Source organism: Pseudarthrobacter arbutini, assembly GCF_054510915.1.
Map to the genome: position 1 here is coordinate 111532 of NZ_JBTNDQ010000013.1, position 47299 is coordinate 158830.

At 65.7% G+C, this 47299-nt stretch carries 50 protein-coding genes and 3 pseudogenes (1 of these 53 cut by a window edge); 31 read left to right on the forward strand and 22 right to left on the reverse strand.

Going from position 1 to position 47299, the window contains the following annotated elements; genetic code table 11:
- A protein-coding gene (locus tag ACX80V_RS15665; RefSeq protein ID WP_485843925.1) for a polyphosphate polymerase domain-containing protein crosses the window boundary here: on the forward strand, positions 1-296 show its 3' portion. Its footprint begins 493 nt before the window's first position; 296 of the gene's 789 nt are visible here — the last part of the coding sequence; the start codon falls outside the window, past its left edge; its stop codon occupies positions 294-296.
- A 34-nt stretch (positions 297-330) separates the two neighbouring features.
- Positions 331-1938, forward strand: a complete 1608-nt coding sequence (locus tag ACX80V_RS15670) for a carbohydrate-binding domain-containing protein (RefSeq protein WP_485843926.1) — start codon at positions 331-333, stop codon at positions 1936-1938.
- A 576-nt stretch (positions 1939-2514) separates the two neighbouring features.
- Here ACX80V_RS15670 and ACX80V_RS15675 read toward each other — a convergent pair.
- Positions 2515-2961, reverse strand: a pseudogene (locus tag ACX80V_RS15675) (dihydrofolate reductase family protein); the annotation flags it as partial.
- A 79-nt stretch (positions 2962-3040) separates the two neighbouring features.
- Between ACX80V_RS15675 and ACX80V_RS15680 the strand changes: the two are divergent.
- From ACX80V_RS15680 to ACX80V_RS15695, 4 genes and pseudogenes are all read left to right on the forward strand, one after another.
- Positions 3041-3229 (forward strand): annotated as a pseudogene (locus ACX80V_RS15680) (ISL3 family transposase); the annotation flags it as partial.
- 68 nt (positions 3230-3297) lie between these two features.
- Positions 3298-4194, forward strand: a complete 897-nt coding sequence (locus tag ACX80V_RS15685) for an arginase family protein (RefSeq protein WP_485843927.1) — start codon at positions 3298-3300, stop codon at positions 4192-4194.
- A gap of 233 nt (positions 4195-4427) precedes the next feature.
- On the forward strand, positions 4428-4625 hold the full coding sequence (locus ACX80V_RS15690; protein ID WP_104060660.1) for a hypothetical protein: 198 nt from the start codon (positions 4428-4430) through the stop codon (positions 4623-4625).
- 106 nt (positions 4626-4731) lie between these two features.
- The gene (locus ACX80V_RS15695; protein WP_058931259.1) at positions 4732-5577 is read left to right on the forward strand and encodes an alpha/beta fold hydrolase; all 846 of its coding nucleotides are present in this window, start codon (positions 4732-4734) and stop codon (positions 5575-5577) included.
- A 63-nt stretch (positions 5578-5640) separates the two neighbouring features.
- Here the strand turns inward: ACX80V_RS15695 and ACX80V_RS15700 are convergent, their stop codons facing one another.
- The 4 genes from ACX80V_RS15700 to ACX80V_RS15715 form a co-directional block, all read right to left on the reverse strand.
- On the reverse strand, positions 5641-6828 hold the full coding sequence (locus ACX80V_RS15700; protein WP_485843928.1) for a fatty acid desaturase family protein: 1188 nt from the start codon (positions 6826-6828) through the stop codon (positions 5641-5643).
- A gap of 13 nt (positions 6829-6841) precedes the next feature.
- Positions 6842-7939, reverse strand: coding sequence for a ferredoxin reductase (locus ACX80V_RS15705; RefSeq protein WP_058931257.1), 1098 nt, complete (start codon positions 7937-7939; stop codon positions 6842-6844).
- A gap of 210 nt (positions 7940-8149) precedes the next feature.
- Entirely contained in the window at positions 8150-8353 is a 204-nt protein-coding gene (locus ACX80V_RS15710; protein ID WP_058931256.1) for a hypothetical protein, read from the reverse strand.
- A gap of 102 nt (positions 8354-8455) precedes the next feature.
- On the reverse strand, positions 8456-9490 hold the full coding sequence (locus ACX80V_RS15715) for an LLM class flavin-dependent oxidoreductase (RefSeq protein WP_485843929.1): 1035 nt from the start codon (positions 9488-9490) through the stop codon (positions 8456-8458).
- A 75-nt stretch (positions 9491-9565) separates the two neighbouring features.
- Between ACX80V_RS15715 and ACX80V_RS15720 the strand changes: the two genes are divergently transcribed.
- From ACX80V_RS15720 to ACX80V_RS15735, 4 genes are all read left to right on the forward strand, one after another.
- On the forward strand, positions 9566-9904 hold the full coding sequence (locus tag ACX80V_RS15720; RefSeq protein WP_485843967.1) for a YnfA family protein: 339 nt from the start codon (positions 9566-9568) through the stop codon (positions 9902-9904).
- 103 nt (positions 9905-10007) lie between these two features.
- Positions 10008-10901: a hypothetical protein gene (locus tag ACX80V_RS15725; RefSeq protein ID WP_485843930.1), complete on the forward strand. Its 894-nt coding sequence runs from the start codon at positions 10008-10010 to the stop codon at positions 10899-10901.
- A gap of 22 nt (positions 10902-10923) precedes the next feature.
- Positions 10924-11328, forward strand: a complete 405-nt coding sequence (locus tag ACX80V_RS15730; protein ID WP_058931254.1) for a YidH family protein — start codon at positions 10924-10926, stop codon at positions 11326-11328.
- Positions 11329-11332: 4 nt separating this feature from the next.
- Positions 11333-11674, forward strand: a complete 342-nt coding sequence (locus ACX80V_RS15735; protein ID WP_252609711.1) for a DUF202 domain-containing protein — start codon at positions 11333-11335, stop codon at positions 11672-11674.
- Between the two features lie 15 nt (positions 11675-11689).
- Here ACX80V_RS15735 and ACX80V_RS15740 read toward each other — a convergent pair whose 3' ends face one another.
- Positions 11690-12088, reverse strand: a complete 399-nt coding sequence (locus ACX80V_RS15740; protein WP_485843931.1) for a hypothetical protein — start codon at positions 12086-12088, stop codon at positions 11690-11692.
- Positions 12089-12140: 52 nt separating this feature from the next.
- Positions 12141-12827, reverse strand: coding sequence for a DUF2848 domain-containing protein (locus tag ACX80V_RS15745; RefSeq protein WP_485843932.1), 687 nt, complete (start codon positions 12825-12827; stop codon positions 12141-12143).
- Between the two features lie 150 nt (positions 12828-12977).
- Between ACX80V_RS15745 and ACX80V_RS15750 the strand changes: the two genes are divergently transcribed.
- The gene (locus ACX80V_RS15750) at positions 12978-14369 is read left to right on the forward strand and encodes an MFS transporter (protein WP_485843933.1); all 1392 of its coding nucleotides are present in this window, start codon (positions 12978-12980) and stop codon (positions 14367-14369) included.
- An 86-nt stretch (positions 14370-14455) separates the two neighbouring features.
- Here the strand turns inward: ACX80V_RS15750 and ACX80V_RS15755 are convergent, their stop codons facing one another.
- Positions 14456-15112, reverse strand: a complete 657-nt coding sequence (locus ACX80V_RS15755; protein ID WP_485843934.1) for a GntR family transcriptional regulator — start codon at positions 15110-15112, stop codon at positions 14456-14458.
- A 32-nt stretch (positions 15113-15144) separates the two neighbouring features.
- Between ACX80V_RS15755 and ACX80V_RS15760 the strand changes: the two genes are divergently transcribed.
- Complete coding sequence (locus ACX80V_RS15760) at positions 15145-15939, forward strand: carbon-nitrogen hydrolase family protein (protein WP_485843935.1); 795 nt, start codon at positions 15145-15147, stop codon at positions 15937-15939.
- 83 nt (positions 15940-16022) lie between these two features.
- Here the strand turns inward: ACX80V_RS15760 and ACX80V_RS15765 are convergent.
- Positions 16023-16556, reverse strand: a pseudogene (locus ACX80V_RS15765) (alpha/beta fold hydrolase); the annotation flags it as partial.
- A 342-nt stretch (positions 16557-16898) separates the two neighbouring features.
- Here ACX80V_RS15765 and ACX80V_RS15770 point away from each other — a divergent pair.
- On the forward strand, positions 16899-18200 hold the full coding sequence (locus tag ACX80V_RS15770) for an ammonium transporter (RefSeq protein WP_485843936.1): 1302 nt from the start codon (positions 16899-16901) through the stop codon (positions 18198-18200).
- A 21-nt stretch (positions 18201-18221) separates the two neighbouring features.
- On the opposite strand, the gene ACX80V_RS15775 is transcribed toward ACX80V_RS15770, so the two are convergent.
- On the reverse strand, positions 18222-18863 hold the full coding sequence (locus ACX80V_RS15775) for a PadR family transcriptional regulator (RefSeq protein WP_058931246.1): 642 nt from the start codon (positions 18861-18863) through the stop codon (positions 18222-18224).
- A gap of 230 nt (positions 18864-19093) precedes the next feature.
- Here ACX80V_RS15775 and ACX80V_RS15780 point away from each other — a divergent pair, with 230 nt between their 5' ends.
- Positions 19094-21451, forward strand: coding sequence for a transglycosylase domain-containing protein (locus ACX80V_RS15780; RefSeq protein ID WP_485843937.1), 2358 nt, complete (start codon positions 19094-19096; stop codon positions 21449-21451).
- 85 nt (positions 21452-21536) lie between these two features.
- Here ACX80V_RS15780 and ACX80V_RS15785 read toward each other — a convergent pair whose 3' ends face one another.
- Both ACX80V_RS15785 and ACX80V_RS15790 read right to left on the reverse strand, forming a co-directional pair.
- Entirely contained in the window at positions 21537-22130 is a 594-nt protein-coding gene (locus ACX80V_RS15785; RefSeq protein ID WP_485843938.1) for a DnaJ family domain-containing protein, read from the reverse strand.
- 103 nt (positions 22131-22233) lie between these two features.
- Complete coding sequence (locus ACX80V_RS15790) at positions 22234-23271, reverse strand: Lrp/AsnC family transcriptional regulator (RefSeq protein ID WP_485843968.1); 1038 nt, start codon at positions 23269-23271, stop codon at positions 22234-22236.
- 145 nt (positions 23272-23416) lie between these two features.
- Between ACX80V_RS15790 and ACX80V_RS15795 the strand changes: the two genes are divergently transcribed.
- Together ACX80V_RS15795 and ACX80V_RS15800 are read left to right on the forward strand one after the other, a co-directional pair.
- Positions 23417-24637: a M20 metallopeptidase family protein gene (locus ACX80V_RS15795; RefSeq protein ID WP_485843939.1), complete on the forward strand. Its 1221-nt coding sequence runs from the start codon at positions 23417-23419 to the stop codon at positions 24635-24637.
- 26 nt (positions 24638-24663) lie between these two features.
- A complete protein-coding gene (locus ACX80V_RS15800) occupies positions 24664-25956 on the forward strand; it encodes an MFS transporter (protein WP_485843940.1) in 1293 nt (430 codons plus the stop codon).
- A gap of 121 nt (positions 25957-26077) precedes the next feature.
- On the opposite strand, the gene ACX80V_RS15805 is transcribed toward ACX80V_RS15800, so the two are convergent.
- The gene (locus ACX80V_RS15805; RefSeq protein ID WP_485843941.1) at positions 26078-26575 is read right to left on the reverse strand and encodes an SRPBCC family protein; all 498 of its coding nucleotides are present in this window, start codon (positions 26573-26575) and stop codon (positions 26078-26080) included.
- 13 nt (positions 26576-26588) lie between these two features.
- Positions 26589-26921, reverse strand: a complete 333-nt coding sequence (locus tag ACX80V_RS15810) for an ArsR/SmtB family transcription factor (RefSeq protein ID WP_485843942.1) — start codon at positions 26919-26921, stop codon at positions 26589-26591.
- A gap of 183 nt (positions 26922-27104) precedes the next feature.
- On the opposite strand from ACX80V_RS15810, the gene ACX80V_RS15815 reads away from it, so the two are divergent.
- A complete protein-coding gene (locus ACX80V_RS15815) occupies positions 27105-27647 on the forward strand; it encodes a TspO/MBR family protein (RefSeq protein ID WP_485843943.1) in 543 nt (180 codons plus the stop codon).
- Between the two features lie 184 nt (positions 27648-27831).
- Entirely contained in the window at positions 27832-28029 is a 198-nt protein-coding gene (locus ACX80V_RS15820) for a hypothetical protein (protein WP_058931239.1), read from the forward strand.
- An 84-nt stretch (positions 28030-28113) separates the two neighbouring features.
- Here ACX80V_RS15820 and ACX80V_RS15825 read toward each other — a convergent pair whose 3' ends face one another.
- From ACX80V_RS15825 to ACX80V_RS15845, 5 genes are all read right to left on the reverse strand, one after another.
- Positions 28114-28797, reverse strand: coding sequence for a DNA alkylation repair protein (locus tag ACX80V_RS15825; protein ID WP_485843944.1), 684 nt, complete (start codon positions 28795-28797; stop codon positions 28114-28116).
- Positions 28798-28860: 63 nt separating this feature from the next.
- Positions 28861-29430, reverse strand: coding sequence for a GNAT family N-acetyltransferase (locus ACX80V_RS15830; protein ID WP_485843945.1), 570 nt, complete (start codon positions 29428-29430; stop codon positions 28861-28863).
- A gap of 64 nt (positions 29431-29494) precedes the next feature.
- The gene (locus ACX80V_RS15835) at positions 29495-29674 is read right to left on the reverse strand and encodes a hypothetical protein (protein ID WP_185261628.1); all 180 of its coding nucleotides are present in this window, start codon (positions 29672-29674) and stop codon (positions 29495-29497) included.
- A gap of 528 nt (positions 29675-30202) precedes the next feature.
- On the reverse strand, positions 30203-31111 hold the full coding sequence (locus ACX80V_RS15840) for a hypothetical protein (protein WP_485843946.1): 909 nt from the start codon (positions 31109-31111) through the stop codon (positions 30203-30205).
- Positions 31112-31262: 151 nt separating this feature from the next.
- Entirely contained in the window at positions 31263-32036 is a 774-nt protein-coding gene (locus tag ACX80V_RS15845) for an oxygenase MpaB family protein (RefSeq protein WP_485843947.1), read from the reverse strand.
- A 186-nt stretch (positions 32037-32222) separates the two neighbouring features.
- On the opposite strand from ACX80V_RS15845, the gene ACX80V_RS15850 reads away from it, so the two are divergent.
- Complete coding sequence (locus ACX80V_RS15850; protein ID WP_485843948.1) at positions 32223-33194, forward strand: matrixin family metalloprotease; 972 nt, start codon at positions 32223-32225, stop codon at positions 33192-33194.
- A gap of 41 nt (positions 33195-33235) precedes the next feature.
- Here the strand turns inward: ACX80V_RS15850 and ACX80V_RS15855 are convergent, their stop codons facing one another.
- Together ACX80V_RS15855 and ACX80V_RS15860 are read right to left on the reverse strand one after the other, a co-directional pair.
- The gene (locus tag ACX80V_RS15855) at positions 33236-33940 is read right to left on the reverse strand and encodes a phosphonatase-like hydrolase (RefSeq protein WP_485843949.1); all 705 of its coding nucleotides are present in this window, start codon (positions 33938-33940) and stop codon (positions 33236-33238) included.
- A gap of 11 nt (positions 33941-33951) precedes the next feature.
- Entirely contained in the window at positions 33952-34710 is a 759-nt protein-coding gene (locus tag ACX80V_RS15860; RefSeq protein WP_485843950.1) for a GntR family transcriptional regulator, read from the reverse strand.
- 165 nt (positions 34711-34875) lie between these two features.
- Here ACX80V_RS15860 and ACX80V_RS15865 point away from each other — a divergent pair, with 165 nt between their 5' ends.
- The 4 genes from ACX80V_RS15865 to phnE all read left to right on the forward strand — a co-directional run bounded on the left by ACX80V_RS15865 (position 34876) and on the right by phnE (position 38606).
- The gene (locus ACX80V_RS15865; RefSeq protein WP_485843951.1) at positions 34876-36075 is read left to right on the forward strand and encodes a TIGR03364 family FAD-dependent oxidoreductase; all 1200 of its coding nucleotides are present in this window, start codon (positions 34876-34878) and stop codon (positions 36073-36075) included.
- A 61-nt stretch (positions 36076-36136) separates the two neighbouring features.
- Positions 36137-37054: a phosphate/phosphite/phosphonate ABC transporter substrate-binding protein gene (locus ACX80V_RS15870; RefSeq protein ID WP_485843952.1), complete on the forward strand. Its 918-nt coding sequence runs from the start codon at positions 36137-36139 to the stop codon at positions 37052-37054.
- Positions 37051-37806: a phosphonate ABC transporter ATP-binding protein gene (locus ACX80V_RS15875; RefSeq protein ID WP_485843953.1), complete on the forward strand. Its 756-nt coding sequence runs from the start codon at positions 37051-37053 to the stop codon at positions 37804-37806. The genes ACX80V_RS15870 and ACX80V_RS15875 overlap by 4 nt, the downstream gene beginning before the upstream one ends.
- Positions 37803-38606, forward strand: a complete 804-nt coding sequence (phnE, locus tag ACX80V_RS15880) for a phosphonate ABC transporter, permease protein PhnE (protein ID WP_485843954.1) — start codon at positions 37803-37805, stop codon at positions 38604-38606. The genes ACX80V_RS15875 and phnE overlap by 4 nt, the downstream gene beginning before the upstream one ends.
- Positions 38607-38794: 188 nt before the next feature.
- Here the strand turns inward: phnE and ACX80V_RS15885 are convergent, their stop codons facing one another.
- Positions 38795-40066, reverse strand: a complete 1272-nt coding sequence (locus ACX80V_RS15885) for an HNH endonuclease signature motif containing protein (RefSeq protein WP_485843955.1) — start codon at positions 40064-40066, stop codon at positions 38795-38797.
- A 490-nt stretch (positions 40067-40556) separates the two neighbouring features.
- On the opposite strand from ACX80V_RS15885, the gene uraD reads away from it, so the two are divergent.
- The 8 genes from uraD to ACX80V_RS15925 all read left to right on the forward strand — a co-directional run.
- Entirely contained in the window at positions 40557-41054 is a 498-nt protein-coding gene (gene uraD / locus ACX80V_RS15890) for a 2-oxo-4-hydroxy-4-carboxy-5-ureidoimidazoline decarboxylase (protein WP_485843956.1), read from the forward strand.
- Positions 41051-41392: a hydroxyisourate hydrolase gene (gene uraH, locus ACX80V_RS15895; protein WP_485843957.1), complete on the forward strand. Its 342-nt coding sequence runs from the start codon at positions 41051-41053 to the stop codon at positions 41390-41392. The genes uraD and uraH overlap by 4 nt, the downstream gene beginning before the upstream one ends.
- Positions 41393-41740: 348 nt before the next feature.
- Positions 41741-43081 carry an MFS transporter gene (locus ACX80V_RS15900; protein WP_485843958.1) on the forward strand — a complete coding sequence of 447 codons (1341 nt, stop codon included), beginning with the start codon at positions 41741-41743 and terminating at the stop codon, positions 43079-43081.
- A 68-nt stretch (positions 43082-43149) separates the two neighbouring features.
- Complete coding sequence (locus ACX80V_RS15905; protein ID WP_485843959.1) at positions 43150-43833, forward strand: GntR family transcriptional regulator; 684 nt, start codon at positions 43150-43152, stop codon at positions 43831-43833.
- A complete protein-coding gene (locus ACX80V_RS15910; protein WP_485843960.1) occupies positions 43830-44651 on the forward strand; it encodes an aspartate/glutamate racemase family protein in 822 nt (273 codons plus the stop codon). The genes ACX80V_RS15905 and ACX80V_RS15910 overlap by 4 nt, the downstream gene beginning before the upstream one ends.
- A gap of 25 nt (positions 44652-44676) precedes the next feature.
- Entirely contained in the window at positions 44677-46113 is a 1437-nt protein-coding gene (locus ACX80V_RS15915; protein ID WP_485843961.1) for an amidohydrolase family protein, read from the forward strand.
- An 8-nt stretch (positions 46114-46121) separates the two neighbouring features.
- Complete coding sequence (locus ACX80V_RS15920; protein ID WP_485843962.1) at positions 46122-46853, forward strand: maleate cis-trans isomerase family protein; 732 nt, start codon at positions 46122-46124, stop codon at positions 46851-46853.
- Between the two features lie 208 nt (positions 46854-47061).
- Positions 47062-47299 (forward strand): pyruvate dehydrogenase E1 component-related protein (locus ACX80V_RS15925; RefSeq protein ID WP_485843963.1); only part of this gene is annotated, 238 nt, incomplete at its 3' end.

Sequence of the window (47299 nt, forward strand, 5' to 3'; positions counted from 1 at the left end):
GCTACCACCGCACCACGCTCTACCTCCCGGAATCCGGCAGCCGGGCCACCATCGATACCAACGTCACCTGGCAACGACCGGGTGAGCCCGCCTGGGTCCTGGACGGTGCCGTGATCCTCGAAACTAAGTCAGGCTCCGCGTCCGGCCCGCTGGACCGGCACCTCTCGGCCCACGGGATCCGGCCCTCCAGGATCTCCAAATTCGCCACCGGCATGGCGGCGCTCTGCCCGGACCTGCCGGCCAACCGCTGGAACCGCACGCTCCGCCGCACCATGAGCCTCCGCCCCGCCGCCTGACCCGCCTCCCCCACTGATCTCGAAGGAACACACCATGAACCGCTTCCGCACCCCCCTGTCCGTCACCGCCCTCGCCCTCGCCGTTGGGCTGGCCGGCTGCTCCGCCGCCGGCACCGCCACGGGAACGTCCATCACCGGGACCACCTCCACCGGCAGCACGTCCAACTCGTCCACGACGTCCGGCACGGCACAGGCCGCGGTTTCCCTGGACACCCTCGCCGCCGACACGCACTACGACGCCGACGACCTCACCTGGGATGCGGCCGCCGAAGTAGCCGTGACCCTGGCGGACGGCGCCAGCAAAGTAGCCTCCGGGGCGTCGTCGGGCGCTGTCACGGTCGACGGCGACACCGTCACCATCAGCGCGGCCGGCACCTACCGCCTGAGCGGGTCGCTGTCCGACGGGCAGGTGGTGGTGGCCGCCAGCGAGGAAGACGTGGTGCGCATCATCCTGGACGGCGCCGAGATCTCCAGCTCCACGGGCTCGCCGTTTGTGGTGCAGAGCGCCAACGAAGCCATCGTGTATCTGGAGGATGGCACGTCCAACTCGCTGAGCGACGCCTCCACCTACACGGACACCGCCGAGGACGCCCCGAACGCGGCGCTCTACTCCATGGCAGATCTCACCATCGCCGGCACCGGCTCGCTGAGCGTTGACGGCAACTCCAACGATGGCATCTCCTCCAAGGACGGCCTGGTGCTGGCCTCCGGAACCGTCTCCGTGAACGCCACCGACGACGGCATCGTGGGCAAGGACTACGCGGTCCTGCTCGACGGCGCCTACCAGGTGACCGCCGGCGACGACGGCTTGAAGTCGGACAACGAGGAGGACGAAGGCCGCGGCTGGGTACTCGTCAACGGCGGCACCCTGAACGTCAGCGCGGTGGACGATGGCATCAAGGCCTTCAACACGCTCACCATCGCCGCCGGCGTCACCACGGTGACCAAGTCCGAGGAGGCCCTGGAGGCCCAGCACATCGTGATGTCCGGCGGCACGGCCAGCGTCACCGCGAACGACGACGGCGTGAACGCCTCGGGCGGGGCCTCCACCTCCACTTCGGCCCAGGGCGGAATGGGCGGGGGCGGCGGCGAGATGGCCGTGGGCGACTACACCGTGGACATCACCGGCGGCTCGCTGACCATCAATGCTCAGGGCGACGGGCTGGACTCCAACGGCAACGCCAGCATCTCCGGCGGCACCGTGGTGGTCAACGGCCCCACCAACTCCGGCAACGGGGCGCTGGACGTCAACGGCGAACTGACCGTCACCGGCGGCACCGTGGCAGCGGCGGGAAGCGTGGGCATGGTGGTCACGCCGGGCACCTCCTCGACGCAGTCCGGCGTGCAGGTGACGCTCGGGTCATCGGTTCCGGCCGGCACCGTGGTGCAGATCGCCGACTCCAGCGGCACTGTGGTGGGTGCTTTCGTGACCACCAAGACGACGGCGTCGCTCGTGTTCTCCTCGGCAGCGATCACCGAGGGTGAGGAGTACACCGTCTACACCGGCGGCACGGCCACGGTCAGCGCCGGCGTAGGCGAGGGTTCCCTGGACGGCGCCGATCAGGTGGGCGTCGTGACGGCCGGCGAGTACACCGCAGCCCAGAGCCCGGGCGGCGGAGACGGCTTCGGCGCCCGCCCCTAGTCCCCTCCCCTAGCCCCCTCCAGACGCGCTCTCACTTAACGCAGGTTTTTGACCAACGCTCTCTCACTTCTTCAAGAAAGTGAGTGTGAATCGCTGCAAAAACGCCGCCATTTATCGCTGCGATTCACATACATAGATAGCGGACACGGATCATGAGACAGGACACGCCGTAGATGCGATCAGTCGTCAGAGGCGTCTCACGAACGGTCGTTTATGTCCTGTCCGAAAAAGTGTCGCAGGACATGGAACGCGCATGTCTAGGGCGGCTTCGTACCGTTCATGGTCTTGTGAAGTTGCAAGTACGCCGCTAACAACGAGTTGTCGGGGGCCTGATCTTCTGTAGTTCTGCCACACCAGTGCCATGTTGGCGGCCTCGGTGATGGTGTTGATTGGGTCATGTTCCCCTGGCGGCCAGGATCGATGGAACCAATCCGGCTCTTCACAGTTGAGGGTGTAATCGCTGGCTGGATGTTGGCTGGCCCGTCGGTCCCGGGGCAGCGATGCGCAAACGCAGCCGGAGGCCCGATCTTGTGTCACCGTTCGCAGTGGACTTCTTCGCGTACCCCCTCAGATCGGTCAACGGCGCACCCGATAGCGCAGGTGAAGCACCCGGTTGCCCTGAATCACCACGTCGGGATCCTCCAACAGGTGCTGTGCGCAGACCGACCCGAAGTAGCGCTTGCCGGACCCGAACACGACGGGTACGACGTCCATGCGCACCTCGTCGACCAGGCCCGCGGCAAGCACCTGGCCACCGACGTCGCCAGCGGCGACCTCGACGATGCGGTCACCCGCGAGCTCCTGCGCCTTGGCCACGGCTGCCTCGACGCCGTCGACGAAGTGAAACGGCGCCTCGGGGTCCCAGCCCTCGGGCTTCGGCCGGTGCGTCACGACGACCACGTGGTCGACCCCGCCCGGAGGCTTCCCGTCCCAGCCGTCCGTCATGTCGAAGACGTGGCGGCCGACGATTGTCGCTCCGATCTGGTCCCAGTACGGCCGGGTGTAGTCGTAGGACGTCTGCGACGGTCAGATCGGGGCAGGCAAGCCCGCCCCAGGGGTAGCGTCAGGCACGTCGAGGCCTTCCGGATGGGCAGTGTGGTTCGAGACGGACCGTGCTGTCTTGGCCTGTCGCGTCGTCGAGCCCGACGGGTCGGATGAGAGGTGGTGTCGTCGCTGCGGATGCGAGGGATCGCCGCGCGACACAGTGACCCGGCGTCTGGCGCACGAGACGCTGGGTTGGCGGCCGACCACGCGGGTGGTCACGATCCGTCGCTATCGGTCATCCGGATGCCCGCTAAGAAGATCGCCTAGTGAGACGCCGATGTCGGGGGCGGGAGGTCGCTCTGGCAGGCTAGGAACGTGATTGCAATCCTGTCTGCACCAAGTAACCTCGGCCTGCGGCCTCCAAGACGCGGCAGTGTGCCCGGCACAGCCAAAGCACCCGAGGCCCTAAGAGAAGCCGGTCTATTCAAGCGGCTCGCACAAGTGGGGGCGATTGACGCTGGCGTAGTCCTTCCAGGTCGGTACGTCGATGACGACACCACTCGTTCGGCTGGCCATGTTCGCAACGAGGCTGCGATGGCCGAGCACGCCCATCGACTTGCCGATCGTCTGGCGGGTGTTATCGAAACGGGAAACACTCCGTTGGTGGTCGGCGGAGATTGCAGCGTCCTACTCGGAATCGGCCTCGCTCTCTCGCGGTGCGGCCGGACTGGCCTGGTTCATGTAGACGGCCACACTGACTTTCGGCACCCTGGCAACAGCGAGGAGTGCGCTAGCGTCGCCGGTGAAGACCTTGCCGCTGCCGTTGGCCTCCACTGGCCAGCAATCGCGAATATGGACGGATTCGGGCCGTACTTCCCCCCTGCTCGTACCGTCCACATAGGGCACCGAGACGATGATGCAGAGGCTTCCGAAGCGCGTCGGAAACTGGGCCTCGTCGTCTCCGCTCAAGAAGCCCTTGCCCAGACGCCGGACGCCATCGGCGCTGCAGCTCTTGCAGTTGCGGGCGCTGGCTACTGGCTGCAGATCGACGTCGACGTACTCGATCCCAGCGTGATGCCAGCCGTAGACAGTCCCGACCCAGGAGGATTCGCCGCGAATGAACTGACGGAACTTCTGGCTCAGCTCGCCCCATGGGCCATCGGGGCGTCAGTGACCGTGTTCGACCCTGACCTCGACCCCGACGGACGGTACTCCCGCGTAGTTACCGACATCATTGCGGACGGTCTCGCGCGATTAGGTGTGGCTGCCTGACCTCCCCACTCCCAGTAAGGGATCCCCTACCGGCCAACCGGGCGCGTCATTTACCGCTGCAGAAACGCCGCCATTTAGCGCTGCGATTCACAAAAGTGAGAGAGCGTTGCGAAATAAGTGGCATTCAGTGAGAGAGCGTCCGGGGGGTGGGGAGGGGCGGCGTTTTTGGTCCTGTGAGCTTTCCGGTTATCGGCGCATACTTGAACGCACAGGCCACGCCATGGGAGGACACCATGAAGTTTCTCGGAGCATTGATTGTCATCTGGCTGATCATCGGAGGAATCGCCGCCTGGCAGCGCGGCTATTTCGGCGGGGCTCCAGGGTCCTGCGCCGCGGCGGGAACGGTGGCCGTGACCATCGTCGCCGGGCCCTTGAACTACCTGGGCGTCAACCCGCAGGTCAACTGCGAGCTGCCCCAACCCACCCAGTAGCCACATCCTTGGTGCCCCGGCGGGTGGTCCCTAGAGTAGGGAATGCCGGGCGCTGGCTTTTGCTTGCGCCCGAAACTGATCCCGAAGCTTCGAAAGGACCGCCGAGATGGCATTCGTCACCGTTGGAACCGAGAACAGCACCGATACCGAGCTCTACTACGAAGACCACGGGAGCGGCCAGCCCGTTGTCCTGATCCACGGCTACCCGCTGGACGGATCCTCCTGGGAAAAGCAGACCACCGCCCTTCTGGAGGCCGGCTACCGCGTGATCACCTACGACCGCCGCGGCTTTGGCAAGTCCAGCAAGACCACCAGCGGCTACGACTACGACACGTTCGCCGCCGACCTCAAAACCCTCCTGGAATCGCTGGACGTCAACAACGCCGTGCTGGTGGGCTTCTCCATGGGTACCGGCGAGGTTGCCCGTTACCTGAGCACGTATGGCTCCGCCCGGGTGGCCCGCGCAGTGTTCCTCGGATCGCTGGAACCGTTCGTCCTGAAAACCGAGGACAACCCGGAAGGCGTACCCCAGGACGTTTTTGACGGGCTCACCGAAGCCGTCACCGCGGACCGGTACGCGTTCTTCACGCAATTCTTCAAGAACTTCTACAACTCGGACACGTTCCTGGGCACGCCGCGGCTCAGCCAGGAAGTCCTGGATGCCAGCTGGAAAATCGCCGCAGGAGCCGGCGCCACCGCATCAGTCGCCGCGCAGCCCACCTGGCTGACCGACTTCCGCGGCGACATCCCCCGGATCGATGTCCCCGCGCTGATTGTCCACGGCACCGAGGACAACATCCTCCCCATCGACGTCACCGGCCGCCGGTTCGCCAAGGCCCTGCCGTCGGCGGAGTATGTGGAGATCGACGGCGCCCCGCACGGGCTGCTGTGGACGCACGCCGCCGAAGTCAACGAAGCCCTGCTCGCCTTCCTGAAGAAGCAGACGGGGTAACAAAAAAGAGTGGAAGGGCCAGGCGTTTCGCCTGGCCCTTCCACTCTTTAAGGCTTAGTCAGCTCAAGCCCTGGCAGCCTTGCCCGGCAGCGCCAGCTTGAAGACCTTCGCCCAGGACGATCCCACCTGCTTCAGCAGCGGACCCGTGGTGTACTTCAGGCCGTAGCGCTGGCAGATCTCGCGGACCCGCGGAGCAACCTCGGCGTACCGGTTGGACGGCAGGTCCGGGAAGAGGTGGTGCTCGATCTGGTGCGACAGGTTGCCGGTCATCAGGTGCATGAACTTGGAACCGGAGATGTTGGCGGAGCCGATCATCTGGCGGACGTACCAGTCACCGCGCGTTTCGCCTTCCACCATTTCCTCGGTGAAGGTGTCAGTGCCTTCCGGGAAGTGGCCGCAGAAGATCACGGCGTGTGCCCACACGTTGCGGACGGCGTTGGCGGTGAGGGTGCCGTAGAGCGCCTGCTTGCCGGAACCGGTGAGCATGGCGACCGCCGGAGTGGCGGCGTAGTCCTTGGTGAACTGGGTGACTACCTTGCGGCCCAAAGCCTTGAGGTCCTTGACGAGCGCTTCCTTGGACTTCTTGCCTGCCTGGTACTCAGCAAGCTCAAGGTCGTAGATGGCGATACCCCATTCGAAGAGCGGGGAAAGGATGGCATTGTACAGCGGGTTGCCCAGGTTGTGGGGCTGCCACGGCTGGTTCTCGTCCATGCGGAGGAGGTTGTACCCGACGTCGTTGTCCTTGCCTACGACGTTGGTCCAGCGGTGGTGGAGGTCGTTGTGCGTGTGCTGCCAGGCGCGCGACGGGGTGACGAAGTCCCACTCCCAGGTGGTGGAGTGGATGTCAGGATCCCGCATCCAGTCCCACTGCCCGTGCAGGATGTTGTGGCCGAGTTCCATGTTTTCCAGGATCTTGGCGAAGCTCAGCAGCGTGGTGCCGGTGACCCAGGCTGCCTTGTTCTTGCTGACCAGCAATGCCGCGCGGCCGGAGATCTCCAGCCCGCGCTGGATCTTGATCATGCGGCGGATGTAGGCGGCGTCGGAGGCGCCGCGCTTGGCCAGGATTTCGTCGCGGATCGCGTCGAGTTCGCGGCCCAGCTCAGCTACCTGTTCGTCGGTAAGGTGCGCTGCGGCAGGTGGACGCACCAGGGGGCTGCCGGACTCGGCCAGCGCTCCGGGGCGCGTCTTTGCCGCTCCGGTGGGGGCGGTGCTGCTTGCGGAATCTTTCTTGCTTTCTGAAACTACTGACATGCGGTATTGCTCCTCAGAGTTCGAGGTTGACGGGTCCGGCGGCTGCCGAGACACACGTTTGGATTAGTTGGCCGGGTTCGCCGTGGACCTCGTTGGTGCGAAGGTCACGGACCTGTCCGGCCAGGAGCGGAGTCAGGCAACTGTGGCAGATTCCCATCCGGCAGCCGCTGGGCATCAGCACCCCGGCGTCTTCGCCGACGTCGAGCAGCGGAGTATCGCCGTCGGCGTCAACTTCCCGGTCCGACGCCTCAAAGGTGACCAGGCCGCCGTCGTGCCCTACACCCCCGGCGAAGGTGGTGTTGAACCGCTCAATCATGAGGTTGCCGGGATCGCCGGCGAGCGCAACATCGGAGCCGGGGGCACCGGCGGTGAGGGACGCCTGCTTCCACAGGGCCTCGGCGTCGTCCAGGAAACTGTCCGGGCCGCACGCGTAAGCGGCCCGTTCCTTCCAGTCCGGGCAGATCTCATCGAGCTCGGCCGTGTTGGTCAGGTCCATCCGGCCCTGTTCGCCGGTGTACCAGTGGGCCAGCCGGAAGTTGGGGAACTGGTCAGCCAGTTCGGCGAGTTCCTCGCGGAAGAGGCTGTCGCCGGGCGTGCGGGCGGAGTGCACCAGGACGACGTCGGCATCCGGGCGGCGGGGAACAAGGGTGCGGATCATGGACATCACCGGAGTGATGCCGCTGCCGGCGGTGACCATCAGGAGCGGCCTGGGGTGCTCGGGCAGGACGAAGTCGCCTTGCGGGGGTGCCAGGAAAAGGACGTCGCCCGGTTTGGTGGTCCGGACCAGGGTTCCGGAAACGGCGCCGACGTCGGTTACGGTGATGGCCGGGTCCTTGCCGGCGGGGGCGCTCAGCGAATACGAGCGCCAGTGGCGGACGCCGTCCAGCTCAACGCCGATGCGCGCCCACTGACCAGCCAGGTGGGAATGCCAGCCGCGGCCGGGACGGAAGAAGATGGTGGCCGACTGTGCCGTTTCCTGGACCACACGGGTCACCACTCCACGCAGCTGGCGCGCCGAGAAGACAGGGTTAAAGAGCGCCAGAATATCTTCCGGTGCCAATGGCGTGGTCAGTACGGAAGCCGCCTGTGCCAGCTGACGTAGCCGGATCATGCAGTAAAACCTAAAGCGGCGCGAGCCATATTTCTCTCTCCTGACCGTTCCGCAGTCACGCAGTAATCGTAGGGCGCATTGCCCCCAAAGCCCGCTACAAGCCTAACGGCTGTGGCTTGTGGATGGTTCCTTGAGCAATATTAGTAAGGATGCTGACTAATATCCACTGCCGATCACCGGAATGAGCCAGACCGACGGCGGGGACGGTTGTCAGCGGTCGTCGCGTTCCTGGAATTCCTCGTCCAGGTCCAGGTGCCGGAACTCCGTCTCCGGGTTCGGTTCGCCCTCGGCCACGTACTCGTAGTCCAGTTGACGCTGTACTTGACTGTCCAAAACCTGCAGCTCCTTGTCCGGGATGCTGGAAAGATCCTCCGGGAACTCGTCTTCCGGTGTCAGGTGTAGTTTTTCGGACATGGTGAGCCTCTCTAGGCCGTGAGGAATAACCGGGCCTCAACGGCCCGCACGTTCTCAGGATATTCCCTTCCGGGCGGATCACCCAGCGGAATCGGCTCCGGATCAGGAACGTGCCGGGGTCCAGCCGACGGCGGGCGCAATGTACCGGGCGATGTTTCCCAGCATTTTGGCATTGAAGTCAACGCCCAACTGGTTGGGCACAGTCACCAGCAGCGTGTCCGCGGCCTGGACGGCGGCGTCGGCCACCAGCTGTTCGGCCAGGACATCCGGGGCGCCGGCATAGGTCTTGCCAAAGCGTGCCGTGAGGCCGTCGATGACGCCCACCTGGTCCCGGCTGTCCCGCAGCGCGCTGCCCGCAAAATACCTGCTGTCCTCGTTGTCCACGATTGGCAGGATGCTCCGGCTGACAGAGACCCGTGGCTGGTGGCTGTGTCCTGCCGCGGCCCAGGCCTCCCGGAAGAGCTGGATTTGCTCCGCCTGCAGCTGGTCGAAAGGGACGCCGGTGTCCTCGGTGAGCAGAGTGGAGCTCATCAGGTTCATGCCCAGGCCGGCCGCCCACACGGCGGTGTTGCGGCTTCCGGCGCCCCACCAGATCCGCTCTGTGAGGCCTGGCGACTGCGGTTGGACCGGCAACAGGCCGATGGCTCCGCCGGCGTAGCGCGGGTCCGCCTCGGCCACGCCGGCGCCGCTGATGGCGTGCCGGAACTGGGCTGTGTGCTGGTGGGCCATGTCCGCGTCGGTCTCCCCTTCTGCCGGTTTGTGGCCGAAGGCAGCGGCCCCGTTCCGGGCGGGCTCGGGTGAACCACGGCTGATGCCCAGCTGCAGCCTGCCGCCGCTGATCAGATCCGTGGCCGCGGCTTCCTCGGCCATGTACAGCGGATTTTCGTACCGCATGTCGATGACACCGGTGCCGATCTCTATCCGGCCGGTCCGGGCGGCGATGGCTGCCAGCAGCGGGAAGGGCGACGCCTGCTGACGGGCGAAATGGTGCACCCGGAAGAAGGCGCCGTCGATTCCGAGTTCCTCGGCGGCCACCGCCAGCTCAATGCCCTGGCGCAGGGCCTCGCCGGCGGTTCTGGTGCGGGAGCCCTGGCCGGGGCCCCAGTGGCCGAAGGACAGGAATCCGATGCGTTGCATGTAAGGCCCAACCTCCCGCCGGGTGGCCGCATTCCCGGCTGGCATGATGAGCCTGTGAGTATTCCTGCTGAAACCGTGGCGATCGCCAAAACGACTGTCCTGTTCGTCCTGGCCGCTGCTGCCGAGATCGGCGGCGCGTGGCTCGTGTGGCAGTCAGTCCGTGAGGGCAAGGACTGGTGGTGGGCAGGGCTGGGTGTGATTGCCCTGGGCCTCTACGGTTTCGTGGCCACCCTGCAGCCGGATGCCCATTTCGGCCGGATCCTTGCCGCCTACGGCGGAGTGTTTGTGGCTGGGTCGCTGGCGTGGGGAATGGTCTTCGACGGTTTCCGGCCGGACCGGTGGGACATCGCGGGCTCCGTCATCTGCATGGTCGGGGTGGCTGTGATCATGTTTGCCCCACGAAACGCGGGCTGACCCTGGGGACGTGACAGCGTTCGGAAACGCCCAGCGGAGGTAGCCCGTACCCGCGGTTGGGAGCACAATTGATCCATCCTTTGGATGTGGATGGTGATCAGCGATGGCCACAATAATTGTGGTGGGGTCCGCCCTTTTTCTGCTCCTTGGCCTGCTGGTGGTGGTGCTGTGGGGAGGCCGCAGCATCCGTGAGCCATCCGCCTCACGACCCCACCCCTCCACGGGCACCGGCGGGCAAGAGTTCCGGACTGACGTGAAACTGAGCGCGCTGCGCCGGTTCTTCTGGTGGGCCAACGTCGTGTCCTTTTCCGCACTGGTCTCGGCGTTGCTTGCCGCCTGGCCCGGCGGGCGGCTGGTCATGCGCATTTTGGCGGACACATCCCCCGCTTCCGCACAGGGCCGGCTAACGGAGGCCCAGGCATTCGTGGGAATTCCCAGCGTTGGGGGGACCATGGCCCTGCTGTTCTTCGGTGGCCTGCCGGCCGGCTTCCTTGCCGCGATCCTGTTCCCCCTCGTGCGCCGCTGGCTTCCACGCGGACGTCTCGCCGGACCGCTGTTCGGTTTGCTCCTCCTCGTGTGGGTAGGGTCCTTGATGGATCCCCTGCGCGCGGACAACATCGATTTCAACATCGTTGGACCCGGCTGGCTGTCGGTGGCACTGTATGCCGGACTTGCCCTCCTTCACGGCGCCGTCGTCGCTGCCGCGGCGGGCTGGTGGAGTGAGCGCCTTCCGCTGTGGGGCCCCGAAGCGGCTAAATTCTATGTTCCGTTGCTCGCTAGTGCCATCTTGTTTCCACCGTTCGCAGTCCTCGTCGTCATTGGGACCCTCCTCTTGTTCCTCTGGCTGAGCGTCGTTCCGGTTTCCTGGCTGAGATCCGCGCGGCCCCGCCGGACAGTGCCGGCTTGGGTGGGTGCCGGGGCGATAGTGCTGATCAGTGCCGCCGCGCTTCCTGTTTTCATCAGCGCCGTGGTTTCCATCTCGTCCAGGACCGGCTGACGCCAAAGGCTAAACTGGCCCCGTGCCCAGCAACCAGACGCCGCCCAACGACCCCGTGCCGCCGTCGCGCGGAAAGATCGCCGAACGGCTGCTGCCCGGCGGCACCGAGCCGGACCCGCGCTTCACGCTGGCCAATGAACGAACCTTCCTCGCTTGGATCCGCACGGCGCTGGCGCTTCTGGCCGGCGGCATCGCCATCGAGGCCTTCACCTCGGACCTGTTCCTGGAACCGGTCCGCAAGAGCCTGGCGGTACTGCTCCTGCTCCTGGGCATGCTGCTGAGCGCCGGCGCCGCAGGGCGCTGGATCCGCGTCGAACGGAGCATGCGCAACAAAACTCCACTCCCGCTGCCGCTCATTGTGCCGCTGCTGGCCGGCGCAGGGGCACTGGCTGCCGCCGTCGTCCTCGTCTTTATCCTCTGGCGTTAGCCCGGTGGTCCGCACCAGGCTTCCGGACCCCGGGCCGCACGGGGATCCCGGGCTCCAGCCCGAGCGGACCACGCTGGCGTGGGGCCGGACCATGATGGCGCTGGTGACGGTCAGCGCCATCTTCCTGCGCTGGCTGCCCCACCACGGCTTCCCCATCCTGCTGCTTTTCGCCGTATCCGCGGCCGCAGCGGCGGCCATCTACCTGACTCAGCGCCGGCGGTACGGCGCCAGCGCGCGGGGAATTTCGCGCGAAAGGGTCGACGCCGATACGTCCGCGGTGCTCTGGACCGCCTTTGCGGGTGTTGCGCTGGGCGCGCTCGGCATCGGCGTGGTGCTGGCCGGCTGATTCAGCCGCGCTACGTCAGAACATCGGCAGCAGGAAACCCGCAATGAGCGCCGCGGCACCGATCCCGGTGAGCACACGGCCAAGCACGACGGCGGTCCGCCCCACCGCTTCGGGGGCTGCGGTCTGCCACTGCGTGGGGCGCTTGGGGTGGTAGTAGATCGGCAGCGTGTCGCCCACGGCCAGGTCCTTGATGTCGTGGGGTGACATCGGGGCGTGGTGGACCTGGAACTTGCGGTCAAACCAGCGGAAGCCCGTTCCGGTGGCGTCCGCGTAGACCACCGCTTCCGCAACGGTCCAGGGGTGCACAAACCGCCGAAGGATGCCCGAGTAGAACAGCAGGGCAAGCCCCGGCGGAAGGCACAGCCAGGTCATCATTTCCAGGATGGGACCTGCCATTTCAAGCGCAGTGGGCATAGCAATGATGCTACCGGGAGTTGCGACCCCAGCGTGCCCCCGCCCGGCGGAATCAGCCGATGGGCTCGGCCATCTGCTCCACCACGTACCGGGCATCCACGGTGGATCCTGTCACGGGGTCTGTCATCTCCACTTTCCAGCTGCGGGCGAACTGGTTTACCCCGCTGGTCATGGCCACCGTGCCGGAAATGAGGACCGTCCCCGGCTCATTCAGGCCGCGCTCGGTCAGCACTTCCAGCCAGTAGTCCGGCGTCAGAAGGGCTTCCAGCGAGCTGTCCTGGATCAGCGTGTCCGGAGTATCACCCTGCCCCACCCAGCCCTTCAGTGTGATCTGGTCCAGGTGGTCGCGCACGTCGTCCAGACGCCACGCCTTGCGGCCCAGGACGTCCGGGCTGGCATTCTTGCTCCAGGCCACCCCATGGACCTCAAGCTCGCGGTCCGTGTGGTCGCACGCGACCGTCAGCAGCACGCCGTCGTCCGTGATGACCAGCGCCCATTCGGCTTCCCCGGAGGTCCGGGCATGCTGCACGCGGACTTCGGAAACCTGCTGCGCCAGGTACGGCGAGACCGGGTAGAGCGCCGGGGTGGTGGCGGGGCCCGGAACGCCCAGTTCTGCCAGCTCGGCAATGTGGGCCTGCACTTCCTCCTGCTCCCGCCCTGCATAACCGGCGTTCAGGAGGTGCTTGACCTGGACTGTCCGGGTGCTGCCGTCGGGAAGTTCGAAGCTCAGAGTCGTCATGTTCTGTCCATCCTTTGCGTGTCCTGCTGGAGAAATTTACAAACTGGAAACCGGAAACGGTGGCCAATGTACATCCAGTATGCGTAATGTATACATTTAACGCCAGCGTGACAGGCGTCACCCGTAAACATCTCGTGGAGGACAACACCCATGGCTAACGTCCCAGTTCCGGCTTCCGGCGCAGCGCCGCGTCCGGACAAGCCGATTCACCCCAAGGGCCTGTACAAGGCCTTCGCTGCCAGCCTCACCGGCACCGCCCTCGAGTGGTATGACTTCGCCGTCTACTCGGCCGCGGCCGCCGTCGTATTTCCCCTCGTTTTCTTCCCGTCATCCGATCCCCTGACGGGCACTATCCTGGCCTTCTCCACGTATGCGGTGGGCTACGTGTCCCGGCCTGTTGGTGGCATCATCTTCGGCCGTCTGGGTGACCGGATCGGCCGCAAGAAGGTGCTGGTGACCACCCTCATGATCATCGGCGTGGCCACCGTTCTGATCGGCGTGCTTCCCGGCTACGACAGCATCGGCATCAGCGCCCCGATCATCCTGGTGCTGCTGCGCTTCGCCCAGGGCGTGGGAGTCGGCGGCGAATGGGGCGGCGCCGTGCTGCTCTCCAGCGAATACGGCGACCCCCACCGGCGAGGCTTCTGGGCGTCTGCAGCCCAGGTGGGCCCGCCCGCCGGCAACCTTATGGCCAACGGCGCCCTGGCTGTCCTGACCCTCACCCTGACCGAGGAACAGTTCATCGGTTTCGGCTGGCGCATCGCGTTCCTGGTCTCGGCGGTGCTGGTCGGATTCGGCCTCTGGATCCGCCTGAAGCTGGAAGACACCCCCATCTTCAAGGCCATCGAGGCCCACGGCGAACAGCCCCACGCCCCCGTCCGTGAGGTCTTCAGCACGGAGCTCCGGCCCCTCATTGCCGCCACGCTGTGCCGGGTGGGCCCGGACGTGCTCTACGCCCTGTTCACCGTTTTCACCCTCACCTACGGCATCCAGACACTCGGCTACGAACGCAGCCAGGTGCTCACGGCAGTCCTGATCGGCTCCGCGTTCCAGCTCTTTATGATCCCGCTGGCCGGCGCTGTGTCCGACCGATTCAACCGACGCATGGTCTACGGCACCGCGGCTGTGGTGGGCGCCGTGTGGACGTTCATCTTCTTCGGCGTCCTGGGCGCCGACAACGAGCCGATGCTCATTGCCGGCATTGTGCTGGGCCTCATGGCGCACTCGTTTATGTACGGCCCGCAGGCTGCCTTCATCGTGGAGCAGTTCTCACCGAGGCTCCGGTCCACGGGCAGCTCCCTGGCCTACACGTTCGCCGGTGTGATCGGCGGCGCCATCGCCCCGCTGATGTTCACATTGCTGCTGGCGCAGTTCGGCACCTGGATTCCGGTGGCCATCTACGTGGCAGTCGCTGCAGGCGTCACCGCCGTGGGACTGGCCCTCGGCCGCGATTCCAACACCGTGGAGGACGAGGACTACCGCCTGCTGCTGGAAGGATCCGCACTAGAGCGCCAGCAGTCGGCCACCGGCAAAGGCCACTGACGATTCCCCACTCCCAAGTCGGAGTTTTTGTCCACATAATGCACCCAAAACGACTCTCAACTCGCGTTATGTGGACAAAAACTCCCTTAGGTGCGGAGCAGGATATCCCGGGTGATAGCCAGGTGATGGTCAATGGCCTCCTGCGCCTTCGCAGCATTGCCGGACATCAGGGCATCGAGGATGTCCTGGTGTTCGGCGCACACCTGTCCGCGCCGGTCTCCGGTGCGGAACAAGGCCGAGACGCCCACCAGGATCTGCCGGACATGGAGCTTGCTGTACGTTCGGGAGATGAGCTCATTGCCGGCGGCGTCGATCAGAAGCTGATGGAAGAGGGTGTCCAGCCGGATGAACTCCTGCGCAGCCTCCGCATTCAGCAGCTCGGGAAGCTGGGCCTGCTGGTCCAGGGTGTCCTGCATCGTTTTCGCAGGAACGCGGTTCTGTTCGATAACCAGGCGGGCGGCATGGCTTTCCAGCACACCCCGGAGTTCCATCAGTTCCGACATTTCACGGCCAGTCACCGGCGGAACATATGCCCCGCGCTGCGGAATCAGTTCCACCAGGCCGTCGGAGACGAGCAGCAGGAGCGCCTCCCGGACCGGAGTTCGCGAGACGCCGATCTCGGCGGCCAGCTCCTGCTCATTCAGGAACTTCCCCTGCACCGCCGGGTCAACCAGGATGTTTTCGCGCAGGTACGCGTACGCCTTCTCGCGGCCGGACGCCGCCGTCGCCGAACTTTTTCGCATACATTATGTATACAACAGACTGGAGTAATTTCATGCGTTTAGCAGTGGCCCAAATCATCACCGGAGCCGATCTGGCCGCCAACCTGGAGCTCATCAGAGACTACGCCACACGGGCCAAAGCCGCCGGAGCGGAGCTCGTGGTGTTCCCGGAAGCCGCCATGCGCGCCTTCGGCAACAGCCTGAAGGACATTGCCGAGCCGCTGGACGGGCCGTGGGCCGCCGCCGTCCGCAGCATTGCCCAAGAGCTGGACATCACCGTGGTGGCGGGCATGTTCACCCCGGGCGACGGCGGCCGCGTGCGGAACACCCTGCTGGTCACCGGCCCCGGCGTCGAGACCGCCTACGACAAGATCCACCTCTTTGATGCATTCGGATTCGCCGAGTCCGATACCGTGGACGCCGGAACAGCCCCCGTGACCTTCGAGGTGAACGGCACCACCTTCGGCCTGGCCACCTGCTACGACGTGCGCTTCCCGGCACTGTTTACGGCCAACGCCAAAGCCGGCGCCGAAGTCAACATTGTCTGCGCTTCGTGGGGCGCCGGCGAGGGCAAGGCAGAGCAGTGGGACCTCCTGGTCCGGGCCCGCGCGCTGGACAGCACCACCTTCGTGGTGGCCTGCGGACAGGGCGACCCGGCAAGCGTCGGCATCGCCCCCGCCGGCAAGGCTCCCACCGGCGTCGGCCACAGCGCCGTCATCTCTCCCCTGGGCGCTGCCCTGGTGGCCCTCGGCGGCGAACCGGAACTCGCCGTCGTCGACATTGACCCGGCCGTCATTGCCGAGGTCCGCGGCCAACTGCCCGTCCTGGCCAACGCCCGGACCTTCTGACCCGGCGGGGCCAGCCCCGCGGATTCTCCCCGCGGGGGCTGGCTGCGCTCAGCCACCATCACGCCGGCGTCGAACCGTGGCCAGAACCCATCATCGCGCTCCTCCAAGTCCGCCGCCCAGGCCTGCGCCAGCGGCGCGTCGCCAAAGAAGGCAGAGGCAGTGGCCCGGCTGAGGAACGGCACGGCCCAGGACCGGAAATAATCCCCCATGGCTTCGTGGTCTTCGCTGCGTCCTCCGCCGGCATCAGCCTCCAGCAGCACCAGCCGTGATACGAGATCCGGCCGGGCGGCGGCCACCAGCATGGCCGTGTGGCCGCCCATCGACTGCCCCACCAGGACCACCGGCGGGCCTACTTCCTCAATGACGCGGACGACGTCGGCCACGTAGGCTTCCCGCGAAACATCGGCCGGGTGCCGCGTGCTGCCCCCATGGCCGCGCAGATCCATCAGGACCGTCCGCCGCTCGGGGAGCGCCGCCGCCGTCGGTAAGAACTCGCGGGCGCTCCCGGCGAGGCCGTGAAGGAATAGAACGGCGGGCCCGCTGCCGCCCGCGACATAGCAGCGGAGCTCCACGCCGGGAGCTCCGCGCACCGTAAATTCCCGGACCGCTTGAGGCACTCCCCCACGCTACGTCAAAGCGGCGCCCCACGGCGGTGAGCCGCCGTTCACTTTCAGGAAACGTTGCCCTTCGGCGGCTTCTCACCACGTGCGCGGACCGGCGCCCGCCGTCGCTGGCATCGGAGTCTCAGGGCCTCCCGTCCCGGCGCCGTTCAACAGGTCCCGTTTACACGCCGGAAACATTACCGTCATGTGATCTTCACGTAAGCCGCCGGGCCGTAACGTATCCGCAACTTAGCGAAGCGCAAACGGAAACACGCGGCGACAAATATTGATCGGGGGGATTGCGCGGGCCAGGTAGGAAAAGTCCCCGTATTCAGGATCAATGGAAGGGACCCACCGGTGGAGATCACTGCGCAACACGTCTGGATGATGATCGCGGCGGCCATGGTGCTGCTTATGACACCCGGGCTCGGTCTCTTCTATGGCGGCATGACGCGCGCCAAGGCAGCGCTGAACATGATCATGATGAGCTTCATCTCCGCCGGCATCGTGGGAGTTGTGTGGGTCCTATGGGGATACTCGATGACCACCGGCGAGGGAATCCTGGGCATCTTTGGCAACCCCTTCGCCAACTTCGGGCTGCAGAACCTCATGGGCTCCCCTGACCTCATCAAGGCAGGCTTCAGCGCCACCTTCGCCATCATCACGGTGGCCCTCATCAGCGGGGCCATCGCGGACCGCGCCAAGTTCAGCGCCTGGGCAGTGTTCGTGCCGCTGTGGGTCACTCTGGTTTATTGCCCCTTGGCCTACATGATCTGGGGCGGCGGGCTCATGAGCACCGGCGGAGCCATCACCGAGGCCTTCGGCCAGGTCATCGACTTCGCCGGCGGTGCAGTGGTGGAAATCAGCTCGGGCACGGCGGCCCTGGTCCTGGCCCTGGTGGTTGGCCAGCGCCACGGCTTCGCCAAGGATCCCAGCCACCGCCCGCACAACGTCCCGTTCATCATGCTGGGTGCGGCCATCCTGTGGTTCGGCTGGTTCGGGTTCAACGGCGGCGCGGCCACCACCGCGGAGCAGGCCGGCCTGATCTGGATCAACACCCTGGTCACCCCGGCCGCGGCCATGCTCAGCTGGCTGCTGGCGGAGAAGATCCGCCACGGCCACCCGACGTCCCTGGGCGCAGCCTCCGGTGTTGTTGCCGGCCTGGTGGCCATCACACCGTCCTGCGCCAACATCAGCCCAGTGGCCGCCATCGGCCTGGGCCTGGTGGCCGGGGCAGCCTGCTGCGTGTTTGTTGACCTGAAGTACCGGTTCGGGTTGGACGACTCCCTGGATGTGGTGGGAGTCCACCTCGGCGCCGGGCTCATCGGCACACTCGCCCTGGGCTTCGTCGCTCTCCCCGTGGACGGCCAGGGCGGCGGCCTCTTCTACGGCGGCGGTCTCCAGCAACTGACGGCGCAGGCCGTGGCGGTAGTAGTCACCGTAGTTCTCTCCGGCGGTGTGACCCTGGTGATCGGGCGGGCCATCAACAGGACCATCGGGTTCCGGGTGAGCCACGAGGCCGAGATGGCAGGGGTGGATCTCTCCGAGCATGCCGAGACCGCCTACGCCTTCGGCGGGCTGGGTAGCCACTTCAACCCAGGGGGCCGCGGCGTCACGGCACCTGCTGCCGCTCCCGCCAAGGAAGACACGTTCGCCTGAGGCCACAGCGTTCAAAAGCGCTCAGTCGGCCAGGATCCGGTAGAGCGCGCGGCGGGTTTCGTCGAGCTTTTCCACCGCAGCATTGCGCTGTTCTTCCGTAGCGGCCGTACGGAACTGATGAATGACCCCCATCAGCTTGCCCACACTCTGGTGGAAGGCGGGTCCGGATCCTTCCGCATCGCTGTTCCACGCGTTCTCCAGTTCCTCCGCATGCTCGGCCACGTAGGCCTTGCCGGCGTCCGTGAGGGTGAAGTCGGTCCGCCGGCCCTCGCTGAGGGGCGCAATGAGGTCCTCGTCCACCAACTGCTGGAGTGTGGGGTAGATCGACCCGGGGCTGGGCCGCCATGCGCCGGATGTTTTCTCCGCGATGGTCTTGATCAGGCCATAACCGTTGGACGGGGCCTCGGCCAGCAGTGACAGGATAGCCCACCGGACGTCCCCCCTGCTTGCCCGCCGGGGACCGGGCCCAAAGCCGGGACCGAACCCTCCGCCCGGTCCAAAACCGGGACCAAATCCGCCCCGTGGGCCAAAGCCCGGGCCAAACCCTCCCCCGCGGTGCCCGTGCGGTCCGCGGCGGCCCCTGCCGCGCTCAAACCGTCCCCGCCCGAACTGTCCCCGCCCGAACGGCGGTTCCAAAAACTTGTCGTCGTGAATGCCTTTCATGGTGGCATCGTCCCTTCTCTGTCTTTTTGAATGCTTCTTGGCCCTTGTTGAATGGTTATCGGTCAACTACTCACCGACACTTAACGATATATCGGTATGTATCGCGTGACAAGACCTAGAACAAGACTATAGGGACGGAAAATACCGGCTTGGCATCAGTTGGTCCAGGATCTGGATGCAACAGGTCCAGCGGCGTATCCTGTTCACACGTCGCGAGCTAGGGCTGAACAATGGCGCAGCAAAAGAAACGCAGGCACCGGTTGGCCTCCACCCTGGGCAGGGTCATCGGATTTTTCGCGGCGAGCGCCATGTGCGGCGTACTGGCCGCAAGCCTGGTGGTCCCCGCTGTTGCGACGGTCGGCTACGGAGTAAGCACCTCCATCAGCTACTTTGAAAATCTGCCCACGGAACTGATCGTCGGGCCGCCGTCGCAATCCACCAAAGTCCTCACCTCCGACGGCCAGCCAATCGCCACGTTCTATACCGAGAACCGGATCAGGATCCCCCTGGACCGGATATCGCCTTTTGTCCGGGATGCCATCGTGGCCATCGAGGACAGCCGGTTTTATGAGCACCCGGGCATCGACCCGCAGGGGATCGTCCGGGCCGCGATCTTCAACCTGACGAGTGAGGGCAGGCAGGGCGCCTCCACGATTACCCAGCAGTACGTCACCAACGTGATCAACGAGTCCTTCGTGTCCCAGGACAAAACCGACGAGGTGATCCTCAGCGGCCAGAAGAGCATTGGGGACAAGCTCCGGGAGATGAAGCTGGCCATCGCGCTGGAGAAGAAGTTCAGCAAGGACCAGATCCTTGAGGGCTACCTGAACATCGTGTTCTTTAACCGCGAGGCGTACGGAATCGAGGCGGCGGCACGGTATTTCTTCAGCACCACGGCCGCCGATCTCAACCTGCCGCAGGCCGCCCTGCTGGCCGGGCTGGTCAACAGCCCCAGCTACTACAACCCCGCGGTCAATCCGGAGCAGGCCACAAGCCGCCGGAATCAGGTTCTTTCCGAGATGCTGGCCACGGGCAAGATCACCCAGGCGGACCACGACGCCGCCGCGGCCACGCCCATCGAACTCAAGCTCAGTCCGGGGAAGCAGGGCTGCGCCCACGCCCAGATGGCACCCTACTTCTGCGACTACATTTCGCATCTGATCCTGAACAACCCGGCCTACGGCACCACCCTGATCGAGCGCGAGCGGAAGCTGTTCCGGGGCGGGCTCACCATCGTCACTACGCTGGACAGCCGGCTCCAGGCGGCGGCCCAGGCGCAGGTGGACGCCACCGCCGGGGCGAATCCCGACCGCTGGGGCGCGTCGCTGGTGTCGATCCAGCCGGGCACCGGGAAAATCCTGGCCATGGCGCAGAACACGGTATTCCTGCCGGCCGAGGGCAGGTTCGATACGCAACTGAATTTCAACGTGGACTCCCGCGATCCGCAAGGCAATGACCTCAACGGGGCGGGCGGTTTCCAGCCAGGCTCCACCATGAAGCCCTTCACGTTCGCCGAGTGGCTGAACGAGGGCAAGCCGCTGACGGGCATGGTGGACGCCTCCCGCCGGGTGTATCCGCTGGGCTTCCCGTGGCGCTCCACCTGCGGAAAGGTGCTGGGCGCCTACAGCACGGCGCAGAACAACCCTGAGCTGGGCGCCGCCGATGACCTGCAGAATTCGGACGAGGGCTACTACCGCGCCATGCCCGTGAACTACGGGCTGTACAACTCCATCAACACGGCCACCTTCGCCTCGGCCACCCAGCTCGATTTCTGCGGCATCCAGAAGATGGTGGACAGCGTGGGGCTGCACAGCGGACTCGATGGCGCGCAGATCAACATGCATCAGCTGGGCAATCTCCTCGGGGCAATCGGCGTGGCGCCGGTCCATCTGGCCAATGGTTTCGCCACCTTCGCCAACGACGGCCGGTACTGCGCCCCCATTGCCGTGCTTGAGGTGACGGACATGTCGGGCGGGAAACTCCCGGGCCAGACCAGCGAGTGCCGCGACGCCGTCAAACCTGAGGTTGCCCGGGGCGTCAACGCAGTGCTCCAGGACGTGCTGAAGGTCGGCTCCGGCGTGTGGATCAACCCCAAAATCCATACGCTGATGCCCGTTGCCGCCAAGACCGGCACGTCCAACAACAACGGCTCCACCTGGGTGGTGGGCTATACGTCGGGGCTGGCTACAGCGTCTTTCTTTGGCGACGCATTGGAGGGCCAGAACCGCCCCGGCCAGAACGTCACCATCAACGGCCAGTTCTACCCCCGCCTTGACGGCTACATGATCGCCGGGCCGCAGTGGGTCAACTACATGCTCCAGGCCGCCCCGCTCTACCCGGCAAACCCGTTCCCGGCCCCGCCGGCATCCATGATTGCCCCGCCGAAACCGACTCCCGCACCGGCCGCGCCGAGGCCTGCACCCGCCCCGGCGCCCGCACCAGCACCCGCTCCAGCGCCGGCTCCCGCGCCGGAGCCCGCACCTGCACCACCTCCTGCCCCTGCTCCTGAGCCCGCGCCCGTCCCGCCGCCCATGCCCGAGATTCCGGGCATTCCGCCTCAGAACGGCTTCCCGGGCGGAAGACGCTAGGAGCCGACGACCCTGACAGCCGACGACGGCGGGAGGCGCCGCCGTCGTCCGTTGCCTACGTCGCGCGTTCCCCTCGCCCGCTCAGCTAGGTAGTGCCGCGCCAGAGCCGCTGCCACCAGGAGCGCTGCGGCTCCGGTTCAGGTAGGGCGTCCTGTCCGCGGGCGGCGCGGCGTTCGTGCCAGCGCGCCACCTCGGCGTCGACGTCCCGCGTTTTGGTGACGACGGGCGGGCCGCCCTGGAGCTGGCGGCGGGCGTCGATCACCCGGGCATTGAAGTCGGCGAGGATGTCCCGGACTTGTTTCTCGGTGAACTGCGCATCAAGCCGGCCGTCCAGTTCGGCGTCTTCGGTGCGGAGCAGGATGGCTTTGGGGCCCAGCCCGCTGATGTTCTCGCGCTGGATCAGGCCCTTGACCCACCAGTCAGGATCGTAGGCCTCGCCCAGCCCGGGGATGGGCTTGCCGGCGTATTTGAGGTTGTCGAATTTGCCCTGTGCCATGGCGTCCCGGATCAGGTACTCCGCCCGCCGCGCATCGTCGACCTTCTTGCGTTTGTCCCGTTCCTTGGCCTCGGCGGCCTCGAGTTCGGCCTCTTCCTCGGCACTGATGCCGGCGCCCCGGTAGGAGCGCACTTCCGCAGCCCGTTCCAGCCGGCGCTTGAAGGCACTGTCTCCGCCGCCCATAACCCCTTCACCGCCTCCTTGCCCGTCCCAACCTTTCAGACTTCCAGTATTCAGACGAGGACCGCAGGTTTCAACGAGCGCCACCCACGGCGGGCACCACGGCTCATTGGAGCCCCAAAGACGGCAGCTCCGTGCCGGAGACCACCACCGCGCCGCTCGCCGTCGAATCCGGGTTCAGCATCCAGCCCACCCGCTTGGCGGTGTTCAGGATCACGACGCTCTCCACGAGCTCGATCTCCGGGATGCGTTGCTGGAGGGCCAATTCGGCGTTCATCACATCGGCCAGCGAATGCAGCCACATGAGGATGACAAAATTTGTGCTCCCCGTAGTGGACGCGCTGAGCCGGACCGTGCGGAGGCTGCGGAGTTCGGCAGCAGCAGCCTCGTGCTGGCCCGCCGGTACGTTGGCGAACCACTGGCAGCTGACCGGATAGCCGGAGAGCTTCTGGGCAATTTCACAACGGAAGGACAGCAGCCCGCTGGCCAGCACCCTGTTAAGCTGCCGCTGGACTGTCGCCGGGCTCCTGCCCAGGCTCCGGGCGATGTCCGCGGCGCCCGCGCGCCCGTCCCTCGCAAGGAACGGGATCAGATCCAGGTGGCTGGACGGCAGTGGAGCTCCGGTCATCGGGGCCGCCGAACCGGTCGCCTCGGGGCCGGCTAAGGCATAAAGCGCTTTTTGCTTCGCCTTGTCCAGAATGTTGAGCCGCCACGTATAGCCACCGGAGTGCAGGCGGGTGCACAACGAGGTCCGGTACTTCAGCAGTCCGGGGATCTCCTTGAACCGTGGAAGCACCTCCTCCGTGAACCGGGCCAAGGTGGGCACTATGACGGTCAGCATGAGGTCCCGGTTGCTTGCAGCTTCCTCCACCGTGACCACTTCCGGGATGGCGGCGAGCGCCGCGGTCACCTCGTCCCGCAGCCGCATTTCGCAGTCCACGTCCACCAACGCCAGGCACATCTGCTTGGGATCGCCGATCAGGTGGGCCGTCGTCCAGGCCGCCCCTGACAACCTCAGCCTGTCCCAGCGTGCGGCCAGCGTGGTGGCGTGCACTCCCAGCACGGTGGCCGCATCGGACCAGCTGATCCGCGGTGCAATCTGCAGCGCGTTGATCAGGGCCAGGTCTTCCTCGCTGAGCACCACCTCGCCACTCCCCACGCTTCAGTGAATGAATCCTGCCATTTCCATCATACTTTTGATTTTTTCAAGCTATTTCGCAGCTTGTGAACCGCATCACTTCACAATGGAAGCGGGTCACTGACCAAACGTTCAGAAATTAGGAGAGCAGATGTCGATCACCACCGACGCCAAGGAACTACAGGGCGAGATCGCCCGGTTCCGCCACGAGCTGCATCAGGAGCCGGAGATCGGGCTGCACCTCCCCCGGACCCAGGAAAAAGTCCTCAAGGCGCTCGACGGACTACCGTTCGAAATCACCCTGGGCAAGAGCACGACGTCGGTCACCGCGGTCTTGCGCGGCTCCGCGCCGCACGCATCGGCAACCAAACCAGCGGTCCTCCTGCGTGCCGACATGGACGGCCTCCCTGTCCAGGAGCGGACCGGCGCCCAGTTCTCATCGAAGATCGACGGCGCCATGCACGCCTGCGGCCACGACCTCCACACCGCCATGCTCGCCGGAGCAGCCACCCTTTTGGCGGAGCGCCGGGACCAGCTGGCCGGCGACGTTGTGCTGATGTTCCAGCCGGGCGAGGAAGGCTTTGACGGAGCAAGCCACATGATCCGCGAGGGCGTGCTGGAGGCGGCCGGGCGCCGGGTTGATGCCGCCTATGGGATGCACGTCTTTTCCGCCTTGGAGCCGCACGGCCGGTTCTGCACCAAGCCAGGGGTGATGCTCAGCGCTTCGGATGCCCTGACTGTCACGGTTCTTGGCGCCGGCGGCCACGGCTCGGCTCCGCACGCGGCCAAGGACCCGGTCACGGCGGCCGCAGAAATGGTGACTGCCCTGCAGGTTATGATCACCCGCCAGTTCAACATGTTCGATCCAGTGGTCCTGACCGTGGGCGTCCTCCATGCCGGCACAAAACGCAACATCATCCCTGAAACGGCGCGCATTGAAGCCACCATCCGGACCTTCTCGGACGCCGCCAGGGAACGGATGATGACTGCCGTTCCCACGCTGCTGAAGGGCATCGCCGCTGCCCACGGCCTCGAGGTGGACGTCGATTACCGTCACGAGTACCCCCTCACCGTCAACGACGACGACGAAACACACACGGCGGAGAAGACCATCGAAGACCTCTTTGGAACCTCCCGGCTCACCCGCTGGGCCACCCCGCTCAGTGGCTCTGAGGATTTTTCGAGGGTGCTGGCGGAAGTACCCGGGACGTTTATCGGGCTCAGCGCCGTCGCCCCCGGCGCCGACCACACCGAAACCTCCTTCAACCACTCCCCGTACGCAGCCTTTGACGACGGGGTGCTGTCCGACGGAACCGCTCTCTACGCAGAGCTGGCCGTCTCCCGCATCGCGGCCCTGGCCTCGGCCAACTAAACTTCCCCCACTTCATGGAGCACACGATGACCACCACTGCAGGCGTCCCAGCCGACGTCCAGGTTCACAAGTCCCACCTGCGCACCCTCGTCGGCACCGGCATCGGCAACGCCGTTGAATGGTACGACTGGGCCATCTATGCCACGTTCTCGCCGTTCATCGCGAGTGCACTGTTCAGCAAGGCGGATCCGACGTCGGCCTTCCTCGCCACCCTGGCGATCTTCGCCGTCGGCTTTGTCGCCCGTCCGTTCGGTGGCTTCGTGTTCGGCTGGATCGGTGACCGGATCGGCCGCAAGACGTCCATGACGTTCGCGGTGGGCCTCGCTGCCCTGGGCAGCATGATCATCGGCGTCGCCCCCACTTTCGAGGCCGTGGGGGCCTTCGCCTCGGTCCTGCTGCTGGTGGCTCGGCTTATCCAGGGCCTTGCCCACGGTGGAGAGCTGCCGTCGTCGCAGACCTACCTCTCGGAAATGGCGCCCAAGGAACACCGTGGCTTCTGGGCAACGCTCATTTATACGTCCGGCACGGTCGGCATCCTGGCCGGAACCATGCTCGGCGCCATCCTCTCCAACGTCTTGAGCACGGCCGACATGAACGCCTGGGGCTGGCGGGTGCCATTCCTTATCGGCGGCGCCATGGGCCTCTACGCCCTGTTCATGCGGGCCCGCATGAAGGAAACGGCGGCGTTCGAGGCAGAATCGCCCACGGAAAAGCACGAGCCGATGTGGCCACAGATCTACCAGCACCGCAAGCAGGCCCTGCAGGTGATTGGCCTGACCGTCGGCCTGACTGTGACCTACTACATCTGGGGCGTCGTGACTCCCAGCTATGCCGCGTCGGTCCTCAAGATGGACCGTGGCGAGGCCCTCTGGGCCAGCGTGATCGCCAACGTGCTGTTCATCGCCGCGCTGCCGTTCTGGGGCAAACTCTCGGACCGTATCGGCCGCAGGCCCGTTATGATCATGAGCGCCGCCGGCGCCGCGCTGTTCCACTTCCCCATGACCTGGCTGCTGAAGGACTCTCCGTGGCAGCTCGCAGTCACGATGTCCGTCATGCTGTTTTTCATCGCCGGCAGCGCAGCAATCGTCCCGGCCGTATACGCCGAACTGTTCCCCACCAAGATCCGCACGGTCGGCGTGGGCGTCCCGTATTCCATCTGCGTCGCAGTCTTCGGGGGTACCGCACCGTACCTTCAGGCCTGGCTCGGCTCCATCGGACAGGGCAACCTCTTCAACGTGTACGCGGTGGTCCTGCTGGCCATCAGCATCGCGTTTGTGTTCACCATCCCGGAGACCAAGGGCAAGGACCTGACGCACTAACCGGCAACGCCGCCTCCGTAGGAGCGACCACCACCACGCGCGAAAGGACACTTGAGGCCCCGGATCCTGGGGCCTCAAGTGTCCGTTCGCGCTAGCCTTTGCGTGAAAGCGTCAGCGTTACTCAGGCGCGGGCGTGTTCGGCGAGGACGGCGTCGATCTGGCCGGCAGCCTCCTTCATGCCTTCCTCCATGCCCATCTTGACCATTTCTTCCATCTGCTCTTCGGAGTCGAACGTGGACATAATGGTCATCCGGGTGCGGCCGCCGAGATCCTCGAGGTCAACAGCGGCATGGGCACTGCCCATGGCATCCACGGGCGCTCCGGTTTCGTCAGCGAAGCCGTCATCAAATTCGAGCTTGCGCGGCGCCTCGATGGTTCTGAATTTCCACCAGCCTCGGGGCTTCTCGCCTTCGGGGGTGGTCATGTAATAGTCGGCCTTCCCGCCGGGCTGGAAGTCGAACCGGTCAAACGTGGCCGGATAGTTGGGCGGACCCCACCAGCGCTCAAGCTGCCGCGGGTCCTCCCAAATCTGCCAGACGCGCTCGACGGCGGCGTCGAACTCGGCGACGAGGGTGAGGCTGAGTGCCTCGAGATTTTTGATGGAACTGATAACAGGCATTGCCGTACCTTTCCTATCCTTCAGCCAGAATGTCCGCGATCCGTTCGGCACGCTGCCGCCAGATCGCCTCGTACTCATCGAGCAGCCGGCGGGCCTTCTGCAGTCCTTCGTGGTTACCCCGCACGATCTGCTCCCTTCCGCGCTTCTCCTTTGTCACCAGGGAAGCCCGCTCCAACACCGCCACATGCTTCTGGACGGCGGCGAAACTCATGGCGTAGAGGGCGGCGAGGCCGGAGACGGAAGACTCCCCCGCCGTCACCCGCCGGACAATGTCCCTCCGGGTGGCGTCCGCGAGCGCCTGGAACAGGCGGTCCACGTCCGCGTCTCTGAGCTTATCTACAACCATTTGGTTGTACGATACGCCGGTGGCGGAGGGGTGTCAAGGCTTAAATGCGGTCCGCGAGATGGCATTTCACGGCAGTGCCGCCGGTCAACATTGCCGCGAAATGCCATCTCGAAGGGACCCTGACGGCGACCTCCGATGCCTCCGGGTTTGACGCGGGTACCCGCCATTGTCCACAGTGGGTCAGTGCCTGACACTGTCCCCACCGAAGCGCAAGGTCCGGCAGTCCCGGACGGGCCGTCCCGACGGCGGCAGGTTGCCGCCCTGATCGGCTTCCTCGCGCTGTCCTGGGCCGTGTCGTTCGTGGGGTCCCTCCCGATCCGAACGGCTGCCGGCGGCTGGTACGCCCTGGCGGACAAAGCCCCCTGGACGCCTCCCAGGCTGATGTTCACGTGGGTCTGGCTGGTCCTGTACGCGGCAATGGCCGTGGCGGCCTGGCTGGTGTGGCGGCAGAGGCGCCACCCGCGCCGCCGCGCACTCAGGCTCTATGGGCTCCAACTGGCCTTGAACCTGCTCTGGCCCATGACGTTCTTCGGGCTGTATCCCATACTGGGGACCGCGGCGCTCTGGCTGGCCCTGGCCGTCCTCGCCGCCCTCTTCCTCACAGCGGCCCTGACAGTTCTGCGCTTTGGACCCATCAGCCCAACGGCCGGACTGCTGATGCTGCCGAACGTGTCGTGGCTGGTGTTTTCGGCGTCCCTGAACCTTTACGCCGCCGTCAGTAACTAAAGCCGGCGCGAGCGTGTAATCGCTCACACTTTCGCCATTTCTGTTGCAAATCCCGGCGGCAAGCATGAACCATGAGATCGGGACCCGTTCCCGCACTACCAAGATCAGCAATCCTCACCGACGAGGATGCGGCCCCCTCAAGGACGACGCGGAGCCGTTAACTGCATGAGCGAAAGTACTGACAATGACGTTTGAAAACACTGACTCCATCACGCTGAAAATCTGGGACCGGTCTGCGATTGAGCACACCCTGGAGAGCATTGTGCACGACCTCTCAGTCAAGGCGAACACCACCAAATGCCGCATTGCGGTCCAGTGCAGCGGCCCCAACACATTCACGGTCAGCGTCCGTGGCCAGGAACGCCAGCTCGCCACCGTCTGATCGGTTCACGGCCAAAACTGAAGCGGACGACGGCGGGAGGTTCCCGGCGTCGTCCGCTTCAGTTTTGCTTCCGGGCTGACAGCCTTACGCGGTGGCCTGGCGGCTCACCATCTCGTTGATCCAGATCGGCGCGAACGGTGACGTGCAGTTCGGGGGCGTCGGGTAGTCCTTGAGGACCTCGAGCCGTTGGCCGATATCGAGCGCCCGGGCCCGGTGCTCGGGATGCTCGATCCCAATGAAGGCCAGCGTGTGGTTCATGGCCCACTGCAGCCGGTCCGGGGCGTCCTTCATCTGGGCCTCGATAATGTCCAGCAGCCCGGGGAGGTCGAGCCCTGCGGGCTTTTTCGCCACCCGTTCGCTGGTCAGGGCCCAACCGGCGCTGGCGACCACCGGATCCGGGTCAGCCATCCAGGCCACGCGAAGGTCCTCCGCGTGCGGGCTCTTCTTCACGACGTAATTCACGAGCCAGTCGTGCACTTTGGGGGCGCGCGCCTCGCGGAGCATGGTGTCCAGTTCGTCGCGTTCGAAGGCCTTTGGCCGGCAAATCAGCAGCGCCACCAACCTGGCCGGAGTGTCGTTCGTGGACCAGAGCTCGCGCGCGAGCTCCTGCTGCGTCTTCAGCCGCTTCGCGACCGCACGCAGCTTGGACAGGTTCACGCCGTGGTCGTCGCCGCGCTTCTCGTTCGCCTCGCGCATCTTGGGGTCCTCAAGCACGGCCAGCTTGGCCATCACTTCGCCCAGCAACCCGGCCGATATCGTTTCCGACATGTCACCCTTTGGGTCACCCTCTTGTCGGTTCCAGCCTACGGCCGTTGGCGGGTTTGCAGCAGATTATCGACCGCCGGTGGCCACCCAGGAACCGAGCGGCTCCTCCTCCACTTCCGTGTCCGCGTCCTCGGTCCCGCAGGGCTCAAAGCCGCGGGACTGGTAGTTTGCCAGGGCCGCGGGACCGTCGAGGGTGCAGGTGTGGACCCAGACGCGGGACACCTGCGGGAGGTCGAAGCGTCGTGCCAGCGACCATGCCGCTGTGATGCCGTGTTCCAGCAGCCGGCCGCCGAGGCCCCGTCCGATCGCCTGCTCTGAAAGGCCGAAGTACCTGACCTCGACGTGCGTGCCGTCCTCGGCGACGACGGGCTGAAGGTGGACATAGCCCCACGGCACGCCCTCCCCATAGAGGACCCAGAATTCCGTCCCCGGCACCGCGAGCTCCTCCGCCCACTGCCGCCGCGTCCACTCAAGCCGATCAGTCCAGTGCCACGGCCCGCCCACCAGGCCATAGAGGAAACGGGCGAACTCCGGAGTCACCCCAACAGCCCGGTCCAGCCGCGCCTCATCGGGCAAGTGGCGCGCCGTCCAGGCGGGCGGACGGAGCATCTGGAGCGTTGTGGTGGTGACCTTCATGGACGGCTAAAACCTTTCGATCCCGACAGTCCGTCAATCCTATTTGAGGCCGAGGGTGTGCGCCCTACTCCTCGCCGGTGTCCCGCGCCTCCAGGTGTTTGGCCATGGCCTCGCAGGCCTGGTTCCAGCGCGCCGTGAGGGCCTGCCGGTTCAACGGTTCGAACATGCTGTTGAGGACTTTCTCGACTGCGTCGTATGCGGCGTCCCGAACGCGCTCCTGCGCCGCTTGGCTGTAATAGTTCATGACAGGGATTCGTCACCGGGGTGCCGAAAGATGGTGTGCCACGGCCGGCATGATTTCGGTGGCCAGCAGTTCGATGGAGCAGGCCGTTTCATCGAACGGCAGGCCGCCGAGGCCGATCTGGGCCATATACCGGCTGCTCCCAAGGGTTTCGTGGATTTCGAGGAGTTCTCGGTGACCTGCCTCTGGAGTCATCCGTGAGCCGACGGCGGCTTGGACAACTCTTAGACTCGGGCGAATTCGCCGTCAACAAGGGGCCAGACCTCGCGAAGACCATCCTTGACCGAGTCGATCCCATCGGCCAACGGCGGGAAGACGACGAATTCGTGTGGGATGACTCTGCCGGCCACGTCCTGCCATCACGAAGGTCTGGGAACCGCAGCGCCACTTTTTCGCCGACGCGGCGACAGACTTCCGCCCGACGCCCGAAAAGACTTTGTCGTATTCCGGGAGCGGATTCAAAAATCCCACGTCTCGGAGAAACCGGAATCCCCAGGGCAATGGTTTGCACCAGGGGAGCTGTTGGAGTCGTTATTCGACCACAGCGGCCCCAGTCTCTTCCTGGTCATTGTCAAAGTAACCCCATGATTCGAAGGACTCTGCGCCTCTGTACCCACATGCCGAGCAGATATCCGCCTGGAGCCAACCCTGCTCGCCATCCTGCACCTGGATATCACCGTCAATAACTACGCGGTAAGAGCTGCATTTGGGACACCGGCGAGGTGGGTTCCGTTTCACTTTGACGATGGCTGTTGAGTACATATGGAAGACATGTGACGTCGCATCCAAGAGCATCTCAGCGTCCCATACCGTCGCGTTTGAGTCATGCTGGAGGCTTACTGCAACGTCCCAGGTCTTGTCGGCAATCTCGTTTAAGTAGCGCCGCAGCCGCCCTGTGGATAGGGTCTGCGCGTACAGGGTCGCCCAGCCTTTGAAGTCGTTGACCTTCGGTTTTAGCTCTGGATTGGAGAGCCAGTCCGCATCTTGATGCTCACGACCAAATGCCAATAAGGCTTCACGGCATTTTATAGCTACGCCTTGATAATCCTCTGCCTCGCGAGCCGAGTCCATTGCTGTGACGGCAGCTTCGTAGCGCCTCCAAGCCCCAGCAACTTCTTCGGCCTTATCGTCGTCAATCTCGACACGATCGCCGTTCATCACACGTAGCATCAAGCCGACGTGGAAAGAGAAGGCAACATCGTACTCAGGGAAAGACTCCTGAGAGTAAAGGTTGGTCGGCTCGGTGATAACCCACCAACGCTCTTTCGGCATGTGCACGTCGTAGACGTCGTAATCCGTGCCGAGTAGCCGGTAGCTGCTTACCTTCCGCACCAGCGTGACTTTGGTGTCAGGATCGTCAGGGTCGTCCTGATTCCGGGACTGGCCTTCGACATAACGACGGATGTCTCGTTCCTCGTGCTTAGGTAGTTTCTCGGCCATATGGCCACTATACGAACGTCGGCCACCTACCAGACTCTGTGGGCAACCGCGTCGCACTCTAAGAATTATCTCTTTCGGGAGAGAATCATCGCCGGGCGGGAAACTAATCTGCCCGGCCTACAGCGCTGAATTCGCACCCCGCGGTGATTTCCTACGAGGTGCGGAGCCGGTCCAGGCAGTAGTTCTTGACGAAGTGCCGGACCGGCCGCGGCAGCCGGGGATAGACCAGGGCAGACCACCGGGTGGCCCTGTCGAACAGGCGGCTGTGGCGGTCGCTCCAGGGCAGCCCGAAGCCGGCGCGCAGGTGGTCCGGCAGCTGCCCGGCGGTGATGAACCGGATCAGCGGCATACTCATCCGCAGCCAGAGTGGCCCGGCTGGCGGGTACAGGAGGTCGCGGCCGACGCCGGCGGTGACGGCGTCCAGCTCCAGTGTCAGCAGGGACGTGTCCCAGTATGTCCTGAAGGCTGCGCGGTCGGCCGGCCACAGGTTCGCCGGCACTTGCAGGACGGTGCCGATTCTTGCGTAATCGCTGTACATGAAGTCTGCCGCTTCGTCGTCGAGCGGGCCGTAGATTTTCTCGTAAATGGTGATGGCGGTGTCGTACAAGGTTGCCACCACCCATAATTGCGCCTGGGCATCGAACGCGCTGTACCCGCGGGAGCCGGCGTCGGGCTTGCGGCGGACCGCGGAGTGGGCCCGGTTAACGCTGCGGCGAACGGCCGCAACCTGGGCCTCGGTTCCGTAAACCACAGCGTAGACGTAGGTGACGGTGGCGCGGAAACGGTCCAGCGGCCGGGCTATGAAGTCGCTGTGTTCGGCGACGCCATGGCCCACTGCAGGGTTTGCGATCTGCAGCAGAATGGCGCGGCCGGCCCCGGCGAGCAATACGCCTTCAGCTCCGATATCGGCCAGGTTCCGCACCATGGACCCACGATACCGGAGAAGGCCACCGCTACTTCCCCGGCGACGCCGTCAATGCGGGATACCACAAGGACAGGGACATGTACTCCGTCTGCCAGTGGAAGGGCAATCTCGTACGGATCAACGGGACCGCCACTATGCTGGGCAGACCATCAAAGGAGATGGCACGGCAGCGCAAGGGGGGAACTGTTGGAATCAGATTCTGGCGACAGGGAGTTTCCCCGCATCCGCCGTTCGCCCAGCGGGCGCATTCCGCAATGGGCAATCGATGAGGCACTGGGCAAGCCGCCAGCGCCCGAGCCGTGGCGCGGTGCCCCCATCTCGCCAATCTCGGCAAAGAGAACCGTCCACCGCCGGAAAGTCAGCGGGCGCAAGTGGAAATCGCGCAAAGCCACGGTCCTGGGCATCGCCCTCGTGGCGGGTCTCTACTTCACGCCGACCCTTTTCGAACGGTTTGTGTTGCCGGCAGCCATGCCCCACCTGCCGGGCGCCAAAGTGCCGCCACCCGGGTTTGAAGCCGCATCAGCCCCGCTCGGCCTGCCGCCGGCCACCAGCGGATCCACCGCCTATGTCCTGCAGAAATCCCCGGACCCGGGCCAGGCCTTTGTGGCCTACGACCCGTGCCGTCCGCTGCACTACGTGGTCCGGCCGGACAATGCACCGCCAGGAACGGACGTACTTATCCAGGAGGCCGTGTCCGCAGTTTCCGCGGCCTCGGGACTGCAGTTCGTGTATGACGGAACCACGTCCGAGGCGCCATCCGAAGCCCGCGAAGCGTACCAGCCGGCGCGCTACGGCAAGCAGTGGGCGCCGATTCTCATTGCGTGGTCGTCCCCGGCGGAAGCACCCAAGCTGGCGGGGAAGGTTGCAGGGACCGGTGGAAGCGCCTACGCCCATATTCCCGGCGAGCCCTATGTGTACGTCGCCGGCCAGGTGACCCTCGATGCGCCGGGCCTCGCGGAAACACTGGCCTGGCCGGAGGGACCTGCCCACATCCGCGCCATCATCATGCACGAGCTGGGGCACGTCCTGGGGCTGGACCACGTGGACGATCCCACGCAGCTGATGCATGAGGAAAACAGCGGGCAGTTCGACTTCGGCGATGGCGACCGCGCCGGGCTGGCGTTGCTGGGAACCGGGGAGTGCGTCCCGCGGCTGTAATCCCCGACGCATTCACGTCAGTGCCGCTGACCGTTTGCCCGTCAGCGAACGACGGCGGGAGTTTCGGCGGCCAGGGCGCCCACCAGTTCGGGGAGGTCCTTCACGCCGGGAAGTATCCGCAGGTGCGGGTGGCGGCCCAGCTCCTCCGCGCCGAGCTTCCCGGTCAGGACGCCGACGCCGGCCACGCCGGCATTAGCCGCGGCCTGCAGATCGACGACGGTGTCGCCGGCCGCCAGCACGGCGCCCACGTTCAGGACACCGGTGCGCTCCATCGCGCGGTGGATCATATGGGGAGCCGGGCGTCCGCGGGGCACCTCGTCGGAGGTGACCACGGCGTCCAGCAGCTCGCCGTCGCCCACGCGCCAGCCCAGCGTGGCCAGCAGCGGATCGGCCACATCCCGCGAGAATCCGGTGGTCAGGGCCACCTTGATGCCCATGGACTTCAGGGTCCGCAGCGCATCCTCAACACCGTCCAGGGGAACGGGTGCGTTCGCGGCGTAGAGGGCGGCCAGGATCTCCTGGAAGCGGACAAACGTGCCCGCAACAAGCCCGGATTCGGCGGCGATGCCGCCAATTTCCAACAGCGCTGCGATGGCTTCGGTCTTGTCCGCGCCCATCCACGCCTGGAGGTCCTCGGGGGTTACCTCGGCGCCGGCCTCGCGGACGGATTCCCCGAGGGCGCTGTAGACATCCCCGTGTTCGTCGATGGTGGTTCCGGCCATGTCGAGGGCTACAAGTTCAATCATTATGGTGTTCCTTAGGCTGTGGTTGGCACGCGGACCAGGTTGGCGCGGTGCTCGCTGGTGTTTTCGATGGTGAAGTTGGTCAGGCCGGGGCTGTACCTGTCGTCGGAGTATTCGATCGGCTCCCCGGCTGCGGATGAGGTCAGGCGCCGCTCGCGGAGCAAGGGTGAACCGGGTTCGACGCCGAGCAGTTCCACGTCCAGTCCCTCGGCTGCCACGGCGTCGATGGTGTGCCGGCCCCGGCTCAGGTCCACGCCCTGGCTTTTCAGGAAGCTGAAGATGGAGCCGCTGTCCGTATCAAAGTCGAACAGCAGCCGCCCGACGTCGAGGACAAAGCTGGTCCGCTCCACCATGGCCGGCGCGTCCCCGAGGAGCCGCAGCCGCAGGACCTCCACCACAGGCTCGCCCGCCTGGATGCCCAGCTGGGCCGCCACCTCGGGCGAGGCCGGGCGGCGGGCGATCTCCTGGGTCTGCTGTCCCGGGGACTTGCCAATGGATCCGGCCCACTCCGTAAAGGACATAAATGTGGTGAACGGCTGGGACAGCGCCGCCCGACCGGCCACCGGCTGCTTGCCGCGCCCGCCCAAAATGAGGCCCTCAGCACGCAGGGCCGCGAGGGCCTGCCGGACGGTTCCCCGCGAGGCCTCGAACTCCCGGCAAAGCTCCGCCTCGCTGGGAATCTGGAACCCCTCAGGCCACATGCCCGACGTGATCCGGGCACGAAGTTCGTCGGTCAAGCGCTGGTGGAGAGGCTGAAGCTGCGAAAGGGACATGACTTGATCATACAAGTTAGATGGGCGAGATTTCCAGGGATTTCGACCCTCTCGAATGAACACGGCATTAACTCCGCGGGCCTCCAATGAACAAACCGTAAACTTGTTCAAACAAGTGCCAATCCGGCTTGATTGGCCTGGCCCCGGGCGGCCACTATCGATCTTGTGAATACCGAAAACCTTCAAAACCAAGCCGCCAGCAGCCTCCCGTCCTCCATGGACGTGGTGGTAGTCGGGGCCGGCATCGTGGGCCTGGCCCACGCCGCCCTTGCCGCCGATCGGGGGCTCTCCGTGCTGGTCATTGATCGCGATCACCGCGCAGTGGGCGCCTCCATCCGGAACTTCGGACACTGCTGCATCACCGCCCAGACCGGCGACTTGTATGAACTTGCCATCACCGGCCGCAAGCACTGGCTGGACTTCTCCGAACGCGCCGGCTTCTGGGCCACGGAATCCGGAGCCGTGGTGGTGGCGCGCACCGCAACAGAACTTCGCGTCCTTCACGAGCTGGCGGAACACCGCGAGCCCGGCCAGATCGTTCTGCTCAGCGCCGCAGAAACGTCCGCCCGGCTGGGGCGAGCGGCTGCTGCTGAGGGTCCGGACGCAACGACAGGTCCCGTCGTCGTCGGCGGCGCATGGCTGCGTGATGACCTCAGGGTCGATCCCCGGACCACCGTGGCGAGCCTCGCCGCGTGGCTGGATTCGCGTCCTGACACGTCCGTGCGGTGGAACACCTCCGCCCTCGGCTTTGGCGCGGGGACCGAACGGACAGCCCTGGTCCGGACAAGCCGCGGCGAGGTGGAGGCTGACCACGTGTTTGTGTGCGTGGGCCACGACGTGGACCTGCTCTTCCCGGAACTTGCCGAAGGGCACAAGATCGAACGCTGCTCTCTCCAGATGGCGGCCGCGGCAGGCCCGGAGGGGCTGGATCTGCAACCGGCGGTACTGACAGCCACGTCCATGCTCCGCTACGGCGCCTTTGTGGAGATGCCGTCCGCGGCGGAGCTCCTCGCAGAAGTCCAGGCGCAGGATCCGGGCCTCCTGGACATCGGGGCCAACGTGATGTTCACCCAGCGCCCGGACGGCACGCTGCTGTTGGGCGACTCGCATGCCTACCAGAAAACCGCCGACCCCTTCCTGGCAGAGTCCACCACTGCGCTCCTGCTGGACCGGATCCAGGGCGTCCTGGGGGCCGAATCCCTCGACATCACGGAACGCTGGCAGGGCATTTACGCCTCCAGCGAGGTGGGCCCGCTCCTTGTTGCCGGCATTACCCCCGGCGTCACTGCCGTGTCCGTCACCGCGGGAATCGGCATGACCGTTTCCTTCGGCCTGGCGGCCCGCAACGTCGCCACCCTCCCCTAGACCAACTCCCTCTTTTCCTCCCCCAAGACCCCCAAGCCCCCCAAGACCCCCAAGGATCCCCATGAAAACCCGCTACCTCGCCCTGATTCCGGCTGCCCTGCTCGCCGCCGTCGGCCTGTCCTCCTGCGCCAGCCCGGACGTCCAGAACGCATCAGCGAACACCCCCGCCTACTGCGCCGAGGGCCCCATCAAGTTCGGCATCGAGCCCTATGAGGACCCGGCCAAGCTCGAACCCGCCTACCGCGTCCTCGCGGACGCCATGGCGGCGAAGCTGGGCTGCGAGGTGGAGGTCCAGGTTGTGGAGGACTACTCGGCCGAGGTGCTCGCCATGGCCAACAACCGCCTGGACATCGGGCAGTTCGGGCCCATGGGCTACGTCTTCGCCAGCACCAAGGCGGGAGCGGAGCCCATCGCCTCCTTTGGAACGGCCGACGGCGAACTCAGCACCTACACCGCCGGCATCTGGGTGCCCAAAGACTCCGCCATCCAGTCGATCAACGATCTCAAGGGCAAGGATGTGGCACTCGGCGGCATCGGCTCCACCTCCGGCGATGTCCTCCCCCGCTACGGCCTCAAGAAGGCCGGCATCAGCGAATCCGACCTGGACATCAGCTACGCCGGCGGGCACCCCGAAGCACTCCTGGCCCTGACCAACGGGACGGTGGACGCCGCCGAGATCAACTCCCAGACCCTTGCCTCAGCCACGGCCGCGGGCACTTTCAAGCCGGAGGACTTCCGCCAGATCTGGATCTCGGACGCCATCCCCAACGATCCCATCACCATCCGCGGCAACGCTGACCCGGCCCTCAAGGAAGCCGTCCGCGACGCCCTGGTGAATCTCCCCGCCGAGGCCATCGCCGAAGTGGGCGCCTTCCTGGACGTCACGCCTCCGGGCCCGCTGCTGGCCGTCACCAAGGAGACCTACCAGCCCCTGTTCGATCTCGCCGCCACCATGGGGCTGACCGAGGAAGACCTGTGACCGCTGTCCAGGTGGCAGGCCTGACCAAGGCCTACGGCGGAACCACAGTGCTGGACGGCGTCGACTTCACCGTCCGGGCAGGGGAACTGCTCGCGTTCCTGGGCGCCAACGGTTCAGGAAAATCCACGACGCTCAAGTGCGTCATCGGGCTGACCCGTCCGGACGCCGGCACCATCCGCGTCCAGGGCAAGGACCTGGGGAAACTCCAGGGCCGGGCCCAGATCCTGGCGCGCAGCCAGGCCGCCATGGTCTTCCAGAAGATCCATCTTGTCCCGCGCCGGACGGCCCTGGACAACGTCTGCTCCGGCGGACTCCTGCGGGTCCGCGGACTCGCGTCGGTCAGCCCGGCGTTTTTTGCCAAAGAACTGAAGGAGGAAGCCATGGCGTGCCTGGACCGCGTAGGCCTGGCGGGAGTTGCCCTGGAACAGACGGGAAAGCTGTCCGGCGGGCAGCAGCAGCGCGTCGCGATTGCCCGGGCCCTCTGCCAGCGCGCCTCGGTGCTGCTCGCGGACGAACCCGTCTCCGCCCTGGACCCGCACGCGGCTGAACAGGTCATGGCACTCCTGGCCGAGCTTGCCCACACGGAGAACCTCGCCGTCGCTGCGGTGCTCCACCAGCCGGACCTCGCGATCCGTTACGCGGACCGCGCCATCGGCCTCCTCAAGGGAAAGATTGTGTTCGACGGCGGCCTGGCCGGCTTGACGGACGATGTCCTGGACACGCTGTACGCACCGGACAGGGTCGCGGCATGAGCGCCCCCGCAATCCCCCGCGCGAAGCGCCAGTGGACCCGCACCGGGACCACCGCCACCGTCGTCGTCATCCTCATTGTCCTGCACGTGATCGCCCTCGAAAGCACCGAGTTCAAACCGGCGCTGCTGGTTGACGGCGCCCAGGGCATGGGCCGGTTCCTCGCCGAGGCGTTCCCGCCGGACCTGAACTGGGAGAAGGTCCTGAAGCCCAGCCTGGAAGCAACACTGGTGACGCTGTGGATCGGGCTGCTGGGAACCACCCTGTCCATTCCCACCGCCCTCCTGCTGGCCGCGCTGGCCTCGGAAACCACTACTCCGCATCCCGTGGTGTACCAGGCAGCGCGGGCCGTGCTGTCCTTCTTCCGGGCGGTTCCTGACGTTGTTTTTGCCCTGATCTTTGTCACCGCCGTGGGCCTGGGCCCGTTCGCAGGCGTGTTGGCCCTGATCTGCCACAACACCGGCGTAATGGGGAAGCTCTGGGCTGAAGCCATGGAGGAGAGCGACCAGGGGCCGGTCCAGGCGCTTGCCTCCGCCGGTGCCAGCAAGCTGCAGCAGACGTTCCATGCGAGCATCCCGCTGGTGGTCCCCCAGTTTGTGGGCCTGCTCCTCTACCGGTTCGACGTGAACGTGCGGTCCTCGCTGGTCCTGGGCCTGGTGGGCGCCGGCGGTGTGGGCCTGCTCATCAACCAGGCCATCAAGTCCTTCCAGTTCGATCAGATGCTCACGCACATCATCGTGGTGCTCGTCCTGATCGTGGTGGTTGACCAGGCGTCGGCCCTGATCCGGCGCAGGCTCGCCTGACCTGCATGCCCTGTCCTGCGCCCCCGGGGACAGGACAGCGGACGACGGCGGGTGGGTGACCGCCGTCGTCCGCTTGCGCCCGCACCCGGGGAACCTTGAGTGCATCTACCTTGAGACGGGCACCGAGGACTGCTCGCTTATCCCGGCAGGAGAGCTGGCGGGGCACACCACAACAACAGCCACCGTGCTCAGGCGGCGAGATACATCATGGTGGCATGTTCGAGTGGGCTGGGAGGGTGGGGTGTGCAGCCAGGTGGCCAGTGCGTAGGTTCACGGTCCTGTTGCTCGGCTGGGTAGTGCCGGCCGGTGGGTGAAATCCAGCCAGGTGGTTCATTGTGCGTTGCCTGCGCAGGCGTCCAGGCGGATGTGTGTTTGAGGCGGTGGTGTTTCGGGCAGGCCTGTCCGAGGTTGCTGATCCCGGTAGTCCCGCCGTCCTGCCAGGCCGTCAGGTGGTCGTTCTCGTTGTCCAAGGACTGGTTGCTGCAGCCGGGGAAGGTGCAGGCACCGTCCCGCATCCTGAGCCACCGCTTCAAGGATTCGGGGAGCCGGTAACTCGTGCGGCCGATCTCCAGTGACGCTCCATCCCGCGGGTCAACCAGGACCCGGTAGAACGAGCTGGCACCATCGGCAACGAGCCTGCGCGCGATCGACGCCGGGACCGGCCCGAACCCATCCACCTCCGCGGGTTCCTCAGTGAGCCCGAGGAGGGAAAACACGGGGACGGTCACCAGGACGTCAGCCTTGGGAGAGGTCACCTCACCGGGCTGCTGGTTGGCGCTGCCCAGCAGCAGCCCCGCAGCGATGTCAGCCCGGATCTGGGTGAGTGTGCGCGACTCGTCAGCGCCCTGCAGCCCACGGCCCAGGGCAGAGGCCTTGTTCCATACTGCGCAGGCCGTGTCACCGGGAAGGTACAGCGAGATCCAGCCCATGCCGTCCCGGTCCGGGGTATATTCCATTCGCCGATCCGCCACGCTCTTTGCATGGCGCTTCTCCAGGGATTCGGGGTGGTGGCGTTCGCGCCAGGCCCGGACTTTCCGCCGGAACCGGGAGGGCACCAATTCGCCGGGCGTGGCACAGCGGGCGCCGTCCGGCGCCCCCGGGTCGAAGAAATGCGATTCCAAGGCCGAAACGGCCGCCGAGGGTAGGCCAGCGGTTTCGTCGACCACAATCCGGGCGTACTGCCAGGCGATGTTCCCGGCCTGAAGCGCGTCCAAAGCGGCCGGCAGGGACGTTGTCAGCGCATGGGCCTCCCCCAAAAGGGAGGATGAGGCGCGTTCGCCGATGGTGAGTACGCACGCCACTTCTGCCACCAGGGACATCTCCTGCGCCGACGCCTCATATGCACTGGCGGGCGGGGCCTCCAGCGCTGCTGCGGCCTCCGCGTAGGCGGCCAGCAGCCGGATCTTCGCTGCCGCCGTCGCCGACTCGACCCGCGCCAGTACGCCCAGCCTTCCAGGCATGCCTCCGAGAACTCCCGCAACGGATCAACATCAGCGGTGTGGTCCGTGTGGTTTGGCAGGGACGAAGGGCAGGCAACAACCCCGGCAAGCTGACCGGCCAGCCCGGCCACCGACACGACGGCAGCCGTCACTGCGGCCCTGCCTCCCGCATCGATAACCGCACCGATTTCCATAGGCACAGCATGGCAGTGGGGTCTGACATTCATGTCGCGGCCCATTCCGGCGAACGTACGCAGGGGAATCTCCTGGCCCATTTCGGCAAAACCGTCCTCAGCAGTGACAAAACGCAAGACGGACGACGGCGGGTGGGCGCCCGCCGTCGTCCGCTTTATGTTTGGGCGTTGCCCAGGCAGCGTCCGGGCAGTTGACACCCGCCGGCGCGTGCGGTTGACTTTTGCATATGCTGAAATAACAGTTCCATGATGCGGAATAAAGTATCCGTATAGCCCTACACCGTGGATGCCAGCATCAAAACACGAGGATCTGTTTTATGCACCTTGAACAGTTCAACACGGCTGGCCGCCCGGAGGCTGCCGAATTCCTGCGCCCCTGCCTGGACATCCAACGCTGGATCGACGAGCTCGCCGACGAGCGGCCCTATTCCAGCCTCGACGCGCTCCTGGCGGCGGGTCGCGGCGCAGCCAACCCCTTCACCCCGGCGGAGATCGAAGCGGCCCTCGCCCACCATCCGCGGATCGGCGAGCGGGCGCAGGGAGACAGCGCGGAAGCGAAGCTGTCCCAGTCGGAACAGGCCGGACTGGGCGTGGCCGACGCCGCCGTGGCCGAGGCCCTGGCGGAAGGCAACCGGGCCTACGAGGAGAAGTTCGGGCAGGTGTTCCTGATCCGCGCCGCCGGCCGCAGCCGCGAGGAGATCCTGGCCGCCCTCAACACCAGGCTCGCCCACACCCCCGAAGCGGAACAATCAATCATTGGCCAGCAGTTGCGGGAAATCGCACTGCTCCGACTCGAAGGACTGATGCGCAGATGAGCACCTCCCACGTCACCACCCATGTACTCGATACCGGCTCCGGAAAGCCGGCAGCCGAGGTCCCGGTAACCCTCCACGTGCTCGACGGCGAGCGCTGGGTCCCGATCGCAGAGGGCGCCACCGACGCGGACGGACGCATCAAAGAGCTGGGACCGGAGCGGCTGCCGTCGGGGACCTACCGCCTGACATTCGACACGGGCAAGTACTTCGCCGCCAGCGGCACCGAAACGTTCTTCCCGGAGGTGACCCTCACGTTTGACGTGGTGGAATCGGAGGCCCATTACCACGTGCCGCTCCTGCTGAGCCCGTTCGCCTATTCCACGTACCGGGGCAGCTGAGCCCACCGGCGCTGCTGGAAACTGCGACAACAGGAAGGGTCCGCGGCGTCGCCGCGGGCCCTTTCGCGCGCCCAGGATCCACACACCGGCCGCAGTCACAATCGGTGATTTGGCCCGGGCGGGCCATAACGCAACAAATTCCTTGACAGTGGTACGGGTCACTTCTATTCTGAATTTTGGGATCCCAAATTGGGATCCCAAAAGATCGCGCTTCGGACCCCAGGCCACAGTTCATAGCCCGGCTTCTCCGGACTTAGGCTCCAGGACGCCCCACCAGCGGCCTCCTGCCCAGCGAGCACCCAAGCCTTTCTTCCCGTCTGCAATCTCCCTCTCTGCAAAGGAGAAGTTGTGTCTCTTCAAAATACTGAAACCGCTGTACCGCTCCCCGACGACAAAACCGGTAAGGACGGCGTGCAACGTCGCACCAACGTCCGCTGGAAAATGTTCCTGCTCCTGCTGGTCCTCGTAGCCGTCAACTACATCGACAGGGGCTCCATCTCGGTGGCCCTGCCCATCATCCAGAAGGAATTCAATCTCGCCCCCGAGCTCGTGGGCCTCCTGCTCTCCGCCTTCTTCTGGACCTACGCGCTGATGCAGGTCCCGGTAGGCCTTCTGATCGATAAGTTCGGTCCCCGCAAGGTCATGACGGCGTCCTGCGTCGGCTGGGGCGCCGCCACGGCCGCCTCAGGCCTGGCCGGGGGCTTCCTCAGCATGTTCATTGCCCGGCTGGGCATCGGCGTCACGGAAGCCGGCGTGATGCCGGCCGGAGGCAAGCTCAACGCGATCTGGATGCACAAGTCGGAGCGCGGACGCGGCGCCACCATCCTCGACGCCGGCGCGCCTCTTGGCGCCGGCCTGGGCGGCATCATCATTGCCGGCCTGATCGCCTCCACCGGCAGCTGGCGCCTCGCGTTCATCATCGCCGGTGCCGCCACCGTCCTGATGGGCCTGGCGGTCTGGTGGTACGTCCGCGACAATCCCCGCCTGCACCGCGGGGTCAACGATGCCGAGGCCGAATACATTGAAGCCTCCCACGCTGCAGAGGACGCTGCGGCCGAGCTCGACGGCAGCAAGGGCAAGCGCGCCCTTCTGCCGTACCTGAAATTCCGCTCCTTCTGGGCCATGTGCCTCGGCTGGCTGGGCTTCAACGGCGTCTTCTACGGGCTGCTGACCTGGGGACCGCTCTACCTGGCCCAGGACAAGGGCTTCGACCTCAAGACCATCGGTTGGTCCACGTTCGTGATCTTCGGCGCCGGCTTTGTCGGCGAAATCCTGGGCGGTGCCATCGCCGACAAGTGGCAGTCCACCGGCGCCTCCGCCAACCGTGTGATGCGCACGCTTCTGGGCACCTCCAGTGTGGTGGTGATCGGCGGCCTGATCGGCGTCACCGTTGTGGCCGATCCCACCACCGCCGTCGTCCTCCTGTCCGTGGTCATGTTCTTCCTCCGCTGGGTGGGCCTGTTCTGGAGCATCCCCTCCATCCTGGGCGGCCGGACCAACGCCGGCGTCCTGGGCGGGGCGATGAACTTCAGCGGCAACATCTCCGGCTTCGTGACCCCGATTGCGGTCGGCCTGATTGTCGGTGCCACCGGCTCCTACACCTGGGCGCTGCTGTACTTCGTGGGATCCGCGATCATCATGGGGGTATCCGTCCTGACCCTGAACTACAACAAGCGGCTACCTGTCTAAGCTAGCCACACGCACCTGTTCCTGAAGCCGGGAACGCAATGCCAGACAAGAACCGAAAGTGGAGAAGCATGCACAGCGCAGAAGAAACCCAGGACAAGGAACGCCCCCTTCGGGAGGCTGTCCGGGACACCCTCCGCAACAGGATCTTCGAAGGGCATTACGTTCCCGGCACCAGGCTGGTGGAACGCGACCTCGCCGCCGAATTCAACGTGTCACGGCTTCCCGTCCGCGAAGCGCTCCGCATGCTGCGCCAGGAAGGGCTCATCAGCGACAGGGGCGCCCGCGGAGCCGAGGTCAGCACTCTGAGTCCCAAAGACGTCGAGGACCTGTTCGATGTCAGGCAGTCCCTTGAGGTGCTTGCCTGCCGCCTGGCCGCCTCCCGCGCCACCGCCGAAGACCTCAGCGGCCTCAAAGGGCTGCTCGACGAAGCAGACCGCTTCCTGGCCAACGGCGCCATCATGGAAGCCCACCGGGCCAACAGCGAATTCCACGATGCCATCACCCGGATCGCGGACAACGGCTTCCTCAAGTCCGCACTGGAACCGCTCCAGGGCCGCATGCACTGGCTCTTCCGCCACGTCAGCGACCTTCCGGAGCTGATCGAAGAACACCGCGCCCTCTACGCCGCCATCGCCAGCGGCGACCCGGAACGGGCAGCCGCCCAATCGGCGTCGCACGTCGACAAATACCGCGAACAGTTTCCGGAGGATTTCAGCCGGACAGAACCCGCCCTTCATCGGAAGAACTTATGAAACTTCTTGTCATCAACCCCAACATCAGCGACGACGTTACCGCCCTGATCGAAGCGGAGGCCCTCCGCTCCGCCTCCCCCGGAACAGAACTTGTGGTCCGGACCGCCGGGTACGGCGTCGAATACATCGAAACCCGCTTTGAGTCCCTGATCGCGGCGGGAGCCGTCGCAGAAATCGTCGCCCAGTACACCCAAGACGGCGCCAGCGTCGACGGCGTTGTGGTGGCCGCCTTCGGCGACCCCGGGATGCCCGCACTGAAGGAACTCACGGACATCCCCGTTATCGGAATCACCGAGGCGGCACTCTGCGCAGCCGCCCTGCAGGGGCACCGGTTCTCCATCATCGCCATCTCGGACCGGATCCGGCCCTGGTACCGGGACTGCGTGGAGCGCTTCGGGCTCGGCGGCCGGCTGGCATCGATCCGCTCCATCAACGAAGCCCTCCACGGCATCGCCTCGGTGCAGCAGGACTTCAAGGCAACCCTGCTGGCACTCAGCCACCAGGCCGTCACGGAGGACGGGGCCGACGTCGTGATCCTCGCCGGAGCACCGCTCGCCGGCCTGGCCCGCGAACTCCGCGGGCAGATCGGCGTCCCCGTGGTGGACGGTATCTCCGCGGGCATCCGCATGGCAGAAGCGGTTGTTGGGCTCGATTCCGGACCGCACCGCGCAGGCGCCTTCGCACCGCCGCCGGCCAAGTCCCGCCGCGGCCTCACCGAGAACCTGGACGCCGCACTCACCACCGCGCAGAACGCGTCCGCGCACGATCCCGCCCGACGCGGCGTCACCCAGCCAGCCGCGCCCGCACAGGCCAACTAGCCACTTTCTATTTAGGAGGACACCGATGTCCGACACCCCAGAACTCGTCATTGCCAACGGCACCGTGGTCAACAGCTTCGGCCGCCACCGGGCCCACGTTGTGGTCCGGGAGGGCCGCATCGACCAACTGGTGGACGCCGCCGAGCCCGTCCCCACCGCGACGCGCGTCATCGATGCCGCCGGCCTGCTGGTCATTCCCGGCGGCGTGGACGGACACTGCCACGTGGCCCAGATAACCGGGAGGTTCCGCACCCTCGATGACTACCGGACCACGTCGGCGGCCGCTTTGTGGGGCGGCACCACCACCATCATCGACTTCGGCATCCCCCGGGACGCCCGCGAAACCCCGCTGGACGCCGTGCTTTCCAAGAAGGCGCTGGCCCGGGAGTCCCGGTGCGACGTCGCGCTGCACGGCTCCGTGGTCAGCTGGGACGAAACGGTGCCCTGGCAGCTGGAGCAGCTCGCTGCCGAGGGCGTCCGGTCCGTCAAGATGTACACCACCAACCGCGGCACCACTATGGCGGACGGGGTTACCATCCTGAAGGTCATGCGCGAGATGGTCCGCCTGGACGGCCTCACCTACATCCATGCCGAGCACGACCCCATCATCGCGGACTGCACCCAGCAGCACGCGGACGACGGACGGATCGGCGTCGAACACCTGCACCGCACCCGGCCCGAACTGGCCGAAGAGGTCTCGGTCAAGGAAACCCTGGCCATGGCCGAATACACCGGCGCCCCTGTCTACTTTGTGCACCAGTCCACTCCCGGAGCCGTGGATCTGGTCACCGAGGCCCGCGGCCGCGGCCAGGAGGCCTACTCCGAGACCTGCCCGCACTACCTCACCCTGGACGACAGCGTCTACGGATCGGTGATGCCGGAGTGGTACGCCTGCTGCCCGCCCATGCGCAGCCCGCAGACCGTCGCCGCGCTCCGGGAACGGCTTGCCGACGGCGCCATCCACACCGTCGCCTCCGACCACTCCTGCTACGACCTCACGCAAAAGCGGGAGCGCCCGGACGACATCCGCGAAATGCCGCACGGACTCCCGGGCGTCGAAACCCGGATGCCCGTCACCTTCACCGTCCTGATGGAAGGAGCCCGCGGTGCACGGGTGGAGGACTTCGTCGAAGTCTTCGCCGCCGGCCCGGCCCGCATCAACGCCCTTCCCCGCAAGGGAACCATCGCCCCCGGGTTCGACGCCGACCTGGTCATCTTCGATCCGGCCGAGGAAAGGACGGTCGACGGCGACGCCCTGCACATGGGCACCGATTTCTCCCCGTTCGACGGCCGGACGCTCACGGGCTGGCCCGCCGTCGTCGTATCGGCCGGACGCGTGGTGGTGGACAGCGACGGGTTCCACGACCCCGGTCCCGTAGGCCGCTTCGTGCCCCGCCTCGGTTTCCGCGAGCATCTGGCCGCGACTTCCGTCCCTACTCCCGCCGCCCAGGCCACCCGCTAGGAGCCCCCATGCCTTCCGAAACCCGCGCCACCCGCATCGGCATGATCGTGCCGTCCTCCAACACCTGCCTCGAACCGCAGAGCTACCGGATCCTGGGCGACCGTGACGACGTCACCATCCACTTCGCCCGGATCCCGGTCACCCGGATTGCCTTGGATAAATCCTCGGACAAGCAGTTCGACGCCGTGGTCATGCGTTCGGCCGCCGAACTCCTCGCCACCGCCGATGTGGACGTCATCGCCTGGAACGGCACCTCCGGCTCCTGGCTCGGCGCCGACCATGACCGCCGGCTCGTGGAGGGAATCACGGACGCCACGGGCATCCCGGCCACCACGTCCACCCTGGCGTACATGGAGGCGTTCCGGACCTTCGGCGCCGAACGCATCGGGCTCTTCACCCCGTACACCGGGGACGTCAACGAACAGATCGTGGCGTCCTACCAACGGGACGGCATCAAGACCCTCGACCACCGGTTCCTGGGCCTGAGCGACAACGAGTCGTTCGCCCGGGTGGCGGATGAGGAGATGCGTCCGGGGTCGCTGGAGCTTGCCGCGTCCAGGCCGGACGCCGTCATCTACCTCTGCACGAATCTCTATGGCGCCAACATCACCGCGGAAATTGAGGCCGAGACCGGCGTTCCCGTGCTGGACTCGGTGGCCGTAACGCTGTGGCATTGCCTCAGGATGGCGGGCGCACCGCTGTTGGACGCGCGCTGGGGCAGGCTCCTCACGTCCGCCTGAAAGCAACGCGGGGTCAGATACGGCCGATTCTGGGCGGCTTAATGGGCCGTATTCGACCCCGCGTTGCTTGTGGCTCCGTTAGCAGCCAAATGTGACCGTCCGCTCGCCTTGACGCGCGGATCGTCACCTAGATAATCTCGAGATGCAATAAAGTTTTCTCACAGAATGAAAACTTGAGCCAACTATTCAACGATGAAAGAGGCTGGACGTGGCTGCAGGAGAAGATACCTCCCATATCCTCAGCGGGTTGACAAACCAGCTGCCTGATCGTGATCCGGAAGAGACCGCCGAATGGGCTGAGTCCCTGGATGCACTGATCAGGGAACAGGGCACGGAACGTGCCCAATACATCATGCGGAGCCTGCTGCAGCGCGCCGGCGCGCAGAGCGTCGGCGTGCCGATGGTGACCACCACGGACTACGTGAACACCATCCCGGTGGACCAGG

Coding starts and splice junctions, on each gene's coding strand:
- ACX80V_RS15670 (WP_485843926.1), top strand. CDS start 331: ATGAACCGCTTCCGCACCCCCCTGTCCGTCACCGCCCTCGCCCTCGCC.
- ACX80V_RS15690 (WP_104060660.1), top strand. CDS start 4,428: ATGAAGTTTCTCGGAGCATTGATTGTCATCTGGCTGATCATCGGAGGA.
- ACX80V_RS15695 (WP_058931259.1), top strand. CDS start 4,732: ATGGCATTCGTCACCGTTGGAACCGAGAACAGCACCGATACCGAGCTC.
- ACX80V_RS15700 (WP_485843928.1), bottom strand. CDS start 6,828: ATGTCAGTAGTTTCAGAAAGCAAGAAAGATTCCGCAAGCAGCACCGCC.
- ACX80V_RS15705 (WP_058931257.1), bottom strand. CDS start 7,939: ATGATCCGGCTACGTCAGCTGGCACAGGCGGCTTCCGTACTGACCACG.
- ACX80V_RS15710 (WP_058931256.1), bottom strand. CDS start 8,353: ATGTCCGAAAAACTACACCTGACACCGGAAGACGAGTTCCCGGAGGAT.
- ACX80V_RS15715 (WP_485843929.1), bottom strand. CDS start 9,490: ATGCAACGCATCGGATTCCTGTCCTTCGGCCACTGGGGCCCCGGCCAG.
- ACX80V_RS15725 (WP_485843930.1), top strand. CDS start 10,008: ATGGCCACAATAATTGTGGTGGGGTCCGCCCTTTTTCTGCTCCTTGGC.
- ACX80V_RS15740 (WP_485843931.1), bottom strand. CDS start 12,088: ATGCCCACTGCGCTTGAAATGGCAGGTCCCATCCTGGAAATGATGACC.
- ACX80V_RS15745 (WP_485843932.1), bottom strand. CDS start 12,827: ATGACGACTCTGAGCTTCGAACTTCCCGACGGCAGCACCCGGACAGTC.
- ACX80V_RS15750 (WP_485843933.1), top strand. CDS start 12,978: ATGGCTAACGTCCCAGTTCCGGCTTCCGGCGCAGCGCCGCGTCCGGAC.
- ACX80V_RS15755 (WP_485843934.1), bottom strand. CDS start 15,112: ATGCGAAAAAGTTCGGCGACGGCGGCGTCCGGCCGCGAGAAGGCGTAC.
- ACX80V_RS15760 (WP_485843935.1), top strand. CDS start 15,145: ATGCGTTTAGCAGTGGCCCAAATCATCACCGGAGCCGATCTGGCCGCC.
- ACX80V_RS15775 (WP_058931246.1), bottom strand. CDS start 18,863: ATGAAAGGCATTCACGACGACAAGTTTTTGGAACCGCCGTTCGGGCGG.
- ACX80V_RS15780 (WP_485843937.1), top strand. CDS start 19,094: ATGGCGCAGCAAAAGAAACGCAGGCACCGGTTGGCCTCCACCCTGGGC.
- ACX80V_RS15785 (WP_485843938.1), bottom strand. CDS start 22,130: ATGGGCGGCGGAGACAGTGCCTTCAAGCGCCGGCTGGAACGGGCTGCG.
- ACX80V_RS15795 (WP_485843939.1), top strand. CDS start 23,417: ATGTCGATCACCACCGACGCCAAGGAACTACAGGGCGAGATCGCCCGG.
- ACX80V_RS15800 (WP_485843940.1), top strand. CDS start 24,664: ATGACCACCACTGCAGGCGTCCCAGCCGACGTCCAGGTTCACAAGTCC.
- ACX80V_RS15805 (WP_485843941.1), bottom strand. CDS start 26,575: ATGCCTGTTATCAGTTCCATCAAAAATCTCGAGGCACTCAGCCTCACC.
- ACX80V_RS15810 (WP_485843942.1), bottom strand. CDS start 26,921: ATGGTTGTAGATAAGCTCAGAGACGCGGACGTGGACCGCCTGTTCCAG.
- ACX80V_RS15820 (WP_058931239.1), top strand. CDS start 27,832: ATGACGTTTGAAAACACTGACTCCATCACGCTGAAAATCTGGGACCGG.
- ACX80V_RS15825 (WP_485843944.1), bottom strand. CDS start 28,797: ATGTCGGAAACGATATCGGCCGGGTTGCTGGGCGAAGTGATGGCCAAG.
- ACX80V_RS15830 (WP_485843945.1), bottom strand. CDS start 29,430: ATGAAGGTCACCACCACAACGCTCCAGATGCTCCGTCCGCCCGCCTGG.
- ACX80V_RS15835 (WP_185261628.1), bottom strand. CDS start 29,674: ATGAACTATTACAGCCAAGCGGCGCAGGAGCGCGTTCGGGACGCCGCA.
- ACX80V_RS15840 (WP_485843946.1), bottom strand. CDS start 31,111: ATGGCCGAGAAACTACCTAAGCACGAGGAACGAGACATCCGTCGTTAT.
- ACX80V_RS15845 (WP_485843947.1), bottom strand. CDS start 32,036: ATGGTGCGGAACCTGGCCGATATCGGAGCTGAAGGCGTATTGCTCGCC.
- ACX80V_RS15855 (WP_485843949.1), bottom strand. CDS start 33,940: ATGATTGAACTTGTAGCCCTCGACATGGCCGGAACCACCATCGACGAA.
- ACX80V_RS15860 (WP_485843950.1), bottom strand. CDS start 34,710: ATGTCCCTTTCGCAGCTTCAGCCTCTCCACCAGCGCTTGACCGACGAA.
- ACX80V_RS15870 (WP_485843952.1), top strand. CDS start 36,137: ATGAAAACCCGCTACCTCGCCCTGATTCCGGCTGCCCTGCTCGCCGCC.
- phnE (WP_485843954.1), top strand. CDS start 37,803: ATGAGCGCCCCCGCAATCCCCCGCGCGAAGCGCCAGTGGACCCGCACC.
- ACX80V_RS15885 (WP_485843955.1), bottom strand. CDS start 40,066: ATGCCTGGAAGGCTGGGCGTACTGGCGCGGGTCGAGTCGGCGACGGCG.
- uraD (WP_485843956.1), top strand. CDS start 40,557: ATGCACCTTGAACAGTTCAACACGGCTGGCCGCCCGGAGGCTGCCGAA.
- uraH (WP_485843957.1), top strand. CDS start 41,051: ATGAGCACCTCCCACGTCACCACCCATGTACTCGATACCGGCTCCGGA.
- ACX80V_RS15905 (WP_485843959.1), top strand. CDS start 43,150: ATGCACAGCGCAGAAGAAACCCAGGACAAGGAACGCCCCCTTCGGGAG.
- ACX80V_RS15910 (WP_485843960.1), top strand. CDS start 43,830: ATGAAACTTCTTGTCATCAACCCCAACATCAGCGACGACGTTACCGCC.
- ACX80V_RS15915 (WP_485843961.1), top strand. CDS start 44,677: ATGTCCGACACCCCAGAACTCGTCATTGCCAACGGCACCGTGGTCAAC.
- ACX80V_RS15920 (WP_485843962.1), top strand. CDS start 46,122: ATGCCTTCCGAAACCCGCGCCACCCGCATCGGCATGATCGTGCCGTCC.